This window comes from Agarivorans sp. 1_MG-2023, assembly GCF_030548385.1.
Classification (GTDB): Bacteria; Pseudomonadota; Gammaproteobacteria; order Enterobacterales; family Celerinatantimonadaceae; genus Agarivorans.
Genome location: NZ_JAUOSJ010000012.1, coordinates 57,672 through 115,342, shown reverse-complemented (window position 1 = coordinate 115,342; position 57,671 = coordinate 57,672). Strand labels below are relative to the sequence as shown.

At 44.0% G+C, this 57,671-nt stretch carries 52 protein-coding genes (1 of these 52 only partly in view); 21 read left to right on the top strand and 31 right to left on the bottom strand.

Features of this window, described 5'->3' with window-relative positions:
• Nucleotides 1-88: 88 nt before the first annotated feature.
• The 3 genes from Q4592_RS16855 to Q4592_RS16845 all read right to left on the bottom strand — a co-directional run bounded on the left by Q4592_RS16855 (nt 89) and on the right by Q4592_RS16845 (nt 2,772).
• Nucleotides 89-1,264 (bottom strand): acyltransferase, encoded by a 1,176-nt coding sequence (locus tag Q4592_RS16855; protein ID WP_303515334.1) that lies wholly within the window; start codon nt 1,262-1,264, stop codon nt 89-91.
• A 9-nt stretch (nt 1,265-1,273) separates the two neighbouring features.
• A complete protein-coding gene (locus Q4592_RS16850) occupies nt 1,274-1,732 on the bottom strand; it encodes a hypothetical protein (RefSeq protein ID WP_303515332.1) in 459 nt (152 codons plus the stop codon).
• A gap of 245 nt (nt 1,733-1,977) precedes the next feature.
• Complete coding sequence (locus Q4592_RS16845) at nt 1,978-2,772, bottom strand: glycoside hydrolase family 11 protein (protein ID WP_303515330.1); 795 nt, start codon at nt 2,770-2,772, stop codon at nt 1,978-1,980.
• Between the two features lie 648 nt (nt 2,773-3,420).
• On the opposite strand from Q4592_RS16845, the gene Q4592_RS16840 reads away from it, so the two are divergent.
• Nucleotides 3,421-3,771, top strand: coding sequence for a putative quinol monooxygenase (locus Q4592_RS16840; RefSeq protein ID WP_137675152.1), 351 nt, complete (start codon nt 3,421-3,423; stop codon nt 3,769-3,771).
• Nucleotides 3,772-3,864: 93 nt separating this feature from the next.
• Here the strand turns inward: Q4592_RS16840 and Q4592_RS16835 are convergent, their stop codons facing one another.
• Nucleotides 3,865-4,440: a TetR/AcrR family transcriptional regulator gene (locus Q4592_RS16835; RefSeq protein ID WP_303515328.1), complete on the bottom strand. Its 576-nt coding sequence runs from the start codon at nt 4,438-4,440 to the stop codon at nt 3,865-3,867.
• Nucleotides 4,441-4,529: 89 nt separating this feature from the next.
• Here Q4592_RS16835 and Q4592_RS16830 point away from each other — a divergent pair, with 89 nt between their 5' ends.
• On the top strand, nt 4,530-4,931 hold the full coding sequence (locus Q4592_RS16830; protein ID WP_303515325.1) for an MAPEG family protein: 402 nt from the start codon (nt 4,530-4,532) through the stop codon (nt 4,929-4,931).
• A gap of 83 nt (nt 4,932-5,014) precedes the next feature.
• On the opposite strand, the gene Q4592_RS16825 is transcribed toward Q4592_RS16830, so the two are convergent.
• Nucleotides 5,015-5,368, bottom strand: coding sequence for a HopJ type III effector protein (locus Q4592_RS16825; protein ID WP_303515323.1), 354 nt, complete (start codon nt 5,366-5,368; stop codon nt 5,015-5,017).
• 78 nt (nt 5,369-5,446) lie between these two features.
• Nucleotides 5,447-6,367 (bottom strand): DMT family transporter, encoded by a 921-nt coding sequence (locus Q4592_RS16820; RefSeq protein WP_303515320.1) that lies wholly within the window; start codon nt 6,365-6,367, stop codon nt 5,447-5,449.
• A gap of 110 nt (nt 6,368-6,477) precedes the next feature.
• Between Q4592_RS16820 and Q4592_RS16815 the strand changes: the two genes are divergently transcribed.
• Nucleotides 6,478-7,386 carry a LysR family transcriptional regulator gene (locus tag Q4592_RS16815; protein ID WP_303515318.1) on the top strand — a complete coding sequence of 303 codons (909 nt, stop codon included), beginning with the start codon at nt 6,478-6,480 and terminating at the stop codon, nt 7,384-7,386.
• Nucleotides 7,387-7,434: 48 nt separating this feature from the next.
• Here the strand turns inward: Q4592_RS16815 and Q4592_RS16810 are convergent, their stop codons facing one another.
• Together Q4592_RS16810 and Q4592_RS16805 are read right to left on the bottom strand one after the other, a co-directional pair.
• Nucleotides 7,435-8,166 (bottom strand): hypothetical protein, encoded by a 732-nt coding sequence (locus Q4592_RS16810; RefSeq protein WP_303515315.1) that lies wholly within the window; start codon nt 8,164-8,166, stop codon nt 7,435-7,437.
• Between the two features lie 122 nt (nt 8,167-8,288).
• A complete protein-coding gene (locus tag Q4592_RS16805; RefSeq protein WP_303515314.1) occupies nt 8,289-8,780 on the bottom strand; it encodes a GNAT family N-acetyltransferase in 492 nt (163 codons plus the stop codon).
• Nucleotides 8,781-9,048: 268 nt separating this feature from the next.
• Between Q4592_RS16805 and Q4592_RS16800 the strand changes: the two genes are divergently transcribed.
• The 3 genes from Q4592_RS16800 to Q4592_RS16790 all read left to right on the top strand — a co-directional run bounded on the left by Q4592_RS16800 (nt 9,049) and on the right by Q4592_RS16790 (nt 12,999).
• On the top strand, nt 9,049-9,654 hold the full coding sequence (locus tag Q4592_RS16800; RefSeq protein ID WP_303515310.1) for a nitroreductase family protein: 606 nt from the start codon (nt 9,049-9,051) through the stop codon (nt 9,652-9,654).
• A 447-nt stretch (nt 9,655-10,101) separates the two neighbouring features.
• Nucleotides 10,102-10,983, top strand: a complete 882-nt coding sequence (locus Q4592_RS16795) for an aldo/keto reductase (RefSeq protein ID WP_303515309.1) — start codon at nt 10,102-10,104, stop codon at nt 10,981-10,983.
• A gap of 540 nt (nt 10,984-11,523) precedes the next feature.
• The gene (locus tag Q4592_RS16790; RefSeq protein ID WP_303515308.1) at nt 11,524-12,999 is read left to right on the top strand and encodes a hypothetical protein; all 1,476 of its coding nucleotides are present in this window, start codon (nt 11,524-11,526) and stop codon (nt 12,997-12,999) included.
• 187 nt (nt 13,000-13,186) lie between these two features.
• Here Q4592_RS16790 and Q4592_RS16785 read toward each other — a convergent pair whose 3' ends face one another.
• From Q4592_RS16785 to Q4592_RS16740, 10 genes are all read right to left on the bottom strand, one after another.
• Nucleotides 13,187-14,392 carry a urate hydroxylase PuuD gene (locus Q4592_RS16785; RefSeq protein WP_303515306.1) on the bottom strand — a complete coding sequence of 402 codons (1,206 nt, stop codon included), beginning with the start codon at nt 14,390-14,392 and terminating at the stop codon, nt 13,187-13,189.
• A complete protein-coding gene (gene guaD / locus Q4592_RS16780; protein WP_303515304.1) occupies nt 14,373-15,698 on the bottom strand; it encodes a guanine deaminase in 1,326 nt (441 codons plus the stop codon). Before guaD ends, Q4592_RS16785 begins: the two co-directional genes overlap by 20 nt.
• A gap of 1 nt (nt 15,699) precedes the next feature.
• Nucleotides 15,700-16,026 carry a hydroxyisourate hydrolase gene (gene uraH / locus Q4592_RS16775; protein ID WP_303515302.1) on the bottom strand — a complete coding sequence of 109 codons (327 nt, stop codon included), beginning with the start codon at nt 16,024-16,026 and terminating at the stop codon, nt 15,700-15,702.
• Nucleotides 16,023-16,544, bottom strand: coding sequence for a 2-oxo-4-hydroxy-4-carboxy-5-ureidoimidazoline decarboxylase (gene uraD / locus Q4592_RS16770; protein ID WP_303515300.1), 522 nt, complete (start codon nt 16,542-16,544; stop codon nt 16,023-16,025). Before uraD ends, uraH begins: the two co-directional genes overlap by 4 nt.
• Nucleotides 16,534-17,442 (bottom strand): xanthine dehydrogenase accessory protein XdhC, encoded by a 909-nt coding sequence (xdhC, locus tag Q4592_RS16765; RefSeq protein ID WP_303515298.1) that lies wholly within the window; start codon nt 17,440-17,442, stop codon nt 16,534-16,536. Before xdhC ends, uraD begins: the two co-directional genes overlap by 11 nt.
• Nucleotides 17,435-19,798 carry a xanthine dehydrogenase molybdopterin binding subunit gene (gene xdhB, locus Q4592_RS16760; RefSeq protein ID WP_303515296.1) on the bottom strand — a complete coding sequence of 788 codons (2,364 nt, stop codon included), beginning with the start codon at nt 19,796-19,798 and terminating at the stop codon, nt 17,435-17,437. The genes xdhC and xdhB overlap by 8 nt, the downstream gene beginning before the upstream one ends.
• Complete coding sequence (gene xdhA, locus Q4592_RS16755; RefSeq protein WP_303515293.1) at nt 19,791-21,206, bottom strand: xanthine dehydrogenase small subunit; 1,416 nt, start codon at nt 21,204-21,206, stop codon at nt 19,791-19,793. The genes xdhB and xdhA overlap by 8 nt, the downstream gene beginning before the upstream one ends.
• Nucleotides 21,207-21,267: 61 nt before the next feature.
• Nucleotides 21,268-22,227, bottom strand: a complete 960-nt coding sequence (locus Q4592_RS16750; protein ID WP_303515290.1) for an isopenicillin N synthase family oxygenase — start codon at nt 22,225-22,227, stop codon at nt 21,268-21,270.
• A 51-nt stretch (nt 22,228-22,278) separates the two neighbouring features.
• The gene (locus Q4592_RS16745; RefSeq protein ID WP_303515289.1) at nt 22,279-23,358 is read right to left on the bottom strand and encodes a BMP family ABC transporter substrate-binding protein; all 1,080 of its coding nucleotides are present in this window, start codon (nt 23,356-23,358) and stop codon (nt 22,279-22,281) included.
• Between the two features lie 344 nt (nt 23,359-23,702).
• A complete protein-coding gene (locus Q4592_RS16740; RefSeq protein ID WP_303515286.1) occupies nt 23,703-26,948 on the bottom strand; it encodes an RICIN domain-containing protein in 3,246 nt (1,081 codons plus the stop codon).
• A gap of 717 nt (nt 26,949-27,665) precedes the next feature.
• Here Q4592_RS16740 and Q4592_RS16735 point away from each other — a divergent pair.
• From Q4592_RS16735 to eutC, 6 genes are all read left to right on the top strand, one after another.
• Nucleotides 27,666-29,048: a nucleobase:cation symporter-2 family protein gene (locus tag Q4592_RS16735; RefSeq protein WP_303515284.1), complete on the top strand. Its 1,383-nt coding sequence runs from the start codon at nt 27,666-27,668 to the stop codon at nt 29,046-29,048.
• A 192-nt stretch (nt 29,049-29,240) separates the two neighbouring features.
• Complete coding sequence (locus tag Q4592_RS16730) at nt 29,241-29,744, top strand: hypothetical protein (RefSeq protein WP_303515281.1); 504 nt, start codon at nt 29,241-29,243, stop codon at nt 29,742-29,744.
• Between the two features lie 172 nt (nt 29,745-29,916).
• The gene (locus Q4592_RS16725) at nt 29,917-30,453 is read left to right on the top strand and encodes a nucleotidyltransferase family protein (RefSeq protein WP_303515278.1); all 537 of its coding nucleotides are present in this window, start codon (nt 29,917-29,919) and stop codon (nt 30,451-30,453) included.
• 85 nt (nt 30,454-30,538) lie between these two features.
• Nucleotides 30,539-31,138, top strand: coding sequence for a trans-aconitate 2-methyltransferase (locus tag Q4592_RS16720; RefSeq protein WP_303515275.1), 600 nt, complete (start codon nt 30,539-30,541; stop codon nt 31,136-31,138).
• Between the two features lie 335 nt (nt 31,139-31,473).
• Nucleotides 31,474-32,868, top strand: coding sequence for an ethanolamine ammonia-lyase subunit EutB (locus Q4592_RS16715; RefSeq protein WP_303515272.1), 1,395 nt, complete (start codon nt 31,474-31,476; stop codon nt 32,866-32,868).
• Nucleotides 32,865-33,683: an ethanolamine ammonia-lyase subunit EutC gene (gene eutC, locus Q4592_RS16710; RefSeq protein WP_303515269.1), complete on the top strand. Its 819-nt coding sequence runs from the start codon at nt 32,865-32,867 to the stop codon at nt 33,681-33,683. The genes Q4592_RS16715 and eutC overlap by 4 nt, the downstream gene beginning before the upstream one ends.
• Nucleotides 33,684-33,820: 137 nt before the next feature.
• Here eutC and Q4592_RS16705 read toward each other — a convergent pair whose 3' ends face one another.
• Entirely contained in the window at nt 33,821-35,134 is a 1,314-nt protein-coding gene (locus Q4592_RS16705; protein ID WP_303515267.1) for a 6-phospho-beta-glucosidase, read from the bottom strand.
• Nucleotides 35,135-35,254: 120 nt separating this feature from the next.
• Between Q4592_RS16705 and Q4592_RS16700 the strand changes: the two genes are divergently transcribed.
• Nucleotides 35,255-36,208 carry a LysR substrate-binding domain-containing protein gene (locus tag Q4592_RS16700; RefSeq protein ID WP_303515266.1) on the top strand — a complete coding sequence of 318 codons (954 nt, stop codon included), beginning with the start codon at nt 35,255-35,257 and terminating at the stop codon, nt 36,206-36,208.
• Nucleotides 36,209-36,361: 153 nt separating this feature from the next.
• Here Q4592_RS16700 and Q4592_RS16695 read toward each other — a convergent pair whose 3' ends face one another.
• The 5 genes from Q4592_RS16695 to Q4592_RS16675 all read right to left on the bottom strand — a co-directional run bounded on the left by Q4592_RS16695 (nt 36,362) and on the right by Q4592_RS16675 (nt 42,296).
• Nucleotides 36,362-36,715, bottom strand: a complete 354-nt coding sequence (locus Q4592_RS16695) for an N-acetyltransferase family protein (protein ID WP_368509302.1) — start codon at nt 36,713-36,715, stop codon at nt 36,362-36,364.
• A 170-nt stretch (nt 36,716-36,885) separates the two neighbouring features.
• Nucleotides 36,886-38,565, bottom strand: a complete 1,680-nt coding sequence (locus Q4592_RS16690; protein ID WP_303515264.1) for a bifunctional UDP-sugar hydrolase/5'-nucleotidase — start codon at nt 38,563-38,565, stop codon at nt 36,886-36,888.
• A gap of 152 nt (nt 38,566-38,717) precedes the next feature.
• Nucleotides 38,718-39,647 (bottom strand): ABC transporter permease, encoded by a 930-nt coding sequence (locus Q4592_RS16685; RefSeq protein WP_303515262.1) that lies wholly within the window; start codon nt 39,645-39,647, stop codon nt 38,718-38,720.
• On the bottom strand, nt 39,647-40,753 hold the full coding sequence (locus Q4592_RS16680) for an ABC transporter permease (RefSeq protein WP_303515259.1): 1,107 nt from the start codon (nt 40,751-40,753) through the stop codon (nt 39,647-39,649). The genes Q4592_RS16685 and Q4592_RS16680 overlap by 1 nt, the downstream gene beginning before the upstream one ends.
• On the bottom strand, nt 40,746-42,296 hold the full coding sequence (locus Q4592_RS16675; RefSeq protein WP_303515257.1) for an ABC transporter ATP-binding protein: 1,551 nt from the start codon (nt 42,294-42,296) through the stop codon (nt 40,746-40,748). Before Q4592_RS16675 ends, Q4592_RS16680 begins: the two co-directional genes overlap by 8 nt.
• A gap of 280 nt (nt 42,297-42,576) precedes the next feature.
• On the opposite strand from Q4592_RS16675, the gene Q4592_RS16670 reads away from it, so the two are divergent.
• The 3 genes from Q4592_RS16670 (at nt 42,577) to puuE (ending at nt 45,594) form a co-directional block, all read left to right on the top strand.
• Nucleotides 42,577-43,206, top strand: a complete 630-nt coding sequence (locus Q4592_RS16670) for a TetR/AcrR family transcriptional regulator (protein ID WP_303515254.1) — start codon at nt 42,577-42,579, stop codon at nt 43,204-43,206.
• 76 nt (nt 43,207-43,282) lie between these two features.
• Nucleotides 43,283-44,671 carry an 8-oxoguanine deaminase gene (locus tag Q4592_RS16665; protein WP_303515251.1) on the top strand — a complete coding sequence of 463 codons (1,389 nt, stop codon included), beginning with the start codon at nt 43,283-43,285 and terminating at the stop codon, nt 44,669-44,671.
• 8 nt (nt 44,672-44,679) lie between these two features.
• Nucleotides 44,680-45,594, top strand: coding sequence for an allantoinase PuuE (puuE, locus tag Q4592_RS16660; RefSeq protein WP_303515248.1), 915 nt, complete (start codon nt 44,680-44,682; stop codon nt 45,592-45,594).
• A gap of 151 nt (nt 45,595-45,745) precedes the next feature.
• Here puuE and Q4592_RS16655 read toward each other — a convergent pair whose 3' ends face one another.
• The 6 genes from Q4592_RS16655 to Q4592_RS16630 all read right to left on the bottom strand — a co-directional run bounded on the left by Q4592_RS16655 (nt 45,746) and on the right by Q4592_RS16630 (nt 50,809).
• Nucleotides 45,746-45,961, bottom strand: a complete 216-nt coding sequence (locus Q4592_RS16655) for a hypothetical protein (RefSeq protein WP_303515245.1) — start codon at nt 45,959-45,961, stop codon at nt 45,746-45,748.
• 12 nt (nt 45,962-45,973) lie between these two features.
• Entirely contained in the window at nt 45,974-46,501 is a 528-nt protein-coding gene (locus tag Q4592_RS16650) for a hypothetical protein (RefSeq protein ID WP_303515242.1), read from the bottom strand.
• A 103-nt stretch (nt 46,502-46,604) separates the two neighbouring features.
• Nucleotides 46,605-46,754 carry a hypothetical protein gene (locus Q4592_RS16645; RefSeq protein WP_303515240.1) on the bottom strand — a complete coding sequence of 50 codons (150 nt, stop codon included), beginning with the start codon at nt 46,752-46,754 and terminating at the stop codon, nt 46,605-46,607.
• An 81-nt stretch (nt 46,755-46,835) separates the two neighbouring features.
• Nucleotides 46,836-48,782: a PatA/PatG family cyanobactin maturation protease gene (locus Q4592_RS16640; RefSeq protein ID WP_303515237.1), complete on the bottom strand. Its 1,947-nt coding sequence runs from the start codon at nt 48,780-48,782 to the stop codon at nt 46,836-46,838.
• 877 nt (nt 48,783-49,659) lie between these two features.
• Nucleotides 49,660-49,923, bottom strand: a complete 264-nt coding sequence (locus tag Q4592_RS16635; protein ID WP_303515234.1) for a DUF5062 family protein — start codon at nt 49,921-49,923, stop codon at nt 49,660-49,662.
• A 175-nt stretch (nt 49,924-50,098) separates the two neighbouring features.
• Nucleotides 50,099-50,809 carry a hypothetical protein gene (locus Q4592_RS16630; protein ID WP_303515231.1) on the bottom strand — a complete coding sequence of 237 codons (711 nt, stop codon included), beginning with the start codon at nt 50,807-50,809 and terminating at the stop codon, nt 50,099-50,101.
• 288 nt (nt 50,810-51,097) lie between these two features.
• Here Q4592_RS16630 and Q4592_RS16625 point away from each other — a divergent pair, with 288 nt between their 5' ends.
• The 3 genes from Q4592_RS16625 to Q4592_RS16615 all read left to right on the top strand — a co-directional run bounded on the left by Q4592_RS16625 (nt 51,098) and on the right by Q4592_RS16615 (nt 54,824).
• Nucleotides 51,098-53,347 (top strand): peptidase U32 family protein, encoded by a 2,250-nt coding sequence (locus tag Q4592_RS16625; protein WP_303515228.1) that lies wholly within the window; start codon nt 51,098-51,100, stop codon nt 53,345-53,347.
• A gap of 365 nt (nt 53,348-53,712) precedes the next feature.
• Nucleotides 53,713-54,120, top strand: coding sequence for a PH domain-containing protein (locus Q4592_RS16620; RefSeq protein ID WP_303515225.1), 408 nt, complete (start codon nt 53,713-53,715; stop codon nt 54,118-54,120).
• A 41-nt stretch (nt 54,121-54,161) separates the two neighbouring features.
• Nucleotides 54,162-54,824 (top strand): rhomboid family intramembrane serine protease, encoded by a 663-nt coding sequence (locus Q4592_RS16615; protein ID WP_303515223.1) that lies wholly within the window; start codon nt 54,162-54,164, stop codon nt 54,822-54,824.
• A gap of 84 nt (nt 54,825-54,908) precedes the next feature.
• Here Q4592_RS16615 and Q4592_RS16610 read toward each other — a convergent pair whose 3' ends face one another.
• Complete coding sequence (locus Q4592_RS16610) at nt 54,909-56,483, bottom strand: ATP-binding cassette domain-containing protein (protein ID WP_303515221.1); 1,575 nt, start codon at nt 56,481-56,483, stop codon at nt 54,909-54,911.
• Nucleotides 56,484-57,208: 725 nt separating this feature from the next.
• Between Q4592_RS16610 and Q4592_RS21820 the strand changes: the two genes are divergently transcribed.
• Entirely contained in the window at nt 57,209-57,325 is a 117-nt protein-coding gene (locus Q4592_RS21820) for a zinc-ribbon domain containing protein (protein ID WP_368509303.1), read from the top strand.
• A gap of 70 nt (nt 57,326-57,395) precedes the next feature.
• On the top strand, nt 57,396-57,671 hold the 5' portion of the coding sequence (locus Q4592_RS16605) for a hypothetical protein (RefSeq protein ID WP_303515218.1). It continues 93 nt past the right edge of the window; only the first 276 of its 369 coding nucleotides appear in the window; its start codon is at nt 57,396-57,398; its stop codon lies beyond the right edge, outside the window.

Sequence of the window (57,671 nt, the reverse complement as noted above, 5' to 3'; positions counted from 1 at the left end):
TAAGGCTAGCGCAAAGCGCTAGAGGTAGGCCTGAATTGCGCAAGTATACTAACTCTGTTCCCTATTTTACTAAGCAAGTGAAGCGTGTTTATCTGCACTGCTTATTGTTGCTTTGTTTGCAGCGTTGTTGCGCCCACTGCATTATAGGACGCTCCATTAAGTAGTAGCTAAACGCAGCGAGTAAGCTGCTTACCGCACATACAATAAGGGATAATTCAAACCATAGCTCTACGTCGCTTATGCCGGCATACACATAATTATCCACCCACATCAAGTGGATGACCTCCATGACCAAGTAGTGCCATAGGTAAATGCCAAAGGAGATAGTGGCGATATGATTAAATAGGCGGTTATCTAATGCGCGGCTAGCTACCTTGCTAAAGTGACTTACCACTAAGGCTGCCGCAAATAACAGTGATAAAAGCGGTGCAAGATAAGCTTGGGCAGTTACAGGATTTGCTGCACCTGGAATTAGTACATACAGGCTTAAATACCCGCTAATTAACAATATGCCAATAAATAGCGCATCGCACTGCCAATGCGCACGATACTGGCGTAATTCTAACTTGGCAATAATGGCGGCAGCTAAACATCCGCATAAAAATTGCCCCATAAAGCTAGCCACATTCCAGTAAGGCAGCCACTGTTTAGCACCGCCAATTATGCCATAACGCCAACCTTTGCCTGTTGGGTCGGTCATAAATAGCTTAATAATTAAGAAATGAGCAAATTGCGTTATTACGATCAAAGCCACCACGTAAGCCAATATACGCAGGCTAGATTTAGCTTTATGGCGCAACAGGGGCCATAGCAGTAGCGGCAATAAAGCATAGCAACTTACCTCTAAACCTACCGACCACAAGGGTGCGTTAATATCGGTGGGGAAAAAGCTAATGTAATGATATGGCGCAGTAAAAGTGAGCGCTGCAGCGAACCTTGCCCATGCGTAGTCTTGTGGAGTTAATGCTTGGTTTATTATAAAACTAAGCAGTAGCACTAAATAAAATGCGGGGATAATGCGTGCCGCGCGCTTAAGTGCGTAAGAGCATAGCGAGGGCAGGGCTTGATTGCGTAAATACGCATAACAAAACGGGTAACTGAGCAGTGCACCCGAGAGCACAAAAAATATGGTTACGCCTATCTCCCCTGCGTGCAAGCCTTGCACAATGCTGTTATTGCTGTCGAGTCGCTGCACTAAGTGATGCACCAGCACAGCTAAGCAAGCGAAGGCGCGCATGCCATTGAACCCCTTCAATTTAGTCATTTATCTTCCTTAATTAATTGGACGTAAGCGACTACGCGCTTGGTAACGGCCGCTCAATTCGGCCCATAAGTGCTCACCTTCGAACCAAAAACGGGTAAATACTCCAGCTTCTTCAATGCTGTAACTAATCTCTTGCTGCGAGAAATTAGCCTTAATGGCAATCGGGTCACCGCTTATATTCAAGCTGGGATTTGCGATATATTGCAGCACGGCTTTAACCTGCGAACTGCTTACTTGCTCCTGAAAATCAATAGTAAATACTACTGTGCCGCCCCAATGGCCTTGCCATTTTCCTAAAAAACGCTCGGCGGTTTGGGTGGAAAGAGGCGATGTCGGAGCAACGCTACGAGGATCTTGTAACCATGCGCGATGGGCAATAATGCTTAGCACTAAAATAAGGCAAGCGAGGCTGGCTAGCGCTAGGGCTCGCCATGGTGGTGGTGTTGAATTTAAAGAGTTCATCATCATACTCGATGTTGAAGAAGTAGCTCTATCTTAACGCCCCTCGGCAATAACACTTTGCTTAAATTGCGATCTTTCCAGGGTTGTTAAGTTAGTTTATTTTTTTAATTAAGCTGAAATTAAATTATAAACTTTAATAATTAATTTTATAATTCATGGTCTTAATGCGAGCCACTAAATATTTAATATAGAGACAAGGTATAATCTTGTCTCTATATCTAAGGTTAAGCTATATTGTACTGCTCAGTACGCTACTCATTAGACCAAGCATTTAAATTTACTGAACCACCGCCGCCAATCAGTTCAATAGCAAATATTTGATAATTCCAATTACCTATGTAAGGGTACTTTTCGTGTTTATATTGTTGCGGATTAATCCACATTTGAAAATGTTGCCCAACATTCATTTCGCCACGGTCTCTTTGATTATAATAATCTCTTATTGCCCAATACTGCTTGAAAGTGGTTAAGCCTGCGCCATAAGCGTGTGGTTTATTTGTGCGTGTTGATACGTAATAGTCGTATTTAGCACCATCAACATTTTTGGAACCTAGCCACCTTGCGCCATTATCATTTCCACCATCATTTTGATGCTCGGGATACCATCCGTTATGTTTATCAATAATGTAATATTCAGCCATACCATCGTAGTTAGAGTTATTGCTTTTTGTCCAACCATATAAAGCGAAAACTGATTTTTGACTACTGTTGTCAGGGTTATAGTTGTCGATGCTAAAGTTAACCTTTCTCCATTGCTTGCCTGTTTGCCAGCCTCGACCCGAGACCACATTTTGAGAATTTCCTGACATCTTTATATAACTAGCAGTATAGCTGGTTGTATACAGGTAAGTGTTTGGATCACTATTCAATTCATAGTGGCTTGTGAAATACCCTTGCTCAGTATTCGGGAATCTAGCTTCCGAGTTCTGAAAGGTTTCTGCTGCTATAACGCTTGATGTTGATAAGAAAACTGTTGTTGAAAATAGTAAAGGGCTTATCCATTTTTTGGACGCGTTTAGAGCTGTAATTCTATTTATTATATTCATTGCTTTTCCATGTGTAGTTATAATGTTTAAAAGTAATCATTAAACCAAGTACTGCATGAGTGTGTTTAACTCATGTATCAAGGCTTATTAACAACACCACTTTCCGCAATATCAAATACACACGGATATTGTATGGACTGATTTATCTCGTCTGTTAAAAAGCGAAATACATTACCTTGATCATCTATGAAAGTCGAATATCAAAGGTGGACTAGATGTAATTGATAATATTACAAATTGATTTTAATTTGACACTCGAAATATAATGGTAAACCAACTGTTAATTGTGTCAAACTACGTCGTTTTACATTTTTGTTCTAAGTTCACAGATTTGTTCGTTGTTATTGCAAGTTTAAATATTTGTGACGCGCGTGGTTATTTACACCCACACGGAAAGTAAAAAAGTACCAAATATTACAACCAAAATACAAAATATAATAATGGGTGGGTTTATGATAAGATAAGATAAGATAAGATAAGATTAAATGAAATGGCTTTGGTTTATGTTTTTCTATAGCAGGTAATGAATATACTTACTGTCCAGCTCTATCTAGGTAAGATGTTTCCATCTATCAAGCTCGTTTTAGATGTTAGTTTCTTCAATAATCACTTACTATTTCCCTAAATCTTAAAAAGAAAGAGAATCTTATGACAAGCCGTGTATATGTATTAGCTCAGTTCAAGCCAAAAGCAGGAAAGGAAGCTGAGTTATTTGAGGTGCTTAAAGCCCTTGAGCCAGATTCTTATCGCGAAAAAGGCTGTATTCAGTACATGCTAACGCGACAAATTGACCACCCAAGCGCGACCAGAAACGAATACCCAATTGTATTTAACGAAGTTTGGGATAGCCCGGAATCTTGGGCTGCGCATGGTCGTAGAAAACAAGTACAACACTTTTTCGAAACACAGGTTCAGGCAGAGACAGGCTTAGTGGAGGATGCAATGGTTACCGCCTATTCCGATGAAGGCTATAACTATGATGCGCCTATTTACGAATAATAACGAGTTTAAGTAATAGTAGATGACCACAGTCATGCCCAGTTTAACTTAGGGCTTGTCGTGGCTAGCCTATTACTAGGTTTAGTTCACGGCTTATATTCCACCTAATATCTTTCGCGCCTGCTGCCTACACGAAGTGAGGATTTCATTCACTACCTTCTGGTCATCTATAGTTCTTGAAATAGCCACTGCACCAATGATCATTGATGTTAATGACAAAATATCAGCCTTGTTATTAGGTGAATTGAGTCCAGCATAATCCATAATAATTGCATTGAAATTTTGGTAGGTATTGGCATAAGTTTCTTTGGTTGAACTGTCTCTAGAAACTATATCTGTAGCTAAGAATGCAAGAGGGCAAGGTTTTTCCCCCCGCACATGCTCAATACTTAAGTAGCCGTCTAATAAGTAGCTTAGCCACTCTTTGGTAGAAGTGTTTTGCGGCTTATTTTGTGTTAGTTGACTACTGGCCGCAGAAAACGTTAACGCTTCTTTATATAGGTCTGATTTACTTTTGAAATGTGCGTAAAAAGCGCCTCTGGTGAGTGAGCAGTGCTCCATTACTTCGTTTACCGTTACAGCATCAAACCCTTTATTGGAAAACAGCGTCTTAGCACCAATGAGTATCCGAACTCTCGTTTTTTCTTTATGTGCTTTTGAAAAAGGCATGTTATCGTTCAAATCATTTTTATATGATCTTTATCATATAAAGGTACCCAGTAGAATCAAGCCTTGTTTAACTACTTAAGGAGTTACACATGGTTTACGCCATTTTTGTTCTTTTTCTGCTGACTGGACTAGTGGGATTGATTAGCGTCAAAACACGGGCATTATGTGTTAAAAATGGATTAGTATCAGCCGACTATTTTAAGCTGATGCAAGCACAAGATGTACCAGTAGAGATGATAAAAACGACGCGTTGCTTCAATAACTTGTTTGAAGTTCCTGTTCTTTTTTATGCGGTATGTTCAATTTACATTGGGCTAGGTATTGACAGTATTATAGGGCTTTTAGCGGCTTGGACATTTGTTATTGCTAGGTGTGCTCAAGCTTACATACACATCACGTATAATAAGGTAAAACATAGGCGGTTAGCCTTTGCGACATCTGTACTATGTGTAGCGACTCTTTGGTGTGATTTACTTATATTTGAAATGTAATAACGAATGCTCAAATAAGCGATACGTATGCAGTATAAGATTATAGATTTGTTTAAAAGCCGCTAATGCGGCTTTTTTGGTGTTTATACTTTTTTACTTAAGGCTGGCTGAGAGAATGAAATCCCGTCCCACCCATTTTTTATAAACTGACGAATGTTTTGATGATCTTCACCTTGAGGGGTATCCAGTACATCTTGGTAGTACTGGCCAAATAAGGCGAGAGTTTGTTGTTTACTTAAGGCTTGTAGCTGGGCAAAAGCAAACACTTTACATGAACCTGAGTTTTCTCCAGCGGCATTATTTTGTTCACCGTTGCTAAACGCGCACGGGGTAAAACTGTAGTTAGCCTCAATAATAGCCATGCTATCTTCAAAGCGAATTTGGTCTGAATCTTGGGTGAGGATTTCTATGAAACTTGTGGTATCAGCTTGTGCCATAGTGTACTTCCTGTAGCGTTTGCAAAAACTACGCACACCTTATTGGAGAAGCACAGCCTTGGTCAACAAAAATAGCGCTTATCTAGGCTCGTTTTGGATTAATAACATTGCTATCAAAATGAACCCTGCACCTGGTAAGGTTTGCCAATCTAGTTGTTCTATACCCATTAAAACGGTGAGTAAAATAACAAATAGTGGGGTTAAATAGCTGTAAGCTGCCACCTTAGTTGGCCCCAGTTTCAAGGTGCCAACTTGTAATAAGATGAAGGTAATAAGAGTGGTAAATAAGGCTAGGTAACTAATGCCCGCATATACCTTAAATGGAACATTGCTCCAATCTATTTGGCTAAAGCTGGGTAACGCTAATACTAATAACCAAACGGCACCAAACAAGATAACCCAAAAGGTCATTAGCTCTTGGCGCTCACCACGATAGCGTTTTTTCATTAAGGGGTTATACACACTTAAGCTTAAGCAACCCACCAAAAACAACAGGTCGCCACTGTTCAGCTGCAAGTTAACCAGAGCGCTAATTTGGCCGCGAAATACAATCCATAAAGCGCCTACGGTGCCTATTAATAAGCCCAGTTGGCGACGCTTACTTATGGCTTGGTGATTGATTAAGTAACTGGCGAGCGCTGTCATTGCTGGCAAGGTGGTATAAAGTGCACCAGTGTTAATGGTGCTGGTATGACGCAATGCTTCGAACATACACCAAAAAAATATCACCAAGGGAATGCTAAGTAAAGCATAGCCGAACAAGGCGCGCAGTGGTGGTAGTGCCCAGCCGTTTTTCGCTATTACATAAGGGGCGAACAATAGGGCGGCCATTAAAAAACGCAGAAACATCATCACCACTGGTGGAAGGGCATAAGTAATAGCTGCGCCCACGGGAAACGAGCTAGCCACCAATGCCACCATGATGAGCATTAAGCCGTGAGTGCCTTTGTTGGTGTTTATTAATGAGTTTGCTGGCGCTAAGTGCTGGCTGTTGATCATTGTGAATATCTCATTTAAGGAAGCTGCGCCAGTTTAATCGTAATCGTATTGACTGATAATTCCCTAAATTTGATAATAACTGTTGAGTTTAAGTTGACAGTGGTGAAACTATGGATGGATTTTCGGCAATTCCTGTGTTTGTTGCAGTGGTGGAAAGCGGAGGTTTTTCGCCTGCGGCTCGCAGTTTGGGTATTTCTAAATCGGCGGTGAGCAAGCGGGTAAACCAGTTAGAACAACACCTTGGCGTAAAGTTGCTACATCGAACGACCCGTAAACTCAGTTTAACCGAGGCGGGAAAACACTATTTTGAGCATGCTGCTAAAGCGCATAATGCCGCTAAAGATGCCGAAGATGCTGTGGCGCAGTTACAAGGGGAGCCGCAAGGCTTGCTGCGAATAAATACGCCGATGTCTTTTGGTCGTTTGCATATTGCCCCGCTAATCGCCGAGTTTTTAACGCGTTATCCCAAAATCAGCATTGATATGATGATGGACGACAAGGTCAATGATTTAGTTGCTGAGGGTTTTGATCTTGCTATTCGCGCTGGCGACTTGCCCGATTCATCGCTTATTGTACGCAAATTAGCACCGCTAAATAGCGTATTGTGCGCCTCGCCAGCCTACCTAAAATTACATGGCACCCCCACGCAAATAGAGCAGTTAAGCCAGCATAACTGCTTACAGTTTAGTTATTCGCAAGATGTGAAAGAATGGACGTTTATGCGTGACGGACAGTCACAATCAATAGAGGTAAAAGGCAATTATCGAGTTAATAACAGTGAAGCCTTGCGGGATGCCATGCTGCAGGGATTAGGCATTGGCCGTTTGCCTACCTTTGTTGCTGGGCCAGATATTAAAGCCGGCCGTTTAGTGACATTGTTAGATGAATTTAAAATGCCTAACAAAACCATTCACGCGGTATTTGCTGAACGCCAATATTTACCAGCAAAGGTGAGGGCGTTTATAGATTTTGCTGTGGAGTACTTAGCGGCAGATCAGCCTTATTGGGAGCAGGAGTAAACAATAGCTTATTGTTTATTCCTGCTTATTTATTACTCTCTTCATAAACTAACCGTCGCTGTTATCATCTGCAGTGATGGCTTTATCTAACCAAGTTTGGGCATGTTTAATTGGGCCTTGAATCCCTTTGAGTGGTGCGTCGGGGCGATCGGACTGTACCTTGGAGTGATTGTTGAGCTTAAGCAGCACTTGCTGGGCGTACGCTAAGGTTTGTTGGTCTGGCATCGGTGTTACGCCATCACGAATACACGCAATGAGCGTGCGGTGTAGGCCGCTGGTTAAAGTCCAAATGGTGTTTAGTCTAAATCCGCCAAGTTCTTTGTTACTAGCGAGTTCATCCAAAAAACGGATTAGCTCTGGAAGCAGGGCCACAGGACGTTTTTCTCTAATGCTTACAGCGGCTACATAGAGCTCTTCCGCTGAGGATTTAAGGCTGAGATAGTCAGCTAAAGTATCAGTTTCTGATAGATTACGGGCTTCAGCTTTAATGACTTGCCTCGCATGAGCGAGTTGGCCAACAGGGGCATTAGGATCAAATCTTTGTAGAATGTCGTCAAACTGGCGGCGATCGTTTTCCATTTCCGATTCCAATTCAACTATTCTTTCTTTACCTTTTTCTAGATCTTCTTTTAGGGCTTGCAGCTCTAATTCAAACTGACCAAACTTTAGCTTGGTTATGCGCTTGCGAAGTTCCGGTTGAGTGACAACATAAATAATTGCTGCCAACACCATCAGCTCCCAAAGAGAGATGTTACCTAAAAACCTGCTAATAATGTCCATGTTAAGCCTAGCTATAAACCAGAATCCTCTATTAGTAGACTGTAGCTATTCATTAACAAAAAAGAAAACAAGGTTGTTATTTAAGATCGGGCGGTGTGAGAGAGTTAGGCGATAGATAGGCTCTATATGGCTCGCCACTTAGGGTTAAGAATGGCCCAGCGTTCGTGGTCTTTCCAGCCTTTACCGCCAATGTTTAAGTAGCTTTTAGATAAGCCTTCTTTCACAAACCCTGCTTTAGCCACCAAGGATATCGAGGCTTTGTTACCGGGCTGAATATTGGCTTCTAAGCGGTGTAAATTTAACCCTTCAAAGGCGTAGTTTAGTAATAGGCGAATACCTGCTTTCATATAGCCATTGGCCTGGTGAGGGTGGAACACTTCGTAGCTAAGATAAGCCGACTGAAAATGACCCCGAATGATTGCCGAGATATTAAAAGTACCAACGATCTCGCCGGTTTCAGCTAAACACACTAATTGGCGGTGTTCCTCTTCCAAATAAGCGCGTACGTTTTTAGGCGGGTAGCTCCAAGGGCGATGAAAAATCTCGCTGTTTTGGTAACACTCGCTGAGTTCCTCTAAATCAGCGCGCTCTGGCTGCCTTAAATATACGTTCAATGTTCTTGCCTTTTTTACACCTAGCTTGTTGAAAAAACGATGAAAGCTTCATTATCTTAGCTGATGTTTTGGGTTTAAACATTACTGATACATCTCTTTTTTGAAGAAATAAGCGTGCAGTCTATTTATTGATAAGTGCATAGTAAAGACAGGTAAACTGTATACTTAAACTCAACAGTATCTTTACTATTTTCCGTATTATCACCAAATATGAAACAGATTAAGCTAAACAGGAATTGATTAACCTTCTTTAGCTTATGGAGCCACCATGGAACTGTTTACTGCCATACAACAACGCCGCGCCGTTAAACACTTTGATACAAATGCAGCAATGGAGCCGCAACACTTCACCCAAATGATGGAGGCGGTGCTATTGTCTCCTACCTCTTACAACATTCAGCATTGGCGCTTTGTTCGAATTAGCGATGTCGGTATGCGAGAGCAAGTTAAGCAAGCTGCTTGGGGGCAAGCGCAAGTGAGTGAGGCGGCTGAGCTGATTATACTGTGTGCCGATACTCAAGCTTGGGCGAATAGCCCAGAGCGTTATTGGTCTGCTGTTGATGCTAAAACCCAAAGCTTGCTGGTGGGAATGTTAGGTAACTTTTACCAAGGTAAAGTAGAGTTGCAACGCGATGAAGCGATGCGCTCTTGCGGCATGGCAGCACAAACGTTAATGCTAGCGGCGAAGGGTTTGGGTTACGACAGTTGCCCAATGATTGGCTTTGATGCTGAGCAACTGGCCGAGCTGATAAAGCTTCCATCAGACCATGTCATCGGCATGATTATCGCGGTAGGAAAAGCGGCTAAACCTGCCGGTATTCGTGGAGGTCAATTGGGTTTAAGCGACGTACTCATGGTAAATAGCTTTAGATAATGGCGAGTTTTTAACTAAGCCAATGCTAGCGGTTGGCGTAATGCTTACGTTTATTAGGTCGTACGTTTTAAATGACAGTTTTGTCGCGACTACTTCCTGCTTCATTGGCAATCAAATGTGTTTGCTTCGCTTCCCCACCCAGAGAGTTAGCGAATAGGTCAGGCTTAAGCATATGGTAAAGGTTTTTTTCTTAAAGCTTGCGAAGGTTAGAGTGCCTATTTTTAGAACATGTTCAGTTTAATTTATTCACTCCAAAACGACAAATTCAAATTCGCACTAAAAGGCTGTTATTCTCCTTATTTTATCTTTAACTCTCTTTCACTTTGGATATTCGTCAGTAGAATAATTTGTACTATACAGGCAGACGCACTGTTACTAATTTTGCTTAAGGTGGCGATCTTGTTATCGGTTATTTCAGCATAAATATACAAATTGAAAAGGATATAGATGATGCTACTTCGTGAATTTGGTACTACTGGCCTGCAAACTTCTGCTATTGGTTATGGGGCCGGAGCTATTGGTGCTACAGAGGTAAGTGAAGATCAGGCCGAAGCCGTACTTAATGGTGCTTTAGATTTAGGGATAAACCTTATAGATACAGCCAGAGGTTACGGTTTATCTGAAGAGCGAATAGGTAAGTACATTAGTCATCGTCGAGAGGATTATGTTCTCTCTACCAAAGTGGGTTATGGTGTAGAAGGTCATCAAGACTGGACTTACAGTTGCATTGTTGCTGGGGTAGAACGAGCATTAACACTAATGAAAACCGATGTGCTTGATATCGTTCATTTGCACAGTTGTCCTGCAGCAGTATTAAAAGATGGCAGCGTTATTGATGCCTTGGATGAACTTAAACATCAACAGAAAATAAGAGTAAAAGCTTACTCCGGTGAGAATGATGACTTGTCGTTTGCTGTTCATTTAAATCGTTTCGACAGTATCATGGCATCCCTTAATTTTTGTGACCAACGCATCATTGATAATCAACTACCCCGCGCGAAAGAAAGAGGGATGGGAATGATAGCGAAAAGACCTATTGCCAATGCGCCTTGGCGTTTTAGTGAGCGTCCTACAGGTCACTATGCTGAAGCGTATTGGGCAAGAATGCACGCTATGGCGATTGATTTTGGCATGTCCGAATTAGAGATGGCTATTCGCTTTAGCGTATTCACCTATGGGGTTGATACCGCCATCATTGGTAGTATTAACTTAGAGCACATTGCGGCTAACATAGGGCAAGTTAACGCAGGCCCACTTGAACAAGAGTTATTGACCACCATTCGCGGGCGTTTTCAAGCTTGTGACCAAAACTGGCAAGGGCAGCTGTAGTGCTGAACCACCTAACGCTTTTAACTTTAGCTTGATGCTAAATCAAGCCACAGCCTCTATTTTTAGTAAATAGAGGCTGTGGTATTTTAGTATGTCTCACGGCTTTCACATTAACCCTTTATTGCTAGTTAGGCTTTGAATAAAAAGACATGTTTTTAGTTAGCGTAGAGCTAGCAATACTATCTCTTTGTTGGCTTTTAACATCGTACTCAAGCTGATGATTACATCTTTAAGTATTCGAAACACTTAGTCATTTATGGCATTTCTCTCTTGTTTTATTGCGTTAACAATATCCGCGTTCACTGTTGCTCCACGGGTTGAGTCATTCCAAATCTATATCAATGTTTTTTGACTGACTTTAGTCACTTAAAACCTGTTTCTTACACTGTGTCTTATGAAATTGTTGGTTTTTTATGCTTTGTCGTGGTAGCTAGTTAGCCTACATATGATAATTTTATATTTATTTTGGATTTTTATCCTTTTTTGGGGGTGGGGTCATGTATCCTATTAATAATCATCTTTTCAAGGAATAAAAGAATTATGCGTAGATATGTTTTCACGCTAGTTGCCTCTGTTATCACCGCCTCGCTGACTGGGTGCGGTGGCTCGGATAGCAGCCCATCAGGTAATACATCCACACTATCAGGGAAGGTTATTGATGGTTACATTTCTGGAGCCACAGTTTTTCTAGATGTAAATTTTAATGGAGAGCTAGACGAGAATGAGCCAAGTGCTGTAACAGATGAAAATGGTGAGTTTGACCTGCTACTAAATGAAACCTTAACTGAGTGTTCTTTATACGTTCCTACCGTAACCCATGTACCTGTAGGAGCCATCGACTCAGATAGTCCAGATACCCCCATAGCCGAAGCCTATACGATGATATCGCCCCCGCCATTTGCCATGGGAACAGATGAAGAGCTGCTAAACCTTACGCCTCTCTCTAGCATTGTTTGGGAGTCTGTTGAGAAAGAACTAGCAAGAGATGGGGAGCAACTAAGTTGTCAAAGTGTCATTGCCGATCTGGCCTTACGTGAGAAAATCACCGATCGATTAGAGCAACAAGAGTTCCGAACGGCCCAGCGTTACAACATCACCATTGACGAGCTATATGGTGACTATATTGAGTCTGGTAATACTGAGCTACACGAACTAGCTCAAGCTTTAGTTCCCGGTTTACAGGCATCATATGCTGAAACTTTAGTGTTAGAGGAAAACAACCCTGAAGCTGACTATGTCTTTGTTGAGTATTTCATTGGCTTGAGTGACAATTTTCAGCGTTATGATGACAGTTGGTATCGCCGAGAGTTTGTACAAGCGTCAACGGGTAATTGGGCAAGTAGAACTAACCAAGTGTCAGATGATTTGTCAGAAATACTTGCTGTTGTTGAGCAATACTCTCAGCGTACAAAATTAAGTGATAGCGTAGAGTATGCTGAAGATTTTTATTTAACGCGTAGTAATGAATGGACGCTAGAGGTTCCAAGTTATTATTGCGGAGTATCAGAAACTTATACTCAGATAGCAGACTTGGCATATGGGGTTGCTAACTCTGCAAACTCTCCGGTTTATGAATCATCTTGGGAAAGCTGTTTGGCATTTGAACGCTTGGGCAATACCACTCAAAGCCTAATTACAAAAGTATTTAGTGATAACGGAAATACATTGCTGACCGAGTCTTACCATTCATTTGATTCCGAAAATCCATCCGGCATGGAGCATTTAATCGGTCTTGGAGACGATATTGATGATTTAGATGGTTCAGAGCTTAATCAATTAAATTATATCGATACTGCTTTTGAAAATACTGATGCGTATGGAGCAGCGGGTTGGCGCCGTGTGAAGAACGTATATACCTCGTCAGATCTAGAGCAAACACAGCAGACACAAACAGTGCATGTGCACACCAATACGGATGATTATACCGTTTATGTATACAATCCAGACGGAACCAGCACTATGCAATGCGGGCTGTGGTCTACCCAAGAATTGGAAGATTGCACGCCTGATAAATAAGGTTATGTACTGGTATTGTTTTGCCTTTATGGTTTTACTTTAGCTATCAAGCAAATAGCCTTTCATTAATCGATGAAAGGCTATTTTTAAGCCGCCACTTTTCCTCCAGTAGTGGCCCAGCCTAACGACGAATCTAGCATAAACCTTCCCTTGGTTTAACGAGCGAACTTATTGGTAACCTGAGTTTTTAGGGGGCACCTAACACTTGTTTAAGCATTTGTCGTTCGCCCTCTGTGATTTGGGTTTTGTTTAAAAATGGCATGTCTTTAGTTTCTGTTGCGCGGGCCACAATTCGTTGTTTCCACCTTTCAACATCTTGCCATGAATCCAACATTACCCCACCTTGTGCTGCGGTAAACATGTCATCGGTGGTAGCGCGGCTGTGACAACTGGCACAGCGTTGATTGATTATGGTCATTAATTGCTGTTGCTCTGTATTTAGTCTGGTTTGCATATCTTCGGCCAACGACACCAATTTAGCTTGGCTGCCACTCCAGCTCAAAAACACCGCCAGTAACAGTAAACCTGCAGCGCCGCTGACAATAATGCTGGGTTTGTGAACGCCTTGATGTTTTAAGTTAAAGAAGTGGCGGATCCAAGCACTTAAACCAATTAAGGCACACAGTATTAACCAGCTGTGGCTATGTTGGTAAATCATTGGGTAATGATTGCTAATCATCAGAAAAATCACCGGCAGGGTGAGGTAGTTATTGTGCACCGATCGGCGTTTAGCTTCTAAACCCGGTGCGGGGTCTACGGTTTCGCCTGCGCTAACTTGTGCCACCATTTGTTTTTGGCCAGGAATAATTTTAATCCAAACGTTGGCTACCATAATGGTGCCAATTAACGCACCCATATGAATAAATGCCCCGCGGCCGCTAAATACTTGGGTAAAGCCATAACAAAATAGCGCGCCAATGATTACCAAGCTCAAGCTAAGCAGCAGAGGTTTGTTGGCAACGGGCGAACGTAATAGCCCTTCGTATAGGGCAAAGCCTAAAGTAATACCGCCCACTCCTAAGGCAATGGCTTGAGTGGTGCTTAATGCCATTATTTGTGGGTCGATTAAGTAGGCGTCGGCCCGTAAATAATAAATCCAAAACAGCAGCAAGGTGCCGCTTATCCAAGTGCTATAGGCTTCCCATTTAAACCAATGCAGTTTCTCGGGCATTTTCTCTGGGCCGACTTGGTACTTGGCAACTTCGTAAAAGCCTCCGCCATGCACTGCCCATAAGTCGCCTTTAATGCCTTTTTGTTTTTTCCAATCTGGCGGTGTTTTTAGGTTGTTGTCTAACCAAACAAAATAAAAGCTCGCGCCTATCCAGGCGATGCCTGCAATAACATGAAACCATTTAATAAATAGTGCTAACCATTCATACAGCTGTGGCCACATAGTGTTGTCCTTTTTTATAAACTTGCTTACCTGCTACATAGGTGGCGTTAATCATGCGGTCGTCACCTAAGGTGTTAATGGCAAATAACTGTTCACTTAAACTGCGCGCTTTATTTAAGCGCTGGCTAAGCATTGGCGTGGACTGCATATCAAGTTCAACAAAGTCCGCTTCGCTGCCCATATTTAAATTGCCTACTTGGGTGTCTATGCCCATAGCAACGGCTGCGCCTTGAGTACACAAATACAAGGAATCGAAAGGGCTTAGGCTGGTTTGTTGTAACTGGCATACCTTGTAGGCATCGGCTTGATTAGCAAACATGCTAAGGCTAGTACCACCGCCAACATCGCTGGCGAGGGCGACCGAGACCCCGTTGGCTTGGGCACGTTGGTAGTTAAATAATCCGCTGCCTAAAAACAGGTTTGATGAAGGGCAAAAATTGATGGTAGCGCCAGATGCCGCTAAGGCAATGTATTCCCTGTCGGTGAGATGGATACCATGACCAAATAGAGACTTTTCTCTAACTAAATCATGGGCTTCATACACTGCCAAGTAGTCGGAGTAATCAGGGAATAGCTCGTTAATCCATTGCACTTCGTTAGGGTTTTCAGACAAGTGAGTTTGAATAAATGTGTCTGGATGTTCATTGGCTAATTGGCCAGCCTTAGCCAGTTGAGCTTCACTAGAAGTGGGCGCAAATCGTGGAGTAATGGCGTACAACTGACGACCATTTTTATGCCACTGCTCAATCAATTGTTTGCTCTCGTAATAGCCACTATCTGGAGTATCTTGCAGCGCCGCGGGGCAGTTTCTGTCCATTAATACTTTGCCGCAAATCATGCGCGCGTTATGACTTTGTGCTGCCTCAAAAAAGCTAGTGACGGATTGCGGATGAACCGTGGCATATACGCTGGCAGTGGTGGTGCCATGAGCAAATAGTTGCTGTAAGAAAAACTCAGCTTGGCCGCGGGCGTATGCGGCCTCAATAAACTGTTGTTCTGCAGGAAAGGTGTAGGTATTTAGCCAATCTAATAGTTGCTTGCCAAAACTGGCAATCACTTCAACTTGGGGATAATGCACATGGCTATCAATTAAGCCCGGAATGATTAAGCCTTGATGCTCAACAATGGGTAATTGCGCTAGCGGTGTAGTCTCTGCTTGAAAGAAGTCTTTAGCGTCACCAAGGTGAGCAATAAGACCGTGCTTAACCACTAATACGCCATCTTCCCAGTATTGATAATGCTCACTGGGATTTAGGCTGGTTTTAGGAAAATGCAATATGCTGCCGCGATGAATTTGTCGCGTCATATTAGCTGCCTCGATAGGTTGAGTAGCTAAAGCCACTTAATATCAGGGGAATGTGGTAATGGGCTTGGCTTTCTTCGCTGTTAAACACCACATCGGCTAAGGGAAAGAAGCACTGTTTAAAGTGTTCATTACAGTAGTCTTCGGTGATAAAACGCAGGCAGTAACAATCGGCGTCTAACTGTAATTCGGCAAAGCTAAAGCGGCCATCTTGATTAGTGACGCCTTTAGCTAAACTCTGGGTTTCGCCAAATCGAAAAATTTCTACGGGAATGCCAGCCGCAGGCTGGCCACAACTGGTATCTAGTACATGGCAGCTCAATGTGCTCAAAATAAGTTCTCCATTCTAATAAGGCTGATTTGCTGCTGTTGCTCGGCAGCAGTGATTAATTCCTGTTGGCGACTTTGGCCATAACGTTGCTGTAATAAGTGCACCATTTGTTCGGCTGACTTACCGCTAGCGCACACGATGAAAATGAAGCCGTAGCGGCGTAGGTAATCTTGATTTAGTTTAAGTAGCGCGTTTAGGGTAGTTTGTTGAGCATCGGCCACTTGGGCTTGTTCAGCTTGGCTTAAGTTTTTGCCTTGGCTGTATTTTTTTTGCAGGCTGCTTAAATCACCAATCATCGGGTGACCAGCAAAGGCCTCTAACCAGTCCTGCTCAGTTAGCTGACTAAAGGCTTGAATGGCCATTTGGTAGCAATGCTCGGGTGATTGAAAAGGGCGCAGACTGGCCAGCTGTTGCTGCCACGTTTTACTGGTGCAAATGCTGGCCATTTCGCTAATAAACTGGCTAAGCGGCAAGTTGTTTAACTCACTTAGCGTTTGTTGCACTTGGTTATTGCTCATTGCTTTCTCCGGCCAGTTGTTTGCGCAGAGAGTTAACCGTTTGCCACTGTTGTTTATGTTGGTTTCTTTTAGTGTTGTTTAAGACTGGCTGATCAGCGTTTGAGTGATCGTTATGCAATAGGCTGATCAGCTGGGCACTCACCGACACGGCCACTTGCATTGGTAATTTGCCTTTCACTTCAGGTAAGCCAATAGGGCAAACCAATTGTTCACTAAGCTCTGGCTTAGCGAGTTTTTCTGCTAGTCGGTATTTAAATCGCTGAGCTTTGGTGGCCGAACCAATCACGCCTACAAAGTGTAAATCTTGGCGCTTTAGTGCGGCCAAGCTCAGTTCAAAATCTAAACTATGGTCTTGGCTTAAAATCAGCACATTACTGGCTGGTTTTAGTTCGCTAATGGTTTGCACTGGCTCTGGATGATAGTGGGTGTTCACACCTAATTTGGCGATTGAGTCCAACCAGTCTTGTCGATTATCAATCACCTCTAGGCTAAACGGCAGTTGTGACAGTATTTGGCACAGTGCATGGCTAACATGGCCTGCGCCATAAATGGTGATATGTGCTTGTTTAACCGCGAAATATTCAAACAGTACTTGCACCGCGCCACCGCAACATTGGGCTAAATCGGCCGCTAATGAAAAACGCTCTATTTGAGTACCGTTTTGGCCGTGTCGCAGATGATCACGGGCGTGCTTGATCACCTGATATTCTAGATTTCCACCACCTAGGGTATCGAATTGCTGCTGTTGGCTAATCACCATTTTTGCACCATTCGCTCGCGGAGTAGAACCCGCTTCAGCAATAACCGTCGCAATGCAATAAGCCTGCTGTTGCTCTTTTAAGTAGCAACAGGCATCTAGCCAATTGTGAGGCTGTAAACTCTGATTCCAGTTATGCATCTTGCGCCTCCAAGAAATCAAATTGGCGTTGGCAGGCCATAAGTATTCGCTCGCCAGTGGCGGGAGCATTTAACTGCGGTGCGAGGCGGTGTTGGCTAATCGAGGCAACCGCATCATAAATGGCGCACCAGGCGCTAATGGCTAACATAAAGGGGGGTTCGCCCACCGCCTTTGAGCGGTAGATGCTGTGCTCGGGGTTCATTTGGTCAAACAAACTAATGTTCATTTGTTTAGGGTAATTGCCAATAGTGGGAATTTTATAGTTAGCTGGGCTTTGACTTAGCAGGCGACCTTGCTCATTCCACACTAATTCTTCAGTGGTTAGCCAACCTACACCTTGAATAAACGCGCCTTCAATTTGGCCAATATCAATGGCAGGATTAAGGCTAGCGCCCACATCATGCAGAATATCGACTCGGTCTAGGCTCATTTCTCCGGTAAGAGTATCTATGCTTACTTCGCTGCAAGCAGCGCCTAAGGAAAAGTAGTAAAACGGTCGGCCTTCGGCTTGCTCACGGTTGTACCAAATCTTTGGTGTTTTATAGAAGCCTATGGCAGAAAGTGACACCCGATGCATGTACGCTTGCTGCACCAGTTCACCCCAGCTAATAGTGTTTTCACCTAAGGTAACTTGGCCATTTTCAAATTGAATGTGCTCTTCGCTGACTTGGTAGTGGCTTTGCGCAAAATCTAACAAGCGTTGCTTAATGTCTGCGGCAGCTAAATGTGCAGCCATGCCGTTTAGGTCACTGCCCGAAGACGCTGCGGTAGGCGAGGTATTCGGCACTTTGTCGGTACGCGTGGATGTGATGAGCACGTAGTCAAAAGGAATACCAAGAGTTTGCGCCACAATTTGCTGCACCTTGGTATGTAAACCTTGGCCCATTTCAGTACCGCCATGGTTTAGCTGAACACTGCCGTCGGTATACACGTTAATAAATGCACCCGCTTGGTTAAGGTGTTTGGCAGTAAAAGAAATGCCAAACTTAACTGGGCTTAGCGCCAGCCCTTTTTTAATGGTGGGATTACTGTGGTTCCATTGGTTTATTTGTTGGCGCCGCTTACGGTAGTCGGCATTTTGTTCAAGTTGTTTGAGCAAGTTACACATATCTTGGTGCTGCTCAACGGGCATGCCGTAATGGGTGGTGGCATTGCCTGCGTGGTAAAGGTTTTTGTAGCGAACATCTAAGGCGTCTTGGCCAGTAGCAATGGCAATGTCTTGCATGGCTTGCTCGATAAGCATCATGCCTTGAGGGCCACCAAAACCACGAAAGGCTGTGTGCGATACGGTATCGGTTTTAAGGCGATTACCCACTACTTCTGCCTGACTTAGGCTGTAGGCGTTGTCACTATGGAACATCGCTCGGTCAACAATGGCGTCAGACAAATCTGGCGAGTGACCACATAGCCCGTTTACTTCTAGCTTGGCACTTTCAATCACACCATCACGGCTTACACCTAGTTGATAGCGATTGTAAAAGGGATGGCGTTTACCGGTTACCGCCATATCTACACTGCGTGGTAAACGAATTTTTACTGGCTTACCGGTTTGCCAAGCCGCGAGGCTAGCCAAGCATGCCCATTGGGCGGCTTGGGTTTCTTTGCCGCCAAAGCCGCCACCCATGCGGCGCATATCTACCGTGACTCGATGAAAGGCAATATTGAGCACTTCGGCAATCAGTTTTTGTACTTCGCTAGGATGCTGTGAAGAGGTATACAGTAAAATGCCGTCTTCGCTTGGCATCGCTAGGCTTACTTGCCCTTCTAAATAGAAGTGCTCTTGCCCGCCGATGTGTTGCTCGCCGCTGAGCACAAGTTCGCTTTGCTTAAGTGTGTCTTGGCTTACCGCTTTGCCCATTCGATGAGCAGGGCGAACAAAGGGAGTTGGGTTGCTGGCTTGTTTAGCTTGCGCAGCGTTTAATATAGGCTCTGCTTGTTGCTGATATTGCACTACATCTTGGCTAGCTTGCGCTGCAACTTGCCAGGCTCGCTGGTGGCTATGGCAGAGTACTAGCGCAATCGGTTGCTGGTGATAGCGAATCTCCTGCTCACTGAGCAAGGGGTCACCTGGGAATATTGGCCCAATATCTTGATGACCGGGAATATCGTCGCAGCGAATAACCGCCACTACGTCTGGATTGTCACTGAGTGAGTCAAGTTGCTGCTCACTCACACAACCTTTGGCTATTTGGCTGGTAATAACAGCAGCGTGTAAACACCCTGCGGGCAGGTTTTGGTCGTCTACAAATAGTGCCTCGCCAGCCACTTGTTTCGCTGCACTTTCGTGAGGAACAGATTGACCTACAATCTCGCTAACATCTACTTGATGTAATTGCTGAGTCGTTAGTTTACGCATGGGCTGCTAACCTCGTTGGCAATTGGTGGCAGTACAAATAGAAGCGCTTGAGCAAGTTTTGCACTAGCATCACTCGATAAGCAGCGCTGGCTCTTACATCGTCAATCGGCTTGATAAATTGCGGCACCAACGCTTGTAGTTGTTTAAGCTTTTGGGGGGTAAAGGTTTCGCCTAGCAAACAGTTTTCTAGCTCAGTTAAGCGCACTGACTTTGCGGCTACGCCACCGGCAGAAATCACGCAGTGGCTTACCAGCTTATTGCTGTCGTATTTGAGCGCGACGGCTAATACCACCGTGGCAATATCATCTTCATAGCGCTTACTGACTTTGTAGATTTGATGCTGAATGTCGGGATCTAAATCGGGCAAGTGAATTGCGCTAATCCATTGCTCTGACTTTAAGCGCGTTTCACGGTAACCTGTGATGTAATCTTCTGGAGCATATAGTTCGGTGCTGTGGCCATCATCTAATTCAATTTTTCCGTTCAAACTGATTAACAGCGGTGCTATATCGCCAATGGGTGAGGCGTTACCCAAACTGCCGCCTAAGGTGGCGCGGTGGCGGATGGTGATACTGCCTAATCGTGCAAAAATCTCATCGGTAGTGGGGTAGTGTTGCTGCATAAAAGCATGAACGTCACTTAAGGGTACGGCGGCGCCTATCCGCCAGCCACCGTCAAGTCGTTCAATTTTGCATAACTCTGGTAGGGCGGTGAGATCGATGATCTTGGGAATGCGCTGATGCAGTTGAGTAACTTCTAAAGCTAAATCTGTGCCGCCGCCAATCCATTTAGCGTCGGGGTGTTGCTGGCGAATTTCGGCAAGCTCTTGGCGGTTATTAGGTTGCCAATAGTTCACACTATCTAATGGTTCGCATTTGCCCATCCAGTGCTTTACTGTGTCTTCATTTTGTTGGATATGGTCATTAGTGGCGGGCGCTGTCGCAACTTGTTGGGCAGCCTCTATTAGCGGGCCATAGCCGGTGCAGCGACACAGGTTGCCAGCAAGGTAGTCTTCGGGATGTTCAGGTTGTTGCTTTTGGCGTGATAAGGCATACAAAGACATTACGAAGCCTGGAGTACAAAATCCGCATTGGCTGCCGTGTTTATCTACTACTGCTTGTTGAACCGGGTGTAATTGCTGGCCTTGCTTTAAATACTCTACAGTGATGATTTGTTTGCCATGCAAAGAATGTAGCGGAGTGATACAGCTATTAATTTGCTGGTAGCGTAATGTTCCTTGGTTATTTGCGCTCACCATTACCACGGTACATGCTCCACAATCACCGCTGGCGCAGCCTTCTTTGGTGCCGACTAAGCTGCGTTGTTCACGCAAAAAATTCAGCAGCATGGTGTCTGCCGCTTGCTGACTGAGCGCTATCGCTTGGTCGTTAATCATTAGCTGCAACATACTGCTCCTGACTTGGCTAATATATAAGTTGTCTATGTGGTCAACTTTAAAGTTAAATTTTTTAATTGGTTTCAGTGTCGCTGCGATAGGCGTAGGTATCGGCAAAACGCGATAAAATCCAATCGCCGGCGCTAACCTCTGAGTACTTCGATGATTCACCCTCGGCTAAACAAGAGGCTAAGGTATTTACTGGTGTATCAAAATCGGGTTCTACAAAAAAAGGCATAGAGAAACGGGTAGTTTGCTCACTAGGGCTGGTGACCCGATGTGGTGTAGATTTGTACTTACCATTTGTCCAACGCTGCATTAAATCACCGATATTGACGACAAAACTGTTTGCTACTGGTGTGGCATCTAACCAATTGCCGCTTTTGTCCTGCACTTGCAAGCCCCCAATGTGATCTTGATAAAGCAAGGTGATGCAACCGTAGTCGGTATGTGCGCCAGCACCATTGCTGCTATTTTGCTGTGGCGGGTAATGAATCAGCCGTAACACACTAATAGGGCAGCTAAAGTTTTTACTAAAAAAGTCTTCCGCTTGGCCTAAAGCAATAGCCATTGCCTGTAGTATTTTGAGTCCAACCTGCAGGGTGAGTTCGTAATGCTGCAGCATTAGCTGAGCAAAGCCGTCAAGATTGGGGTACTGGTTGGGTCCGTACAGCAGTGAACATTTGGCCACTTGTGGGTGATAGGGGCTTAAATCCAAGGCCATGTCATAGGTTTCTTTAAAATCTTTCGGCCCTACGGGGTCTAATTGCTCGGCGCTAACTTGGCCCCAACCACGGTGATTAACCGAGCGTTGTATATCGATTTTGCTTTTTTCATCTTCGCTTAAGGCAAAAAACTGGGCGGCCATGCTTTGCACCGCTGCAAATTGCTCTGGTGGAATACCATGACCGGTCACGTAAAAGAAACCTTTGTCTCTACAAGCTGCATCTATCGCGTCCACCACTTCTTGCCAACTTTGGCTGTCTGCTTGGTTTAGTGCGGCAATGTCAATAATAGGTAAGGCTAAGGTCATGCTTGTATCTCTTAGTGAGCCCAGCTAAACGCTGGGCTTTTAAGTCAAATGCTACTTTGGAATGGTGGCGTCGATGCCTTCTACGTACCACATCACGCTAGCTAGCTCTTTGTCGTTTAGCGTTTTACCTGCCGGGATAACTTCCTTGCCTTGGTTGTCTTTCATCGGGCCAGTGAAAGGATGGAATTGGCCAGACTTAATTTTAGCTTCTGAACTGCTAATGGCGGTTTTTACCTCTTCGGGTAAGGCTGGGTTAACCGATACCACCTGTAGGATTTCTTCGGCAAAACCACCCCAATAATCTTCTGGCTTCCAAGAACCTGCCATCACTTCTTCTACAGTACGAATATAATGTGGTGCCCACACATCTCGAATTGAGAACATATGTGCGGTAGGAGCAAAGTGACTCATGTCAGAGGCTTGGCCAATGCCCATCATGTCGCGTTTTTCTGCTGCGATAAGTGGCGCGGGGCTGTCGGTGTGTTGCAAAACAATGTCTACACCTTGGTCCATTAAGGCATTGGCAGCGTCGGCTTCTTTACCGGGGTCGTACCAGGTATTTACCCAAACAATTTTAATTTGTACGTCTGGGTTAACACTTTTAGCACCAAGATATACCGCGTTAATATCGCGAATGACTTCTGGAATAGGGAAGGAGGCAATGTAACCAATAACGTTAGTTTTGGTGGTCATGCCTGCTGCTACCCCCGATACATAACGTCCTTCATAGGTACGAAGTATGTAGGTAGAGACATTTTTGCTGCGCTTGTAGCCAGTGGCGTGTTCAAAACGTACTTTAGGAAAACGCTTAGCCGCTTTAATAGTGGGGTTCATAAATCCAAACGAGGTAGTAAAAATCACATCGTGGCCCGATTTCGCCAGCTGAGTAATCACTCGCTCGGCATCTGCACCTTCTGGTACATTTTCTACAAAAGTGGTGCTTACTTTGCCGCCAAAGTGTTGCTCCATCTCGATACGACCTTGATCGTGCTCGTAACTCCAACCATGATCACCTACTGGGCCAACGTAGACAAAACCTACTTTTAGCGGCTCGTCTGCTGCCATGCTAGCGGGGGCAAGTAAACTGCTTACAGCAAACGCCGCTGCGCTTATCCATTTATTTAGTTTCATTAAGAACTCCGTTTCTATTTCGGCGGTGAGGTGTTGATTAGTGATAGCAAAAAGCTGGCCACTTGGTCATGTTTTTTGATTTAAGTCAAAAAAGCCCATTTGCACAAGCTTTGTTGAGATTACTGGTAATAATTGTTACAGGGCTAGTGGCTGTTGATTGTTAAATAGTGGTGCAGCGTTTGATTGAAAACGCACCACGCTTAGGCATTCAGTACCGTTTAGCTTTTACCAAGCATAGTTGATGTAGCCAAAATGTTGCGGCTGTGATTTATAGGAATAAAAAGGAGAGGGGAACTAGCCGCTGGCTTGATGCCGCGGCTAGTGGTTTTGCTTTATTTTACGCTTTATTCTACAAAGCGTATTAGTTGATTAGCTTGACTACCACACTGCCACTGCTGAATAGCAGCAGCTTTGTTAGCGCTGGCATTTTTTACATCAATACAGGCGTTAGATTTTTTAGCGCGCAGTTCAAACCAGCCATTTTGCTTGTCTACTAACTTCCAAGCTTGGTTGGGGTTATTTGCTCCACAATTGTATTGCTGAATTGCCGCGCCATTGGCTTGACTACCATTGGTTAAGTCCACACACTTTTCGCTTACTTGTGCTTCAATCGCAAACCAATTATCACCTAAGTCGGTAAACATAAAACGCTGGTTAGTATTTTGAGTATTACAGTCCCATTGGTGGTATTGGCTGCCATTTTCAGTTCTACCGTTGGCTACGTCCATGCACTTATAGCTGTGTTTAAACTGTAGGTTAGTCCAAGACCTTGGTGGGGTAATGCCTTCTGCAACAACGCTTAAGTTGTTTATTTGGTCGCTAGCTATATTACTTTGCCATTCGGTACCTACTGGTCGAATGCTGTTTTTAAGCGTGTAACCGTTTGACGCTACAGGTATGTCATCTAATTCAAGATTTAGCTGAGCAATGCCTTCGCCTGCCTCTACCGTAGTGGTAGCTTGGGTCAGCCATTGATCGTTTAACCACAGCTCTACAACTATATCGCGCTGTTCAGTGGCGCTATATTCAACATCAAATTGCTGTTGCTGAGCGTGCGCTAACATTTTCTCGGTTACGAGCAATTTAGTGCTGTCTTCGCTAGGAAGAGCATTAACAATAGTAATGTTAGTGATTTGCTCAAAATCGATGTTTTGTTGCCACGAAGCACCAACCGGGCGAATAGACCCTTTAAGGATGTAGGTGGTGCTACCTACCACAGGTGCAGTGCCTAGTTTAACGGTAACGCTCGCTCGGCCGTCACCCGGTTTCACCGTGGTTTTGCCGGCTGCTAGCCAATTGTCATCGTTCCAAATTTCAACGACTAGGTCGCGCTCTATCATTGCTGAATAATCTAGTTCAACGGTGTATTGCAAGGCGCTAGTTAACTCACTGAAGCTGTCTACAAATACCAGTTGATCGAAGCCCGCGCCATTATCATCTTCAATACTAATGTCGTTGATCTGGCTTTGTTGAATAATGCTGGCAACGTCGCCGCCTTGTGGGCGGATATTGGTTTTGAGTATGTAATCTTCTTCGCCTGCTTGAGTCGGCGTATTTAAGCTGATCTCGAAGGTTTTACTGCCTTTACCTGCGGCTACATTTTGGGTTTGTCCTGCTAGGTAGGTTTGGCCATTCCACAGCGATACCACAAGATCACGGCTCATAGAGGCTTCATAGTTCACCGTTACGGCGTAATTGCTACCAGGTGCAAGGCTGATGATTTGTTCTGCAAAGCTAATTTTGTCTTCGTTTGAGGTGGCATTGCTTTGGTTGTGAACCTCTAAAACTACCGAGCTAACACGGCCGTCAGAGTCTGGGAAGGTAAGGCTAATGGTGTTATTTTTTGCTAACAGTTGATTGCTTACAGGTATGCGTAATGTACCAAAAAAGTCATCTCGCGAGCTTTGGTCGCCACCTTTCCAGTTACTGGGTACCGAAACTGCGGTGCCATTTACTTTCACAATTGGCTGTTTTGATTTGTTGTGTTTACGGCCAATACTCACTTTAAGTATCGAATCGCCATTCGCTAAATCAACATTGTTAATGCCAAAGTTAAGCGCTTGATTAGCTGTAATTTTTTGCAGGTTAGTACTGCTGTAATAATTGTTTACCTTAACGGTATTATTTAACTCAAGGTTGCCGTTGAAGCGATAAGCCAATACTACGGTTTCACCAGGAATTAAATCTACAGAATTAGGTGTGTTAATGCTGGCTTGGTCTTGGTAAATAGGGGCTTTGTTGGTATAAATCTTTAGGGACTTTTTACTCACATTGGCAATACTGCCAAAGCTATTTACAAAATCTAAGTTCACTTGTTGATTGCTTTCAGACAAGCTATTTAGCGCTACGTAAGCGGTGTCACCATCAACAAAAGCATGTACTTGTACATCTTCATAATCAGAGAGTGTTTTTACCCGTAGGCCTTTTACTTCAGACCATAACTGGTAGAAGTGGATCCGCGGTGTCCAAAAGAACTTGGTGGGTTTGCCATTCACAATACTGGTGGGATCGGGGCGTGATACTACGGCTCCGTATGGTTCCCAGTTATTGGCAGCGTTATAGTGCCAAGCGGCTTTACCGGTAATAAACGGAATAGACGTAAGCAAACGGTCTTGGCGGTCTATTAGTTGAAATAACATGTTGTTAATGGAGCGAACCGACTGCACGCTGGCAATGTCGCTGTAACTATCGCCATAGCCTTTTTCAATTCCACCGTATTCGGTAATGGCTAGGGGTTTAACTTGGTCCCACTTGTGGTAACTGTAGCTTTCAACTAAATCTAAGATTGCGTCTAAGTTACTGCCAGAGCGCTGGCTATTTGCTCCGGTTACGTTAACTCCATCGTATAAATGCACCGAAAACGCATCCATGTATGGACCTGCGCTATCCATAAACATCTTCATACGTGTATCAAAGTGTTTAAAGTCCCATAATTCCATGGATGGCCACGCACCGGCATAACCAATTAATTGGGTATTGATGTTTTCTTGGTCAAACTTTTTGCCAATTTGCTTAAATAGCTCGGTAATTTTGCTACGCGCTAAATCGTCATCTATGCCAAATTCACCGGCATGTACAAAGGGTTCGTTGATTGGCTCATAGAAAATAGGGCGCGTGCTGTCGTCAAAGTAATATTTGAAGTAGTTGGCGGCCCATTCTGCGGCTTTTACCGGATCTTGGTTAGCTGCGAACGCATTGCGAGGGTGATCGGTAACGATGTAACGATCTGAAAAGTAGGCATAGTTTCTATGGTTCTTAGTGTTAGCCACATTTTTTGCGCCGTTGGTTTTGGCGGTGGCTTCATTAGGGTAAGAATCGTGCCCTTTGTGCGCTGAGAAGGGGCTCCAAAAGCCGCGACCAAAGCCTGCGTTTAGCTCGTTGGTGAGGTAATCCAATTCGTCACTGGTGACTTGGTTTTCTGAGTGGGTAGTATGTAGATTAAAGTACTTCTCTCGGTCTAACTTAGACACGCCACCAATAAACTTTTGGGTGCTTAAATCAATCGTAACGGTGGGTGCTGCATAAGACCCGCTGCTGACTAACAAGCTAAACGTCGCTCCGATCAGTGCCGAGGCAGTTGATAATCGCATTTGTATCTCCATGATAGTGTTTTAAAAAACATGTGGCATGGGTGTTAGTTAAATGCCTTGTTATAAGCCTGAGTCTTAGCGACTCAAGTTTGGCTACAACAAATCTAGTTTGCGCAAGGTAACACTCATATCATCCTGATATTGCTAAGCTTTGTCCCTGTATCTTATTACTTGCTTGGATTACTTTTATTGGGGGGCGAACTTAAACCAGTTATGGCTGGGCAAGATACTAGAACAGGCTTAATTGATATTTAAATTAAGAATTGAGTTTGTCACTAAGCTGTGAGGTATATCACGCAAAATTCTTGGTTTTAGTGCTTACGTGTCGTTAATGAAAGACAGTTATCTGACTGTTATTTATAGTTTTTTAATGCTTGTTTATGATTAGCACTTTTAGTGACTCTAGGAATGGTAAACAGCAGAAAAACGGTTAAAGCTACCGGTTTAAACAAATCGCTTATTAGGCTTTTGGGAGTGACACCAAGTGGTGCATGGTTTGAGAAATTCGCACCATGATCACGCTTGCTACAGATGTTTTTGCTGGCACATTTTACTCGGCATTGTTTTCTCCCTTCGCGCTCTAAACCTTTGATACAGGCGGCTTGTAGAACTCCTGAATGTTACAAAAAGGTAAACTGGCAAGTTTATTGCGTTATTAAGCTGACTGAGTGGTCAGGTTGGGCGGCGATAGCCGAACGCTAATGAACGGAGCCAAAGATGAAAACCGAAGCATCGCAGGAACTCATTTACACGCTAGACGAGCAGCCCAAAGCGGCCGAAGCTTTTTTTGCAGGATTACAGCATGTGTTGGCTTGTTTTGTTGGAGTGATTACCCCAACACTGATTATTGGTGGCGTACTAGGTCTAGGTGAACACATCCCTTATTTGATTAGCATGGCCTTGATTGTATCGGGTGTAGGCACCTTTATTCAGGCGAAGAAAATTGGCCCAATAGGCGCAGGCATGATTTGTGTCCAGGGTACTAGTTTTGCTTTTTTAGGCTCGGTATTAGCGGCCGGGTTTATTGCTAAAAGCCAAGGAGGCGGGCCAGAAGAAATGCTATCGCTTATATTTGGCGTATGTTTTTTAGGTGCCTTTATCGAGATATTTCTTTCTCAGTGTTTAGTGGCGATGAAGCGCATTATTACACCGCTGGTGACCGGTATTGTTATCACTATTATTGGGATCTCACTGATTAAAGTGGGCATGACAGATTTGGCGGGTGGTTTTAACGCGCCTGACTTTGGGAGCTTACCAAACCTCGGTTTAGGATTTTTTGTTTTAGCGGTCATTATCGCTTTGAACCGTTCGTCGAATCCTTGGTTACGTTTGTCATCAATTGTGATTGGTTTGGCTGTGGGTATGTTGATTGCGGCAGTGATGGGCAAGTTGGACTTTTCAGCAGTGGGCACTCAACCTTGGGTGAGCATTGCTATGCCGTTTAAATATGGTTTTAGCTTTGATTGGGTGGCTTTTTTACCGGTTGCACTCATTTACTTCATCACCGCCATTGAATCTGCCGGAGATATCACCGCCAACTGCGCGATATCGCAGCAGCCAATTAAAGGCGACGCTTATTTAAAACGTATTCGTGGCGGCGTATTGGCTGATGGAGTTAACTCTTTGTTAGCGGCAACATTTAACACCTTTCCCAATACTACTTTTAGTCAGAACAACGGAGTGATTCAACTAACTGGCGTGGCTAGCCGTTATATTGGTTACTACATTGCGGCCATTTTGGTGGTGCTGGGTTTGTTCCCAGTATTGGGTGCGGTGCTACAACAGATCCCTAAACCCGTGTTAGGCGGAGCAACCCTTGTTATGTTTGGTACGGTTGCTGCTGCGGGGATAAAAATCATCGCCAGTGAGGCACTTAATCGCCGTAAGTTACTCATAATGGCGGTGTCTTTTGGGGTAGGGTTAGGTGTGACCATGGTGCCTGATTTACTGCAACACGCGCCTAAACTGGCTCAAAATGTTTTTGGTTCTGCGGTGACTTCGGGCGGCTTAATTGCTATTGCACTAAGTTTATTGCTACCCGAGGAACAGGTCGAATCGTCAAGTTCGGTGGAGACTTCTGCCCGCGATTCGTCTGGTTAAAGTTTGTTCATTAGCTAGCTTGAATAAACGGCGAGCTTTTGGCAGAATGACGGCAGGTGCTAAAGGGGCGCCTGCCCGCCAAGAGGAACTCACCCTTAAGTACGCTAAGTTTAGCGACCTATCATTACGACACTGTATGTCATTCTGAATATTGTTTTGCGGGGAACAACATAAGTATTTAGGAACATAGAGATGTTATCTGCTATTGAAGAACTTAAGATCCGCAGTAAAATTTTGCTTAAACAGCGTCATACTGCCGACTCTCCGTTACCCGCCTTAGCCAAAGGCAAATCACCACAACTTAAACACGCTTTGTTGTATGTAGCACGCCAAGCGGGATTTAACGATTGGCAACACGCCCAAGCGGTATTGTCCTGTGAGCAAAGCGAGCCTAAACAACAAGATAGTGGCAAGTTTTGGTATTCCAATGCTTGCATGGCGTTGCTTAACCACTGGTGTGCTAGCTACCAAGAAGCTCTAGCACTGCAGACTAAAAGGGGCGGGGTAATACTGCCTTACAAAAGCCAGTTTGTGGTGGCCGACGGGGTGTATTTGCAAGCACTGGGTTTAGCTGCCAACGACCCACTATGGGAAGGTCTTAACTATGATTGGTGCCAAGGTTCGCAAGCCGTTCGACAAGAATTAGCCTATAAGCGTTTGTTAGCAATGCAAACTGCCCGTTATAAAGTGTGTTAAAACGTCAGTGATCCTTAAAACTAAAAGAGGTGAGTGTTGCTCGCCTCTACTGCTGCTTTTTGTCAGTATGTATAAATAGTTTTAAATCGCGCTTTTGTATTGGCCGTTTGACTAAACAATGCCAAGGTGTTGCAAATGTGATTATTTATCAAACCTATCTCAAGGCATTTTAATGCAGACGATTATCGAGTTAGTAAAACAAGATCTTCTTCGAATACAGGCGCTTGAACACGTTCGAGCCTTAACCTTGCCCGATTGCTATATTGCCGCTGGATTTGTTCGAAACTTAGTGTGGGACCATTTGCATAACAAGGTAGTACCTACCAAGCTAAACGATGTAGATGTGATCTATTTTGATAGCAGCGAAACTGACCCTGACAAATATTTGGCCTATGAGAAAGTGCTTAGCAGCGCAATGCCTAGTTTAAATTGGCAAGTACGTAATCAAGCCATCATGCATAAACGCAATGGCGACCCGCAATACCTGAACTCTTTAGATGCAATGCGTTATTGGCCTGAGAAAGAAACCGCGGTGGCAATTCGCTTGCTGGATAAGCATCGCTTCGAGTGTATTACTGCATTTGGTTTTGACTCTTTGTTTCGGGCACAAATAAGCTATAACCCTAAGCGGCAGAGAGCGGTATTTGAGCAGCGAGTAAACGCAAAAGGCTGGTTAATAACATGGCCAAATTTAAAGCCTACTTTTTAACATGGAAATTTCGGAGGTTAAGAGCTCACTAATGACAGCATTATGGCTCTATTATTCTTTTGGCTAAAGCGGGGAGTTAATCATCATGGATGAAAACAAAGAGGTTTGGCGGAAGTATTATCAAAAATCATTGACTAAGAAACATGCTCCCAGAACAGAATTAGCGATAAGGTTAAATCAAACGAGTCATCATATAGCAATTGATTGCGGCTGTGGAACAGGTGCTGATATCGTTTTTCTAGCGAAAAAGGGTTATCAAGTTCATGGCTTTGATAACAATGGTGAAGCGGTGGCAATTTGTTGTGAGCGGTTTTCTAGTGATCCACTTATAGACATATCTGAATCTAGCTTTGAAAGCTACGACTACCCTCGGTGCGGTTTAATTGTTGCCAATGCTAGCTTATTCTTTGCTACACCAACCCAATTTATAGAGACTTGGCACACTTTGACTAGCAGTTTGGTTAAAGGAGGCGTATTTGCTGGGGATTTTATGGGAGTGAATGATAGTTGGAACAATGAGTACAGAAATGACATTAACGCTTTTACTCGTCAGCAGGTGCTAGATCTATTTAGTGGCTTTAATGTGATTGAGCTTGTAGAGCGTGATGAGGACGGCACGACAGCGATAGGTAAAGTAAAGCGCTGGCATACCTTTTCTGTACTCGCGGTTAAAGCTGATAGCTAAAACCGTAGATAAGGCAATAGGAAAGTGCCCAGTTCGGCTTGAACTCCAGGATATTCCCGCAGCGAGTAAACGCAAAAGGCTGGTTAATCACATGGCCAAATCTACAGCTTATTTATGAGTAAAAGCAGATAAGTTGATACGAGCGTTCCACTTCTTCACACGCTAAGTCTAGGACATTGAAAGAGCAGGTTATTCTAGCTATTGCTCTTACTGGATTTTTACTTGATGCTAATGATTCACTTGTTAATCTACAGGCTTAAACAAGTCTTTTACTGTGTTACTAAACTGACTCTTAGTGCGCTTAACAAGAACGCGCTAGTTATGTAGGATACATAATGGCTGAATTTGTAATGAATGCGGGTGGGGAGCGGTTTCGTTTCGCCAGCTTAAAAGAGTTAATGGCGAAGGCTTCACCCTTGCGCAGCGGTGACCAATTAGCGGGTTTAGCCGCATTAAGTGACCATCAGCGAGTGGCGGCGCAAATGGCCTTAGCCGAACTGCCTTTAAGCCATTTTCTTAATGAAGCTTTAATTCCTTACGAACAAGATGAAGTAACGCGACTGATTGTTGATAGTCATGATGCTCAAGCCTTTAAGGCTATTGCTCATCTGAACGTGGGCGATTTGCGTAATTACCTGCTAAATGAGCAGGTCGGCGCGGCGGAGCTGGCAGCCTTAGCACCCGCGTTTACGCCTGAAATGTTGGCTGCAGTTAGCAAGTTGATGCGTATTCAAGATCTGATTTTGGTTGCCAGCAAGTGTGAAGTGGTTACCGCATTTCGTAATACCTTGGGGTTAAGCGGAACCTTGTCGACGCGTTTACAGCCTAATCATCCTACCGACGACCCCGCTGGTGTGGCGGCGAGCATTTTAGATGGCTTATTGTATGCCAATGGTGATGCGGTGATTGGTATTAATCCCGCTACCGATAATTTGCAGGCTGTTTCCACCTTAATGAAGATGCTGGATGAAGTGATTCAGCATTATCAAATTCCCACCCAAAGTTGCGTGCTTAGCCACGTAACTACCCACTTAGAAGCGATCAGCTTAGGCGCACCAGTAGATTTGGTGTTTCAATCTATTGCGGGTACCGAGCAAGCTAATCAAGGTTTTGGTATTAATTTAGCGTTGTTAGATGAAGCCTACAGTGCAGCGCTATCACTCAAGCGTGGCACTAAAGGCAACAACGTGATGTATTTTGAAACCGGGCAGGGCAGTGCGCTTAGTTCAAACAGTCATCATGGGGTTGACCAGCAAACCTGCGAAGCCAGAGCCTATGCGGTAGCGCGACGCTATAAGCCCTTATTGGTTAATACTGTGGTGGGTTTTATTGGCCCTGAATATTTGTATAACGGTAAGCAGATTATTAGAGCCGGTTTAGAAGATCATTTTTGTGGCAAGTTAATGGGCTTACCTATGGGCTGCGACATTTGTTACACCAACCATGCTGACGCCGACCAAGATGACATGGACATGTTATTGGTGCAGTTAGTCAGTGCTGGGGTTAACTTTATAATGGGCATTCCTGGCTCAGATGACATTATGTTGAACTATCAAACCACCTCTTTTCATGATGCCTTATTTGCTCGGCAGATTTCTGGGAAAAAACCTGCGCCAGAGTTTGAGGCTTGGTTACAACAGCAACAGATTACTGATGACCGTGGCCAATTAGCGCTTAAGCAGCAGTTGCCAAAAGCCTTTGATGTGGTGAGTAAGGAGTTGCACAAGTGAGCGATGACAAATCTAATTCATTGGTGACTAAACCTGCGCTCGCAGAGTTGGTGATTGAGAATCCTTGGCAATCATTAAAAACACACACCGATGCGAGAATTGCCTTAGGCAGAGCGGGTTCTAGCTTACCCACCAAAGCACATTTGGCTTTTCAATTAGCTCATGCGCAAGCGCGAGACGCTGTATTAATGCCTTTGGGTTATCAACAGCTAGCCGAGGAGCTAACCCGTTTTGAATTAGGTGTTAAACACCTCAGCTCGCAAGCCTGTGATAGAGCTACGTACTTACAACGTCCCGATTTAGGCCGGTTGCTTGATGAGCCATCGAAGCAAACCTTAGCGAATGACCTCGCTAGTTACGATATTGTGCTGGTGCTGACCGAAGGACTATCTTCTGCCGCAATTAGAGAAAATGCCAGCTCAATGTTAGCGGCTTTGCTGCCTAAGGTGGTTGGCTTAGGTTTATCTATCGCGCCTTTGATAATTGTTGAGCAAGGCCGAGTAGCTGTAGGTGATGATGTAGCTCACGCCTTGGGCGCAAAAATGGTCGCCATATTAGTGGGTGAGCGACCGGGTTTAAGCTCGCCCGATAGCTTGGGCATCTATTTTACCTATCAGGCTTATCCTGGCATTGAAGAAGCCAAACGCAACTGTTTATCTAACATTCGCTCGGCAGGCATGTCGGTTGACGACGCGGCATTTCGCTTAGCCTATTTAATTGAGCAAGCTAATCAGTTGGGGTACTCAGGCGTAGAGCTGAAGGACAAAACTAAAAGCAGTAATGCCAAGGTTGGTCAAAACTTTTTGCTTCCTTAGGCAAAGTGACAATAGAATTGTCGACCTTAGAGAGTAAGTTCTCATTAGTGACCCTAAAGAGGCTATGTTTAGGGTAATGACTATCGATAATGGGGGGCTCAATGCCGCAACCCATTATCGATAAAAGAGGTGAAGGATTAACGGAACTGAGGCATAAAGTCTAAATTTTCGTCAATCGTTTCATTTAACGCTTCTTCTAAAATGCTGCCTGTTGTGACTAATGGATTCAGAATTAGCGCTCGGTGGGCGATATTACGATCACCTGTTACTGCCGCTTCAACGGTTAGTGTTTCAAAATCTTTCATCATTTGAATAAGGCGTAATGTATCTGAAGGGAACGGTGAAACGTTTAGTGGTACGGGGCCAGAGCGAGTAATCATACTACTTACTTCAACCGCACAATCATCTGGCAGACCAGCTATAGTGCCATTGTTGCGTGTATTAACGTGCATGATGGTACGTTTGTCGTTGTAAATTGAGCTCATTAGCTCACAAGCTGCTTCTGAGTAATATTGACCGCCTCGTTTCTCTAGCTCTTTAGGTTTCTCGCTAAGAGCTGGATTACGATAGATATCGAACAGGCGTTCTTCCATTGCTTTAACTACTTCACCGCGGGTGCCCTCGCCATTCGCCTCTACAATTTCTTGCTGCATGATATCTTGGCTAGTGTAGTAATAACGCAAGTAAGCACATGGAATCATGCCCATGTTACGCAGTAACTGTTCGGGCCAATCAAATGCCGGTATGTTTGCAGGAACCAGCGTATCGTTGCCTGACAGCATCTCATCAACGATGTCTTCGAGTTTGTCTTGACCGTTAATAAGTACTTGTCGAGCAAAAATGAAGTGGTTTAATCCCGCAACTTGTAAAACAAAGTCTTGCTCGTTTACATCAAGCATTTTGGCAATGCCTTTTTGCATGATAACCGGCACATTACATAAGCCGACTGCTTTCACCTTAGTATGTTTTAGAATGGCTTCGGTCACCATGCCTGACGGATTGGTAAAATTGAGTAACCAAGCATCTGGACACAACTCTTCCATTTCATGGGCAATTTCAAGTGCGATAGGGATAGTACGGCAAGCATTAGCAAAACCACCAAGACCGTTGGTTTCTTGACCAATCATGCCGTATTTTAGAGAAATACGTTCATCGCGAATACGACCTTCGAGACAACCCGCGCGGAACTGAGAGCAAACAAAATCAGCATCTTTTAAGGCTTCTTTACGATCCAGCGTGACATGCACATTTATGTGTTCCAAATTGTTTTTAGCGAGCATACGGCGCGTTAGATCACCGATAATGTTGACCTTGTCGTGGCCTTCTTCGATGTCTACCAGCCAAAGTTGACCGATAGGAAGTTCGCTGCTGCGATGAATTAGGCCTTCAATAAGCTCTGGAGTGTAACTAGAACCAGCACCAATAATGGTGATTTTAAGTTGGTTTTTCATATGAGGCTTCTCTATACGGATTAATTGAGTTAATTAAAGGTCTTTCCATTAAGGGCGACAAACTAAAATTAATGTTATATACATTAGCTACGCTAATTCATAAGCATAATGTTTAGTTTAATGGACAAAAAACAACAGCAACTCACCAACATGCACACATTCAGTGTGGCGGCTAAGTTTTTAAGCTTTACCAAAGCGGCGGAAGAGTTGTTTATTTCTCAGGGGGCGGTAAGTCAACGAATCAAGCAGTTAGAGCTGCAACTCGGCTTTATGTTGTTTGTAAGGCTGACAAGGCGTTTAAAACTCACCGTAGAAGGAGAGCGCTTACTACAAGCGCTTAATCAATCTTTTGACCTGATTTTTTCTGAGATAGACGATATTAGGTTCAAGGAGTTAAGGGGAGAGTTGTATCTTGGCGTTGCGCCGACATTTGCGCAAAGCTGGTTGTTAAAGCGTTTACCTGAATTTCAAGCGATGTACCCCAATTTGAATATCAAGCTAAGAGTGAAGGCTAGTCCGTTAAATTTTCAACATGAACCAGTGGATTTGGCTATCTATTATAGCGAAAGGCACCACGCTGAGTTTTTCAGCCAAAAGCTATTTGATGAATACATTACTCCAGTTTGTTCGCCTAGTTATTATGAGAATCAATTGAATACTGTTGATAACAAAGGTGAGCCGCTTGAAAGTAACCTGCTGTTAGCTGAAAATTTTAGTGACCTGACTTTAATCCATTGTTCTGAATCGCTTGAATCGAACCAACCTCAACATGAATGGAAGTTATGGCTTGAAAAGCAAAGTGATGAGCAAGTGAAACGATTAGTGCTTCCTGAGGCTAGCATGATAGTTAACCATGCCGACATGGCAAATTCAGCCGCGAGTTACTCAATGGGCATGGCGATGGGAAGAATTGCGCTAATAGAAGAAAAGTTGCAGACGAAAGCGCTAATCGCGCCTTTTGAAAGCGTATCTTCAGGACGTGCTTACCATTTAATTTGCCCTCAAGGGCAGCAAACAAGGCCAAGAAATAAGGCTTTTATTGATTGGTTGATGGCCTGCTTAGCTAAGGCATAAGCCATCAACTACTACAATACTTGGTCAAACTGGCTAACGGCTTAATATCTCGTAGCCATCAACAAAGGTGTTGTAAAACTGAGCCATTACTTGTTTACAGTGATTAGAGCAGTAAGTGTTGGTTGACGGAAATGTTTAGAAGGTTGCGATAGCTTAAGTAGCTAAGGCTTTAAACATAATTAAACAATCCACTAAGCCTTGTTCGCTGTGTTGATAACCATTGGGAATGATGCCGATAACATCGAATCCCAGCTTTTTCCATAGAGCAATGGCCGCCTCATTGGTAGAGACTACCGAGTTAAATTGCATGGCGCTAAAACCGAGTTGTAATGCCTGCTGTTGAGAGTGCAAGCAAAGCTGCCGAGCAATACCTTTGCCGCGCGCCGCTTCACTGACCATATAGCCGCAATTACAAACATGGCTGCCAGGGCCCATCGCATTGGCTTTTAGGTAGTAACTCCCCAATATTTCGTCATTTTCTTCATATACAAAACACTTAGCTGGCAATACACACCAAAGCTCATAGGCTGATCAAAGGCGTAAGTCTGTTGGGCGCGAATCACCGCCTCGAAGCTCGGCCAGAAGGCGCTAAAATCCGCTTGGGTCATGGCTCTTATCATTTGAGTCTTCCTTTGGTATTCGCCGCTTCGCTTTGAGGAGTGCAGAGAGTTATGTGTTTACACTAACTGTTTTTGTTGGCTGGCAAAAGCCACAAAACTGTCGCTCATGGTCATGCCTAGGTCTTGATGATCCCAGCTATCGAGCAAGGCATGATAACCTTCTTTCCCCGCTAAGGTGTAAGCCGAAGAGACCCCTCGGTAGTTCTTATTTAGCTCAAGCGCCTGCCACATATCGCCGCAGCGTAGTTCTACCTTGCTTACACGTTTGCCTGCAGGTTTATCACCTTGGTAGTGGTAACGCAGTTTGTAAAAGTAGGGGAAGCTGCCGTCTCCAGTGCCTATAAAGCCATTGTTAGTGGCGTTATCTATAGAGCTTTCAATAACTTGCAATAATTGTTTACCTGATACTAGATAGCTAACAATGGCAATTTCAAAGGGTAATAAACGGCCGCATATTTCCGCTTTAGTAAGCGGGCCCGCTTTTAAGGACACACGCACACCGCCGGCGTTATGTAAGGCAAAATCGGTGGGCTGTTTGGCGTTAGCGGCTTGATAAAAACCTTGGCATACCAGTGGTGATACTTCACTGCCCTCGGGTAACAGGCTGGTGGGCATTCTAGAGTGCAATAATGGCTTGCTCAATGTGGTCACAACTTGGCGGCGCATTTCGTCAATCACCGGGCGATATTCTTGGTTGATGATCTTGGCCATTTGCTGATCATCCGGGTAGTGGCTCACTAAGGAACTACCCGCCAAATAATCGGCAATTTGAGTACGTATTTCGGGTGATACTGGCTGACCATTTTGCGAAGCTTGCCACTCATCATCGATAAGAAAACTTACGCCGCCATCTACCGAAATAACCTTACCTTCGCTATCAAATCCTAAGCGTTCTAGGCCGATAGATTCAGCATGTTTACCTGCTTGCAGAATGAGGCAGCCATGATACCAGTGCTGGCTTTGTTGAGTACTTTCAATACCAATTTCAGAGAAATCACCGGTTAATGTGTGTGAGTGGCCACCAACGATCAGGCTTATGCCAGATACGGCCTGCGCTAAGGCTAAATCTCCGCTATGGCCTAAATGGCTTAATACCAAGATGTGTTTTATGCCTTGTTGTTGCAAATGGTCAACGGTGGCTTGGGTAGTCGTAATGGCGTTTAAAAAGTGGCAATCGGCATCGGGGCAACCAATGTTATGCATCAGGTCGTGGGTAATACCAATAATCGCCAGTTGTTTATCGCCTAATGGCTTAAGTAGGTACTCAGCTATTTGTTGCTGATTGTCGTAGCGATAGAGGTTTTTATGGGGCGCTAAAGGTTGCGGTTTCTGTTGATCTTCTTGGCTTAAATCCATGTTGCCAGCAAGCAAGGCGAACTTAGCTTGATCAACAAATTGTGATACTGGCGCATTACCAAGATCAAACTCATGGTTGCCAATGGTCATGGCGTCAGGCATAAGCAAGTTAAGTAAACGGGCGTTAGCTAAGCCTTTGAATTGGCTAAAATACAAACTGCCTTGAAAGCTGTCACCTGCATGTAGCAATATACTAGGTACCTGCTGTTGTTTCGCTATTTTCCGCTGTTCGGCTACTGCACTAGCAATACGCGCATAACCTCCGCATTGCGCATCGATTTGGTAGCGTTGTCCATGTAAGTTGATGTGAAAATGGACTAAAGAAGACTCAAAATGGGAGTGGGTATCGTTGATATGAGCCAAGTAAAGCGAATAAGTCATAGAGTCTCCAACAAGCGGGAAGGCATGATACGCCAATTTATTACTTCGCTTGAACCATTCAGTGATATTTATTTTTTTACTGGCGCTGTTAGTCACCAAAAGAACAAAGCCTCTAATAATTAGAGGCTTTGAATTAGCTGGATACTAAAGCGTTAATGGCGTCTAGAATCAAAAGGTTTGGCCAAGCTCATGGGGGCTGCCAGCTTTTGGCGAATGGGGTTCGAGCTGATAATCACCATTACTATAATCGTGGCTACATAAGGCATCATTGCTAGCAAGTTGGGTGAAATGGTAAAACCGATACCTTGCATCACTAAGTGCAAGATAGACGCAACACCAAACAAGTAGGCGCCAACCATTAAGTAACCCACGCGCCATGAGGCAAACACAACTAAAGATAAAGCAATCCAGCCGCGGCCTGCGGTCATGTTTTCCATCCACATTGGGGTGTAAGAAAGAGACATATAAGCGCCAGCTAAACCGGCAAATGCACCACCAATAAGTACCGCGATATAGCGAACTTTAATCACTTTAATGCCTAAAGCGTTGGCCGAGTAGGGGTTTTCGCCTACCGCTCGTAAGGTTAAGCCTGCACGTGTTTTGTTTACCACCCACCAGCATATTGCTACCAATACAAAGCTGCCATAAACCAGTATGTCGTGGTTAAACAGCAATGGGCCAACAAAAGGAATGTCGCTCAGCAAAGGGATCGCAATGGGTTTAAATCCATTAACGGTAGAGCCCACTAAGCTTGCGCCCAAAAAGGCACTTAAGCCTGAACCAAAAATGGTTAATGCTAAGCCAGTGGCGACTTGGTTGGTATTTAAGTTAAGTGATAGTAGCGCGAAAATACCCGCCATCATCATGCCTGCCACCATGGCAAGCAACAAACCTAAGGCTAAATTGCCACTAAAATAAGCCCCCGCAAACCCAGCCATAGCACCCATTAACATCATGCCCTCTTGGCCTAAATTAAGTACTCCGGATTTTTCGCAAATTAGTTCGCCCAAGGCTACGAGCAATAACGGTGTGCCGGTTTTGATGGCCGCCACTAAAATTTGTTGAAACAGTTCCATGTCCATTAAGCGGCTCCTTGCTTAGTGCTAACTGGGGCAGTTTGAGAGTTTGATTTATTGGGCTGCCAGATGATTTTGTAGTGAATGAGAAAGTCACACGCGAGCAAGAAAAACAGTAATATTCCTTGGAATAGGCCAGTAATTGCCGTGGGCATGCCCAACTCTATTTGGGCTAAATCGCTGCCCATGTACAAGGTACCCATGAAAAAGGCCGCGAAGATAATGCCAAAGGGATTAAGCCTGCCAAGGTAAGCCACAATAATGGCCGCATAGCCATAGCCGGGAGATACTTGCGGTATGAGCTGACCAATGGGGCCGGTCACTTCTGCCACGCCAGCAAAGCCAGCCAGCGCACCAGCACTCAGCATAACGCTCCAAATAATAAATTTACTGCTGTAACCGGCGTATCGCGCGGCCGGTTGGTCTGAGCCAAATACGCGCAGCTGAAATCCCGGTAAGGTGCGGTACAAAATAATCCCCGAACCAATGGCAAAAATAACCGCTAATACAATGCTAATGGAAGCGCGGCCATCTTCCATTATGGTGGGGAGCAATACCGCGTCGGCAAATATGGCTGACTCTGGAAATCCAAAGCCTTCAGGGTCAATAAGTGGGCCGTGTACTCCCCATAGCAGCAAATACAAACCAATGTAATTAAGCATAATGGTGGTAAGAATAAGGTTGGTGTGAAACAGCTGATGCAGCAGGGTAGGTATAGCTGCCCATAACATGCCGGCCACCGCGCCGGCGAGTAGCGTAATGGCTAACCAGCCATAACCTGAATCATCATTGGCTTGCAGCGCAAAATATGATCCCACCAATGCGCCAACTAGCAATTGTCCTTCGGCACCAATATTCCAAATGTTCGCTTTGTAACACAGCGCTAATCCGGTGGCACACAATAACAAAGGCGTGGTTTTAACCATTAATTCGCCTAAGTTATAGCTGTCGCTAAGCGGATAGATAATGAACACCCTAAAAGCAGTGGCGGGGTTAATGTCTAAGGCCAAAAACATAATGCTCGATACCAGCATAGTGAGCACAATCGCAATCAGTGGTGATAGCCAAGACATCAGTTTGGAAGACTCTAAGCGTGCTTGAGTTTTAAGCATGTTTTAGTTCCTCCTGCGGCTTATCTTCATTCATGAAGCTGCCAGCAATCCATTTACCTACCTCTTCAATGTTGGTTTGTTCGGTGTGTACCGCATGTGATAACTGCCCTTCGTATAGGGCGGCAATGCGGTCTGAAATCATGAATAGTTCATCAATATCTTCCGATACCACTAAAATGGCAGCGCCGTTATCACGCAGCTCAATGAGTTGGCGATGAATGGAACTGGCTGCGCCTATATCTACCCCCCAAGTAGGGTGAGCACAAATCAGTACTTCTGGGTTTTGATCCACTTCGCGACCAATAATAAACTTCTGTAGATTACCGCCCGATAAGCTCTTAGCTTGCGCGTGGGCGTTGTGACATTTCACGTCGTTGCGGTGAATAATCGACTTGGCTAACTCAACCACTTTATGCGGCAAAATGAGACCACGACTCACCAAGCCCTTGCGTGCGCTAGTCAGCAAGGTGTTGTCGGCTAGGCTCATGTCTGGCACTGCGCCTTGGCCTAGGCGATCGGCGGGCACGTAACTCATGCCCAGTAAGCGCCGTTCACCAGCATTTAGCTTGGCCACTTTGCGCCCATTTATTAGTATGCTGCCGGCCTCTGCTCGAGTATCTTCGCCACTTAAGGCTTCTAATAAATCTTCTTGGCCATTACCGGCTACGCCAGCAATGCCGAGTATTTCGCCCTTATGCAGGCTAAGGTTTACCTTTGTGAGTCCAGTACCAAAAGGATTAGTAGGCGGTAGGCTTAAATCTCGGGTGACTAGCAGCTCGTTTGAGCCAATGGTTTTATGGTAGCGCTCTGACAACACGGCTTCACTGCCAACCATCATTCTGGCGATAGAATCTGGCGTTTCATTAGCGGGTACACATTCACCGCTCACTTTACCGCCGCGCAATATTACAGCCCGGTCGCACAATGCAGTGACTTCTTTCAGTTTGTGGCTAATAAATAAAATGCTGCAGCCTTCACTGGCTAGAGTGCGCAATACTTTAAATAAACCGGCGACTTCTTGCGGGGTGAGAACCGAAGTCGGCTCATCAAGAATCAGCAGTTTAACGTTTTGAATTAAACAGCGAAGTATCTCTAAACGTTGGCGCTCGCCAATGCTTAAGTTATGTACGTAGCGGTCTGGGTCTACTTTCAGCTCGTAGGCTGCGCTGAGTTCAATTATTTTAGCGCGCAAAGTGGCTGCGTCTTTCACAAAGCCTGCATCAAGGCTGAGCTCTATGTTCTCTTGCACGGTGAGGGTTTCAAATACCGAGAAGTGTTGAAACACCATACCAATGCCCATGCTTCGTGCCATATTGGGCGAGCGGATCACTACTTCCTTTCCTTGCCAAAGTAGGCTGCCTTCGTCTGCCTGTACGACGCCGTAAATCATTTTTACTAGGGTAGATTTTCCTGCACCGTTCTCTCCAAGTAAGGCCAGTATTTCCCCTTTGGCTAGCGTTAAGCTCACTTTGTCGTTGGCCACTACGCCGGGATAGCGCTTAGACACTTGCCATAACGACAACAAGAGATTGTCTTGTTTCATTTTGAGTCCATTCTTGTTTTTCTATCGATCGGTAAGCCATTTGCATTGCATAAATCTGACCAAGTGTTCAACTTCACTATTGTAGCTAATAAGTTGCAATTGTTTGTTTTTTGTTGTGCTTAGTTGGTGCGAAGTATGGCAATAAATGGCGCTTTATGGTGCGTTGATGGCTTTTTTTAGCAAACTGCAGTTTGCACTAGTGATTTATAAGTTAATCATTAATAATGCTTTCGTAAATAATATGACGCTTAAAAAGGTGGAACAAGGAGAGTGACTCAGCATGGCTAAAGCTACGGCAACCCAAAGTGGCGCAATTAGAAAAAAGAATGAAAAGGTCATCTTAAAAGCGGCGACCAATGAGTTCGTGAAACACGGTTATCAAGGCACTTCATTGCAAGCCATTGCCGATAGAGCTGAGCTGCCAAAAGCCAATATTCTCTACTACTTTAAATCTAAGCAGGGTTTGTATCGCGCCTTGTTAGAAGACATTCTTGCCATGTGGAATGACGCATTTGAACATACCACCGCCGATGATGACCCGGCCGTGGCTATTAGTGCTTATATTCGCTCCAAAATGCGTTACAGCCGCAGCCACCCTAAAAGCTCACGTATATTTGCCATGGAAATTATCCAAGGTGCGCCTAATCTAAAAGACAATTTGCAGTTTCCCGTTATTGAATGGAGTAAGCAAAAATGCAGCTTGATTCAAACTTGGATAGACCAAGGAAAAATTCAGCCCATTGAACCGATTTATCTATTATTTTTGATTTGGGGAGCGACGCAGTTTTACGCGGATTTTGATACAGAAGTACGAATGATTCACGGTAAAGCCTTAAGCGTTGAAGAGTTTAGCCAAGCCGAACAAAACTTAGTGGATATAATTCTCCGTGGTATTGGTTTAACGCCATAAATTCATTTTCTTGAGCGTTTGGTCAGCTTTTTGCTTATCCTTTTAGCTATATGCTTAAAAGGATAAGAGTTGCCAAATGCTTGCAAACAACCCATCAGCCAGTAAAACTCTGTGGATAAAGAATCCCTTAGCTGTTTTTAGTGGGGCATTAAATGGCCCTAACGCCGAGCGTGACTTAGCCGGTGGCATAGTGATTCTAGGTAGCCAAATTATTGAATGTGTGGCTGCCGGCAAACAGCCCACTGTTACCGTAGACCAACAACTAGACGCCAGCGACATGGTGTTGCTACCTGGCCTTATTAATACTCATCATCATTTTTATCAAACACTGACCCGTTGTTTACCCGCCGCCATTAACCAGCCTTTATTCCCATGGCTTAAAACCTTGTACCCCATTTGGAGTGGTTTAACACCCAAGCATATTGAGCTAGCCACTGAAATAGCCTGTTGGGAACTGATGCTAAGTGGCGCGACTACGGTGGCCGATCATCACTATGTTTTTAATCACGCCCTTAGTGAAGCAATAGACATACAAGCGGAGGTAGTGGGGCGCTTAGGTGTGCGCGCTACGCTAACGCGCGGCAGTATGAGTTTGTCGCAAAAAGATGGCGGCCTTCCGCCTGACAGCGTGGTACAAACCGAGCAGCAAATCCTCGACGATAGCCTACGTTTAATAAAGCGTTATCACGATGCCAGCAACGGTAGCATGCTGAACTTGGCGTTAGCGCCATGCTCGCCGTTTTCGGTTACCGAGGCATTAATGTGTGAAACCGCCCGCTTAGCTAAGCAGCAAGGTGTGCGTTTACATACTCACTTGGGCGAAACTATTGATGAGAACGACTTTTGCGTAGAAAAGCTGGGCATGCGGCCAGTAGATTACTTAGAGCATTGTGGCTGGATGGGCCCACAGACATGGCTTGCTCACGGCATTCATTTTGATGAGCGCGAGATACAGCGCTTAGGTGCCGCCCAGGTTGGTATTGCTCATTGTGCGACTTCTAACATGGTGTTGGCGTCGGGCATTTGTCCAACGCTAGAGCTAGAAGCCGCTGGCTGCAAGGTAGGTTTAGCGGTAGATGGTTCAGCTTCTAACGACAGCTCCAACATGATTCAAGAGTTACGTCATTCGCTTATGCAACAACGCTTACGTTATCGCGCCGACCAAATTACTCATCATCAAGTACTGAACTGGGCAACCCAAGGCAGTGCAGCGGTGTTAGGGCGCGATGATATCGGTGTATTAGCGCCAGGCAAACAAGCCGATATTGGTTTATATAAACTAGACGGGCTTAATTTTTCCGGGGCTCACGACCCACTAGCTGCGCTAATTCTCTGCGGCGCGAGCCAAGTGAGTAAGCTAATGGTGGCCGGTAAATGGCTTATTGAAGATGCCGAGGCCACTCGCGAACAACTCAATCAACTTAAAGCACAACATCACCAACTGGCCATTCAGCTGGTGGGTTAGGAAACAACATGACCTACAAAAACAACAAACCAATTGATTATCCTCGCGATCTTGTGGGCTACGGGCAACACCCGCCTCATGCCAATTGGCCGAACAAAGCTAAAATTGCGTTGCAGTTTGTGGTTAATTTTGAGGAAGGCGGAGAGAACTGTGTATTGCACGGCGATAGCCATTCAGAGCAGTTCTTATCGGAGATAGTTGGTGCAGCGGCGTATCCAGATCGCCATATGAGCATGGAGTCGATATACGAATATGGCAGCCGAGCTGGTTTTTGGCGCTTGCATCGTTTGTTTACTAGTCAGAATATTCCGGTAACGGTATTTGCTGTGGCCATGGCCTTGCAGCGCCAACCAGAAGCGGTGCAGGCAATGTTAGATGCCAACTGGGAGATAGCGAGTCACGGTTTGCGTTGGATCCACTATCAAGACTTTAGTGAGCAGCAAGAGCGTGAGCACTTAGAGCAAGCCATAGAGATTCATCAGCAAACAACCGGCAGCAAACCCAAAGGCTGGTATACCGGCCGCACCAGCCCACATACTCTTAAGTTGATTGCCGAGCGCGAAGATATTCTCTATTGCGCCGACAGCTATGCCGATGATTTGCCTTATTGGGACAACAACTACAGTAAACCCTTGTTAATGGTGCCCTATACCCTCGATACCAACGACATGCGCTTTGCTACGCCGCAAGGCTTTAACAGCGGCGAGCAGTTTTACCAATACTTAAAAGATGCTTTCGACGTGCTTTATTTCGAAGGTGAAACCGCCCCTAAAATGCTCAGCATAGGCTTGCACTGCAGAATAGTAGGGCGTCCAGCAAGGTTAGCTGCTCTGCAAAGGTTTTTACAATATACCCAGCAATTTGAAGGGGTGTGGTATGCCACAAGAGAGCAAATAGCAGAGCATTGGGTTAAAAGTCGTTAATACTAATGCCAAAGGGCTGCTCTAACTATCAATTGGCTCTTCAATGCTCAGGCGTTTTTGCGGTACCTTAACGCTAAATCAACTAAAAGTATCAAATGAAAAGCCCAAACAAAATGTAGTGTTTGGGCTTATTGTTCGAGAGTCGTATAGGTTAATCATCTTCAGTAAGAATCACTTCTGAGTCTGACTGAAAATCGGACTCACCGCTTCCATTGCACTCTGGACAGGGGGCTTCTTCGTAGCCGTCACCTCCACAAGTAGAACAATCTATGTCATCTTCATCGTTAGTTATGGCTGGGTTACCATGGCAGGACCTACAGGTTACAGCAATAACTCCACTATCGTCACATCTATTACAATTTGTCATAATAAGCCTCTCTTAAGGTATTGCTACTTCATCAGGAAAAACTGTTTGAACCCACAATTTTTCATCATCTATAGGTGATTTATGTTTTCTAATGACAATATTGGCCCTTGAAGCCATATTAAGACCTGGTAGTTGCCTTTCTTGTAATATCGTTAAGTTATCTGGTTGACGTTGCGCTCGGTAAAACGAAAATTCAGTTTGAAACTTTATTACTACTTCATCATCTCCGTTATCCAATTTGGCTAACTCTCTTTGTCCTAACACAGAGTTAAGAGCTTCATAAACAGCGGATATAACATCGTCAAAAGAATGAAAAGAGCTGGCCGTTCTGGGGGCATGTTGTCCATAAACATTATTTTTGCCAATGTGTCTGGTAACCCGAAGAGTTAAATCGGCCATGCTAACAGCCCAATGTTTATCTAGGGTGTGAGCTGCAGGACCTATATGGTCAGTGGTTGATGATCTGCGTTTGTGACCCTCACAAAGCGCATCAATTATTGCTCGTACTTCTCCCTTTGTGTATTGTCTGGCATAAGGCATATTTTTACTCCATATGTTTAATGGGCTTCTAATTTAGTAAAGTATCTTGTTAGTTTTTTCTAGTAGAAAAAGCGCATAGAGCATACTCTATGCGCTAAAGTGCTTAGCTCAATACGCCAGTAAGAGCGCCTTGGCCTGCTTTTTTCAGTACATCTAAAACACCGCCCCAAAATGCTGGGTTTACGCCGGCAGCTTTTGCTTCAGCGATACGGTTAGAGCGGTCTACACTTTCTGCTTGAATTGGCATTTTCATAATAATTTCCTTTTACTAGTTAGTTGGGGGAGTCCCCGGTACATACCGTCAAACATTGACGATAATTTGGTTCTGCAATCATTAGTAGGCATGCCAGCTGCGCAGCGTTCCAACGGTTACAGGAATTAGGTCACTCACGTCCACGGTGTAGCGGTATAGTTTGCGAGCATTGGTGAGGCGTTCGTTAGGGTTGAAGAATTCTAAAACTACATCCCAGCAATCAGAGTCTGGACGGCAAACAGGACTTGGTTCAGCGCTAATTTTACTTAGAACTAAATGTTGGCTAAATGCATCATCAAAGATCTCTTTCATCTGATAAGCATTTGTTGCAGCGTAATTAATTGCTCGCTCTTGAGAGGCTCGACCTAGGTTTCGCAGCTCGTAGTACACGCGATTTAAGAAGTTGCATAACAGGGTGCTTTGTTCTTCATTACCAGAGGCGCTGCCGAGTACCTCTTTCGCTAGAGCGTCTGAGCTCCAGTTAAACATGCCGCGCAGTACTGGAGAAATTTTCGGAATAACTTGGCCGTTAAATAATCTAGTTTCACCAGAAACGACTCCAGCAATTGAAACCCGTTCTATACCTTGAGTTTCTTGTTCATTAAGAAATTGAACGAGACGAGCGTATTGAACAACGGCAAATTGATTGTCAGGCTCAACAGCATAAACAGGAATGCCATCAATCTTAAGTAACCAAATTAGTGCGTTTGATTGCTCTGCGTTATCGCCTTCGGTTAGATGCTTTGCCATCTCGATGGGGTCAAAGGGGTGACCTTTTTTACTTCCCATCACTTGTGTGAAGTAATCTAGCCTAGCTTCTGTTCCAAAGTCATATCCCAAGGTGCCAACAATGAAGATTTTGTCTTGGGAGGCGGCTACTCTGGGATCACTGCTGGAAGAAGGACTTATCTCTTGAGTACTAACTTGAGAAGGCGTCTGGTGTACGTTTATTTGAGGAGCAGAATCTGCCACTGATGGCAGCTGAAGGCCGATGGGTTGGCTTAGCTCTGCCGTTATTGGGCTTTCTGTATTGTTTGAACTGGCTGGAATTATGGGTTCATCAACCGTAGTTTGCGCAGGGAGGACTTCTGCCTCTGCTTGGGTATTGCTTTGAGTATCAGACATGGGTAGGTACCTTTGGTTTTGTTGTGAAGGTTTAGTGAGTAACTCCTGCTTAACCCTTGTTAGTACGGCAGGAATATTGAGTTTTCGATAATGAGTGTTGACGTGGCTATCTGGTCTAGAGTCAATTAAGCTGGCACTGTTTATGAGTATTTCTTTGGTTTTCTTTACTGAAAAAGGTGTGGAGTCAGAAAGCTTTAGCGCCGACTGGATGAGTGCCGCAATTGCTGTGACAACGGGTGCAGAGAAACTGCTTCCTGATAAGACGCTGATTGCACCTTGGTTTTTGGCAACAGGCATATTTACACCAGAAGCAAGTAACATTTTACTTTTTAACTTTGTGCCGTAATTGTTAAATGGTGCTGGCTGACCTTTCTCGTCACAGGATCCAACGGCAAGCACATATTCTAAAGAGGCTGGAAGTGATTCTGTATTTCTGGCGTCGTTACCTACTGCGGCAACGATTAATATTCCCCGTTGTTCGCAGTGCTGAACTGCGTTTCGCAACTCATGCGTGCCCAATCCATTTAAAGAGGGGGTTGCTCCGCTAACGTTTACAATGTTGCAGCCATCGCTCGCTGCTTTATTTATTGCATTGGCTAAAGTGATTTCTGAGCAGCCAATAGGATTACCTAATCTATCCTCACTAAATACTGGGTAGCTTAATATGGTGGCTTTTGGTGTTAGCCCAATTGCTTTCCCTGCTATTAAGCTTGCGACTGCTGTACCGTGATTAGTGGTGTCTTGGGCTGATTGGCATATGGTCGCTTCTTCAAATAATTGGTGGTTTGAATCAATTGAGCCATCTATTATGGCAATTCTTATGCCTTCCCCATTGTTACCAATATTCTGCAATTGCTCGAGGCTATTTGCACTGGGCTTAATGGCTGTTATTCCCTTACTCATTTTCTTATCCTTTCACCGTAATTGAGTGTTTTATGTACTCAAGGTTTATTGATAGATTAGTGAGTATATTGAGGGGGCTCAATGTCAGTTTGGCGTCAGTTTAAGGTCACCTTGGTATCAAGTTGCAAGGTGACGTAATTGCTGTTCTATTAGCTTAAATGGTGAAACACTTTTGCTATATCAGGGTCATCTTGGTGCTTCTTTAGTTGCTCCAATAGCAAGCTAGAGAGAGAAGCGATCTCTTTCTGTTCTATTGTTTTATCTAAGCTTATTAATGAGAGCCAGTGGATGAGGCTGTAGCGAATGCCTCTTGAAACAGGGGAGGGGGAAGAATGAATGGATTTGGTTTGGTGTGTTAAGGTATCTCTATCTAAGCTGAATAATTTGCAGTAGTTTTTAAGGGTATTGAAAGATATGGGTTTGTTTTTTTCTGCTCTTTTTATTGTAGCTGCTGATATATAACACTGCGTTTTATAGCTATAGTCAGATAGTTGCTCTTGGCTGAGCCCCTTTTTAACCTAAGTTGTTTAAGTAATCGTGAGTCAACTTTAATTCCTTTATTACTCATAAAGCTTCCTTTCTTATTTGAGATTTTACTTTAAAAACATCAGTCGCCGTTTATTACAACTTTGATAAAGCCACATTAGAATACTGCTTTAAGTTCTTAAAGCAGTATTCGATAACAGTAGATTATATTTATAGTATTATCATTAAAAAGTAACGGAAATGTCATTGTCGACAACTGAAGGCTTCGTATTGTTGTTCTCGAGAGCTTCAATGTAGCTGCTTAGCAGGGGACAAAATTAGTGAGTATATTTAACAAACACAAAAAAGCAGCACTTAAGCGCTGCTTTTAAATCGATAACTTGAACCGGTATTAGCCGTCTAATAGCTCATGGTCTTTAGGTAGTTGACCTGCCAACCACAATACCAACTTGTGGCGCATTTCTGGGCCGGTCATTTTGTCTTTCGGTAGTGGGGTGAGGCGCTTATCTTCGGCTAACAGCATGTATAAAGCTTCTACTTTGTCTTTCTCTGAGATGCCTGGAGGAAACTTGGCAAAACCGCGTTGCAGTGCGTATACCTCGCCAATTTGTAAGGCTTTTTTGAGTAACTGTGCTTCATGTTTATACTTTTTCACTAATGGTCTCGCTACTGAGCAACTTTGTTCCAACATACGGTAAAGCGACCTTTAATAACAGCGCTTAAATCACTAATTGCAGGTCGCACCAATAACAATGGTTTAGTTGTCGAAAAAATAGTCGCTTAGGCTAAGTACTCCATGCGGAGGCAAAGGTTTAGATAAGCAAGTGACATCAGTTCTTTTTCATCAGCTCTGCAAATCGTGTTGATGCAAAATTTAGCCCCGCACTGCCTCCACCTAATAAACCGCCAGTAATTAATACGTCTGCAATTCTTATTAAGTGGCCATGTATGCCGCATATTTCAGTTAAGTTCATCATCACATCGCTAAGAATACTAAGCCCTAGTGATGCCAGTACAATACCCGAGATAAACACAAAAAAGGTCACATCGCGGTTGCAGGTAGATTGATGCCTAGCTAGCGAGAACTCGTAACTGTGTTTAATGCAAAGTAGCGCGGCACGGTACTCATCGGCGTTGTCTTCTGGCGGAATAAGCAAATCAACCATTTGCTTATCTAGCACTTTTTGGGCGACTTGGATTTCTCGCTCAAATACCATTTTTAGTACATTAAGGTGTTGGCTTTCATCTGACAGGGTTTCTTTAATTCTGGATATTCTTAAGGTCCAGTCTGCTACTTTTCGATTTCGGTAGTTACTCACAAACACCGCAGCAGCGCGCTCTACTGCAACCACAATAAATAGGTATTTGAGAAAAATATCGCTGCCTTTATCGGATAGCTCGGGATTGACCACCAGAAAGTGAATGTCTTTATAACCCCAGTAGAACGCAGCAATGAGGCTGGTAACAAAGATAAAAACTGCAACCACCACTTGCCAAGTGCCGGTAGATTTTTTGCTAGGGTGTGAATTGCTATTAGCCATAAGCTTTAGTCCTGATTGTTCGAGCAATCGGTCATTTGCTATTAAGCGCCCACCATAAGCTGTGGGTTCTACCCATAGTTTAGTCGCTGCTTAGTGGCTTGTGGGATGAATCACCAAACTAAGCTTATGGCTAGCGGCAAGTGATATGGCTTGGAATGACTAAATGCGATGGGCTCAATAACTAAGATTGGACGAAGTTAGTTAACTGTAGCAATAGTGTTCGGTTGCCGTTAAAATCCCGCGCAGTAAAAATAAGGCTGTTAGCCCAAGTAAAGTGAGTTTGAAACAATGACTAGAAAGATAGAGTTGCTTGCCCCTGGTGGTGATGTAGAAGCCATTAAAGCGGCGGTAATTGCCGGGGCTAATGCGGTGTATTGTGGCTTAGATACGTTTAATGCCCGTAACCGAGCTTCTAACCTTTCTTTTGAAGATCTCAGTGGCATATTACGCTTAGCGCATAAGTACGACTGTGAAGTGTTTTTAACGCTAAATGTGGTAATTCTTGAACAAGAAATTCCCGCCATGGTTAAGCTGCTGAACAAACTGGTCAATTCCGGTATCGACGGCATTATTGTTCAAGACTTGGGAGTATTTAACTTAGTTAAAAAGCACTTTCCTAGCTTGGACATTCACGCTTCTACCCAGCTTACTACGCATAACGAAGGCCAAATTGAATTTTTGGCTAAACTCGGAGCTACGCGAGTGAACTTATCGCGAGAGCTAAATCTGCCCGAAATTAAAACCCTAACTGCCTTAGCGCACCAGCACGACGTATTAACCGAAGTTTTTGTGCACGGCTCTTTGTGTATTGCCTTTTCTGGCCAGTGTTATTCAAGCTCGGTAAGTGTCGGTAACTCGGGTAACCGAGGCCGTTGTAGCCAAGCCTGTCGCGACGAATACGAAATTACCGCTGCTGGTAATCGTTTCCCGCTTAACCTAAAAGATAATTCTGCTTATTTTGATTTGCCGCAGTTGGTTGATGCTGAAGTAGACTCGCTCAAAATTGAAGGCCGAATTAAAGGCGCTCACTACGTATACACGGTTGTTGATAGTTGGCGTAAGCAAGTTGATAAGTTTGTAGAAAGTGGCCAGCTACTGGAAGATGACTCAAACCTGCACCGAGTATTTAATCGCGATTTCACTAACTCGTTTTTGCAGGGCAACCTGACCAAAGATATGTTTATTGATAACCCTCGCGACCACAGTGTGCAGCATGCGGTGCAAAAATATAACGCCATATCGGTGGTAGAAATTAAAGAAGCCAGAAAAGGCCTTCACGCCGAGCGCAACGAAATTGGTGAAGAACTGGCCGAAAAGATTAAGTACCTAAGTATTGCCAAGCAACCATTGGCAATGGCGTTCTCAGGCTCTTTAGATACACCGCTATGTTTAACCATGACCATTGGTGATAACGACAAAGTGCATCGCCTGCAAACGACATCATCGCTGCGAGTAGCCACTAAAATTACGCTAAACGCCGAAGCCATTGAAAAACGTTTTAAAAACTTTGCTATTAACGACTTTAGCGTTGAGGCGTTTGATTGCAGTGAGCTAGATGAAAACTTAAGCCTTCCTTATAAAGAGTTAACCGAACTTAAAAACCAAGCGGCATTTCTACTGAATAACTCGGTGCCTATAGTGCCAGCGGTAGAAGTACCAGCGCTTGAGAAGCACCCGCGCATTACTAGCAAGCCAAGTATGTCGATACTGATTGCGGATGAAAAAGATCTGCCGCTATGTGATTTAACCGAGTCAGATATCTACTTTAAGTTGCCAGAGAGTTTTAAAAAGGGCTGTAACAAGTACATAGATATTTTCTTGCGTAATCCGCGTTTAATTCCTTGGTTCCCTGCAGTACTTATTGGGAAAGACTATTTAGAAGCGGTGCGCTTATTAGAACAAGTTCGCCCAGCAAAAATAGTAAGCAATAATACCGGTGTTGCTTACAAGGCATTTGAAATGGGCATTGAGTGGATAGCGGGTCCATTCTTAAATACCACTAACTCATACGCTTTGCTTACCCTTAAGGAAGAGTTGAATTGTGCGGGCGCTTTTATATCTAACGAAATAAACCGCCTACAAATTAGAAACATTACTCGCCCAGACAACTTTAAAATGCTCTACAGCATCTATCATCCTATTTTGATGATGACCAGCCGCCAGTGCTTCTTCCAACAAACCGTTGGCTGTAACAAACCCGCGATTGAAGACGGTTGCATGCTCAAATGTACTAAGGCTACCACTATCACTAACGTGAAAGGTGTGTCGTTTGCTGTAGACAAACAAAAGGGTGGTTACCCGAGTATTTACAACCACGAGCAGTTCTTAAACTTTGATATCGTGAATGACCTCGCTGGTCAGTTTGACGAATTCTTTATCGACTTAACCAACATTGGTGCAGGCTCTAAAGCAGAGTTAGATAAAGCTGAATTAGTCACTCAATTTGAGCGCTTTCTACAAGGCGATGAGCAAGCACAGCAACACTTAAGTGAGATGGTCACCGTAAGGACCAATGCACAATATAGCCAAGGTTTGTAAGTAGGCGCTTGATATAGCGTTAGCTATCTGGCGACTATTTTAAAGGCCGTTTGTTAGCAAGTAATCTAGCTTTGCTTAGCCCTTAAGTGGCTAGATTACTTCGCGAACACATTTCTGCACCAACAACGGTAAATCTGTTTTAGCTGGTCGTGTTCTTATACCTAAGGTTACATTGATTAACCTTCGGTTAAGCGCGATGGATCTGTTTGTCACTCCTTATATCTATTCATTTATCTTTCTATTCCTCTATTTACTGATGTTCTTGTTTTTATGTCTTCAGGTTGCTGATAATATTGGCTTTATAGGAATGGCGCCTGCTAATAATAAGCGTCAGTAATGATCAGATAGCATAACAAGGAGTAGTGATGAATAAAGAACAAGCTCAAGAATACATCAAAGATAATCTGAATGAGGGTGATGCGCTTATTGGTTTTTTTCAAGCTATTAGCCCTCCCAATATTTGGTTGTTTTTCTTGATCGGACCTCTTTTTGTATTAAGTATGAAATCCTATTTCTTAGCGGTGACCGAGAAAGGTATCTCGTTCCACAAGCTCAGCATGTTAGGTAAGTTTAAAGAGCATGATTTTTTCGAATTTGATGAGATTGAAAGCGTGAAAATAGGCAAGGGATTGCTTCAAAGGCCAATGAAGTTTACCTTTAAAAATAATCGAAAAGTAACGGTGAAAGCCCAGCTTAAGGGTGTAGAAAAGATTGCAAAATTGTTGCCTGATGTACAGCAACACATCGAGAAAAACATACCGTTAGTTCAATGATTCTATTCCTTATCACAGTAGCCATTTATGTTGGCTTATTAGTGTCTATCAAGCCTGCGCCAAGCAGTTTGAAGGCCAGTGCTGTCACTTATAAAGAGAACCTTCAGAGTGTGTGGGCATCGGTATGTTCAGGAGTCTTAATCATTGTGGTATTTCTAGTCACCACTAATTTTGACTTTATTACTGTAGATGAATATTTGTATCACACATTGGCTTTGAGTAATGATGGTGAACAGTTTTTTAAATGGCCATTACAGCCGATAACTCATCTCTTTGTTCATGGGAATTTAGTCCATCTTGCAGCCAATGTTGTTGGTTTAGGCCTCGCTTCTGCTTATGAGCGCAGAGTTGGAGCTAAAAGGTATTTTGCTGTCCTTGTTATTGGGGCTTTAGCATCTATACCGTCAATATTATTCTATTCGGAAAGTATTGCTGTATGCGGTATTTCAGGCGGTGTCTTTGGTCTTGCTGCAGCCTATTTTACCGATGAAGAGGAGTTAACGCTTAAAGAGTGGTTGTCTGCCATTTTTCTGTTCTCGTTTATGGCATTAATGCTGGCTTTCTACTCAGAGTTTGACAGTGATGCTAACGACACCTTGGATATGGGCGTTGACCATATAGGCCATCTGCTCGGTGCGTTAGGGGCAATTTTATATTGCCGCTTAAAACCGCTGGGCGTGGTGCAATTAAAGCCGAATCACTAAGCGTTAGCTTTGAAAGATGAAATACCAAAGGCCTAAGGTATTCCTTTGGCCTTGGTATTTTTCACTTGTTTTTGTAGGTGTTAATTAGCTCATCACAACTTCTTCGCAAGCTGAAATATCTCGCACAAAATCCTCATCATGACTCACCAAAATAAACGCACCTTTATAGGTGTTTAATGCCTCTGCCAGTAGTTGCTTCGACTCTATGTCTAAGTGGTTATCGGGTTCATCTAACAGCAGCAATGGCGAATTAACCATGTGGCTCACCATTAACATGGCTAGTTTCATTTTTTCGCCACCGCTTAGCAGAGCAACTTCTCGGTGTACTAAGTCTCGTCTAAAACCAATACCTGCTAAGAGTGTGCGTGCAGTGCTGTGATGCAGGCCGCTGCAATGTGTGGTTAAGTTCTCTAGCAGGCTCGTTAAGGAATTGAGTAAACCAAAATGCTGATCCATATACACGGTGTTGGTGTTCACTGTAATAAGGCCGCTGTATTGAGTCGCTTTTCCGTTTATTGCTTTTAGTAAGGTGGATTTACCGCAACCGTTCGCGCCACTTAAGTGGACCCTTTCATTTTGCGATAGGCTAAAGGTAACAGGTTCGCTATTGCCTAAGGCTAGGCAACATTGCTTAATGCTTAACAAGCTACGCTTTTTGGTTTGCTCCGATTGTTGCAAGTACAAAGCTTGCGGTTTTAGCTGTTCTTTTTGTTGCTGTAAGGCTTGCAGTTTATCTTGGCTTCGCTCTCGTTGGTTTTGTTGCATAGTGGCCGTTGCAGAGAGGCTTTGGCCTGCGCGTTCTTTCATTGCGTCGAGTAAAATCTTTGGCTGGCTGCCCGATTTTCTTATTCGGTTGCCTTTGGCCTCACGCTGCTGAGCCTTTTCCTTATTAGCCTGGGCTTGCCGTTCTATCTTCTTTTGCTCCGACTTTACTTGCGTAATTTGCTTGTCTAAAGCGTCACTTTGCGCAGAAGACTGAGCCCAATACTCGTCGTAGTTGCCGCTATAGAAACGCAAACCTAAACGCGTGAGCTGATAAATAGCGCTCACTTGTCTTAGCAGTTGGCGGTCGTGACTAACTATTAATGCTCGGCCTTGGTAGTGCATTAATTGCTCTATTAACCACAGCCGGCCATTTGAATCTAGGTGGTTAGTGGGTTCATCCAGCAACAAAATGTCGGCGTCGGATTCAAATAAGCGATGTAGTTGGAGTAGGGCAAGTTGCCCACCGCTTAAGTTGTGGCAATATGCATCAAGATTTTCACTAATATTTAGTTTTTCTAAGGTGTGCTGAGCACGAGTTTTTACCTCCCAGTCTTCACCCAGCATATCAAAATGCTTTGGCTCACAGCTGCCTTGCTCAATCGCATGGTAAGCCACCAGTTTTTCGCTAATACCCAAATATTCATCAATACGAATATTGCTGTTTAATAAGTGGGACGGTAATTGTGAGTAAAAGCCAATGTTACCTTGGCGGGTTACGCTGCCTTGGGTGGCGTTAAGCTGGCCAAGTAATAAGGAAACAAACAAAGATTTTCCTACGCCATTGCGGCCCACTAAGCCGCTTAAACCTGGCGCTAAGTTAAAGTTTATTTTATTAAATAACCATTCACCGCTATCGAGCTGAAATGATAATTGGGTGGTTGATAATACAGGCATAATTCTGCCTCCCTTTACGTTAAACGTGTAAAAGGGGTCGGGCCATTCTATTCAATGAGAATGGCTTAGCCGTTACTTAGGTGAGATTGCCAGGACAAAGATCGAACGCGATCTAAAACAGCAATATGCTCAAATTTTGCAGATAAGAAATGACGAAAGTAACGCCCACTAACCCCGAGTGTCCAAATGGTTGATATAAATTGGATGTCAGGTGGTTAGTACTTCATTATGGCGTTAGCTCCATTAGATTAGGTGGGGGGATTATAGAGAATCACTGGCTAAAACTTCAACAATTATTTATAGGCCATACAAATAAGCGAATTTAGGGCGATAATTTGAGGCTTGAGTTTGATCAGTTTCTATCAAGCTAGCCCCGCTCAATAAAACATGCCTTCAACATAGATGCCTATGCGGTAGTATTGCTCTTATCTTTTTGCTGCTTTCTCACAGTGAATTCGCGACTCTCCTTTTCCTTGAGGTCTGCATCTTTCTATCATGGTTTTTTTGTCATTTTGGTTTTTAAGTCGCTGAATCAACAAGGTTTAAGTGATAGCATTGATTTGGCTAAATGAGAGGGCTAAGAAGATTCTCTTGTTTAAACAATAGGGAGCCTTTCGGTACGCAGTTATACGCCTTGGTGAGTTCGTTGGTAGAGCGCAAGAATGTAATACAAGTTCGAATTAACCTCCCTGTCGATCTGAGCAAGTAGGGGAGTAAATCGTAATATTGATTATAATTTCCCTCCGGATTCATACTCTGACACGAGGTTTACTTGTGTAGATTGCGGCATTAATAAAACGTGGGCAGCTCAACAACAGAAGTTCCACCAAGCAAAGCTATAGCATTCAAGAGAAATAAATGAGATTCATCAATATATTCATACTCTTAAGTATTCTGGGACTGACTGGTTGTATGGATACATATAATCATCGGCAATATTTATTAGTTCCAGAATTATCCAAAGATCAGGTAGAAGAACTTAAGCAAAAGTTAACCATAGCTTTTGAGCCTATTCTTGAAAAACATGGATTGTATCGTTCAACTCCGAATTCAAAAGTAGAAGGGGTTATTCTTTATTATTCAGATGGAAGTAATTTCGGAATTGGAGTCGGCGGACGAAATACCAGCCAAGGCGTTGTGATTGATATTACCCATTTTCACCCTGGCCGTGGTGAAACTCCTCGTTAT

Excerpts from the sequence above, each read along its gene's own strand:
- Q4592_RS16745 (WP_303515289.1), bottom strand. The coding sequence starts at position 23,358 with ATGAAACTAAATAAATGGATAAGCGCAGCGGCGTTTGCTGTAAGCAGT.
- xdhC (WP_303515298.1), bottom strand. The coding sequence starts at position 17,442 with ATGCATAACTGGAATCAGAGTTTACAGCCTCACAATTGGCTAGATGCC.
- Q4592_RS16840 (WP_137675152.1), top strand. The coding sequence starts at position 3,421 with ATGACAAGCCGTGTATATGTATTAGCTCAGTTCAAGCCAAAAGCAGGA.
- Q4592_RS16850 (WP_303515332.1), bottom strand. The coding sequence starts at position 1,732 with ATGATGATGAACTCTTTAAATTCAACACCACCACCATGGCGAGCCCTA.
- Q4592_RS16630 (WP_303515231.1), bottom strand. The coding sequence starts at position 50,809 with ATGGCTAATAGCAATTCACACCCTAGCAAAAAATCTACCGGCACTTGG.
- Q4592_RS16720 (WP_303515275.1), top strand. The coding sequence starts at position 30,539 with ATGGATGAAAACAAAGAGGTTTGGCGGAAGTATTATCAAAAATCATTG.
- guaD (WP_303515304.1), bottom strand. The coding sequence starts at position 15,698 with ATGACGCGACAAATTCATCGCGGCAGCATATTGCATTTTCCTAAAACC.
- Q4592_RS16825 (WP_303515323.1), bottom strand. The coding sequence starts at position 5,368 with ATGGCACAAGCTGATACCACAAGTTTCATAGAAATCCTCACCCAAGAT.
- Q4592_RS16845 (WP_303515330.1), bottom strand. The coding sequence starts at position 2,772 with ATGAATATAATAAATAGAATTACAGCTCTAAACGCGTCCAAAAAATGG.
- Q4592_RS16735 (WP_303515284.1), top strand. The coding sequence starts at position 27,666 with ATGAAAACCGAAGCATCGCAGGAACTCATTTACACGCTAGACGAGCAG.
- Q4592_RS16700 (WP_303515266.1), top strand. The coding sequence starts at position 35,255 with ATGGACAAAAAACAACAGCAACTCACCAACATGCACACATTCAGTGTG.
- Q4592_RS16790 (WP_303515308.1), top strand. The coding sequence starts at position 11,524 with ATGCGTAGATATGTTTTCACGCTAGTTGCCTCTGTTATCACCGCCTCG.
- Q4592_RS16730 (WP_303515281.1), top strand. The coding sequence starts at position 29,241 with ATGTTATCTGCTATTGAAGAACTTAAGATCCGCAGTAAAATTTTGCTT.
- Q4592_RS16680 (WP_303515259.1), bottom strand. The coding sequence starts at position 40,753 with ATGCTTAAAACTCAAGCACGCTTAGAGTCTTCCAAACTGATGTCTTGG.
- Q4592_RS16690 (WP_303515264.1), bottom strand. The coding sequence starts at position 38,565 with ATGACTTATTCGCTTTACTTGGCTCATATCAACGATACCCACTCCCAT.
- Q4592_RS16640 (WP_303515237.1), bottom strand. The coding sequence starts at position 48,782 with ATGAGTAAGGGAATAACAGCCATTAAGCCCAGTGCAAATAGCCTCGAG.
- puuE (WP_303515248.1), top strand. The coding sequence starts at position 44,680 with ATGACCTACAAAAACAACAAACCAATTGATTATCCTCGCGATCTTGTG.
- Q4592_RS16725 (WP_303515278.1), top strand. The coding sequence starts at position 29,917 with ATGCAGACGATTATCGAGTTAGTAAAACAAGATCTTCTTCGAATACAG.
- Q4592_RS16625 (WP_303515228.1), top strand. The coding sequence starts at position 51,098 with ATGACTAGAAAGATAGAGTTGCTTGCCCCTGGTGGTGATGTAGAAGCC.
- Q4592_RS16855 (WP_303515334.1), bottom strand. The coding sequence starts at position 1,264 with ATGACTAAATTGAAGGGGTTCAATGGCATGCGCGCCTTCGCTTGCTTA.
- Q4592_RS16810 (WP_303515315.1), bottom strand. The coding sequence starts at position 8,166 with ATGGACATTATTAGCAGGTTTTTAGGTAACATCTCTCTTTGGGAGCTG.
- Q4592_RS16835 (WP_303515328.1), bottom strand. The coding sequence starts at position 4,440 with ATGCCTTTTTCAAAAGCACATAAAGAAAAAACGAGAGTTCGGATACTC.
- Q4592_RS16795 (WP_303515309.1), top strand. The coding sequence starts at position 10,102 with ATGATGCTACTTCGTGAATTTGGTACTACTGGCCTGCAAACTTCTGCT.
- Q4592_RS16650 (WP_303515242.1), bottom strand. The coding sequence starts at position 46,501 with ATGCCTTATGCCAGACAATACACAAAGGGAGAAGTACGAGCAATAATT.
- Q4592_RS16645 (WP_303515240.1), bottom strand. The coding sequence starts at position 46,754 with ATGAAAATGCCAATTCAAGCAGAAAGTGTAGACCGCTCTAACCGTATC.
- Q4592_RS16670 (WP_303515254.1), top strand. The coding sequence starts at position 42,577 with ATGGCTAAAGCTACGGCAACCCAAAGTGGCGCAATTAGAAAAAAGAAT.
- Q4592_RS16800 (WP_303515310.1), top strand. The coding sequence starts at position 9,049 with ATGGAACTGTTTACTGCCATACAACAACGCCGCGCCGTTAAACACTTT.
- uraD (WP_303515300.1), bottom strand. The coding sequence starts at position 16,544 with ATGAGCAATAACCAAGTGCAACAAACGCTAAGTGAGTTAAACAACTTG.
- Q4592_RS16705 (WP_303515267.1), bottom strand. The coding sequence starts at position 35,134 with ATGAAAAACCAACTTAAAATCACCATTATTGGTGCTGGTTCTAGTTAC.
- Q4592_RS16820 (WP_303515320.1), bottom strand. The coding sequence starts at position 6,367 with ATGATCAACAGCCAGCACTTAGCGCCAGCAAACTCATTAATAAACACC.
- Q4592_RS16715 (WP_303515272.1), top strand. The coding sequence starts at position 31,474 with ATGGCTGAATTTGTAATGAATGCGGGTGGGGAGCGGTTTCGTTTCGCC.
- Q4592_RS16685 (WP_303515262.1), bottom strand. The coding sequence starts at position 39,647 with ATGGACATGGAACTGTTTCAACAAATTTTAGTGGCGGCCATCAAAACC.
- Q4592_RS16675 (WP_303515257.1), bottom strand. The coding sequence starts at position 42,296 with ATGAAACAAGACAATCTCTTGTTGTCGTTATGGCAAGTGTCTAAGCGC.
- Q4592_RS16750 (WP_303515290.1), bottom strand. The coding sequence starts at position 22,227 with ATGACCTTAGCCTTACCTATTATTGACATTGCCGCACTAAACCAAGCA.
- Q4592_RS16620 (WP_303515225.1), top strand. The coding sequence starts at position 53,713 with ATGAATAAAGAACAAGCTCAAGAATACATCAAAGATAATCTGAATGAG.
- Q4592_RS16655 (WP_303515245.1), bottom strand. The coding sequence starts at position 45,961 with ATGACAAATTGTAATAGATGTGACGATAGTGGAGTTATTGCTGTAACC.
- Q4592_RS16740 (WP_303515286.1), bottom strand. The coding sequence starts at position 26,948 with ATGCGATTATCAACTGCCTCGGCACTGATCGGAGCGACGTTTAGCTTG.
- Q4592_RS16785 (WP_303515306.1), bottom strand. The coding sequence starts at position 14,392 with ATGTGGCCACAGCTGTATGAATGGTTAGCACTATTTATTAAATGGTTT.
- Q4592_RS16610 (WP_303515221.1), bottom strand. The coding sequence starts at position 56,483 with ATGCCTGTATTATCAACCACCCAATTATCATTTCAGCTCGATAGCGGT.
- xdhA (WP_303515293.1), bottom strand. The coding sequence starts at position 21,206 with ATGTTGCAGCTAATGATTAACGACCAAGCGATAGCGCTCAGTCAGCAA.
- xdhB (WP_303515296.1), bottom strand. The coding sequence starts at position 19,798 with ATGCGTAAACTAACGACTCAGCAATTACATCAAGTAGATGTTAGCGAG.
- Q4592_RS16665 (WP_303515251.1), top strand. The coding sequence starts at position 43,283 with ATGCTTGCAAACAACCCATCAGCCAGTAAAACTCTGTGGATAAAGAAT.
- Q4592_RS16815 (WP_303515318.1), top strand. The coding sequence starts at position 6,478 with ATGGATGGATTTTCGGCAATTCCTGTGTTTGTTGCAGTGGTGGAAAGC.
- Q4592_RS16830 (WP_303515325.1), top strand. The coding sequence starts at position 4,530 with ATGGTTTACGCCATTTTTGTTCTTTTTCTGCTGACTGGACTAGTGGGA.